Source organism: Streptomyces yerevanensis (genome assembly GCF_000716805.1).
Classification (GTDB): domain Bacteria; phylum Actinomycetota; class Actinomycetes; order Streptomycetales; family Streptomycetaceae; genus Streptomyces; species Streptomyces flaveus.
Window position 1 is genome coordinate 1 of sequence record NZ_JNWJ01000006.1, and the last position, 56619, is coordinate 56619.

The window sequence follows — 56619 nt, forward strand, 5'->3', positions numbered from 1 at the left end:
GCGTGTGCTCCTCCGGTCGAACTGCCCGTTCACCAGGGAGACTTGCGCGATGGCCTGCCCTTGTTCAGGGAGCACTCACCACCAGCGGTTGCACGCCCCCGGGCAGACACCCGCGCGTTCACGACCCTCGACCGGCTACACCACTCGGCGGGACACCATCCGTCAGCTCACCCTCGACACGCGGGACGACAAGCCCCTCGCGATCGAAGCCGTCGCCGATCGTGCCCGTGCCCGCTACGGGCAGCCGGTGCTCTACCCCGCTTCGCGATCTGGGACCAGGTCACCAGCGTCGCCGGCCTGCCCACCACGCCCTGAGCACCCGGCCGGAACCCGGCCCACCACACCCCAACACACCGTCAAAACACCTACACATCCAACAACGCGACAGCGCCGGTCCGCCGCTTCTGGCGGCCCGCAGCTTCGCCGTCCCTGACCGGCCCGGGCTGCCGCTGCGCACGCTGGAGGGCGTAGTCGTTCCGTAAAGGGGCCCTGGCCCTGGGCCCTGCGCCCACCCGTGGCCGCGTCATTTCTCCGTAACGTGGCGACCGTCTGGCCGAAACTAATTTCCACATAATCACCATGTACGGAATGCCAGAAATATTGTGGCTACTTTCCCATACACCGCTTCACCGGCTTGGGGGGTCAATGGCTGACAGTACGCTCATAAGTCCGCAAAGCCCGACAGTAATCGTCGGCCCGGTCACCGCGAAGCCCTACGCATGGCCGTACGACACATCCGTGCCCGCCGACCGTGTCGCCGTGCTCTGCATCGACTGGCAGACGGACTTCTGCGGACCCGGCGGTTACGTGGACACGATGGGATACGACATCTCGCTGACCCGGGCCGGGCTCCCGGCGACGCAGAAGCTGCTCGCGCACGCCCGCAGCACGGGCATGCTCGTGGTCCACACTCGTGAGGGGCACGCCCCCGATCTGGCAGACCTGCCGGCCAACAAGCGCTGGCGGTCCGCGCAGATCGGCGCCGAGATCGGCGCCGCCGGACCGTGCGGCCGCATTCTGGTCCGGGGGGAACCCGGCTGGGAGATCGTGCCCGAAGTGGCCCCGTTTCCCGGTGAGGTGATCGTGGACAAGCCGGGCAAGGGGGCGTTCTACGCCACCAACCTCGACCTCGTACTGCGCACCCGGGGCATCACACATCTGGTCCTCACCGGCATCACCACGGACGTGTGCGTCCACACCACCATGCGCGAGGCCAACGACCGCGGCTACGAATGTCTGATCCTCTCCGACTGCACCGGCGCGACGGACCCTTCGAACCATGAAGCCGCGCTGCACATGGTGACCATGCAGGGCGGCGTCTTCGGATGCGTCTCCACCGCCGACGACCTGATCGCCGCCACGACTGAGGCCACCTCCTGAGCTGACTCCCGGGACGGGCCCCTGCACCGCTCGAACAGTCCTGCACATCCGGGCGCATGGGCCCAATCCGCCCGAGCGACCGAGTCGACTCCAATTCCCCTCGACGAAAGCAGGAACCGCCATGGCAGTCCCAGAATCACTCAGTGTCGAGGCCGCCCCGTACCCGTTCTCCTTCGACCCCGCCGAGACGGCACTCGTTCTCATCGACATGCAGCGGGACTTCCTCGAACCCGGCGGATTCGGCGAGAGCCTGGGCAATGACGTGGAACAACTACGGAGAACCATCGCTCCGCTGCGGGCCGTACTCGACGCCTGCCGCGCCGTGGGCATGGCGGTCATGCACACCCGCGAGGGACACCTGCCGGACCTGTCCGACTGTCCCCCCAGCAAGCTGCTGCGAGGAAACCCCAGCATGCGCATCGGCGACCCGGGCCCCAAGGGCCGAATACTGGTCCGCGGTGAGGAGGGCCACGACATCATCGAGGAGCTCTACCCGGTGGCGGGTGAGCCGGTGATCGACAAGCCGGGCAAAGGCGCCTTCTACGCCACCGGGTTCGGTGATCTGCTCACCGCTCGCGGCATCCGCCGTCTCGTGGTCACCGGCGTCACCACCGAAGTGTGTGTGCATACGACGGTCCGCGAAGCCAACGACCGTGGATACGAGTGCCTGGTGCTGTCGGACTGCGTCGGCTCGTACTTCCCTCAATTCCAGCAGGCGGGCCTGGAGATGGTGGCCGCGCAGGGCGGCATCTTCGGCTGGACCGCGGAGTCGGCCGCGTTCCTGGCGGCACTGGCCACCGCATCGCCCGCCGGCCCCGACGCTCCTGAAACCGTCCGCGAACCGGCTAGCCAGCCGCTCTGACAGGGCCCCGGACCAGCGCCCCGGCCGACCGAGCGCGCCCCCGACTGACCCGACCGCACCGTCACCTCAGCGGTGCCTCGGCCCGCCAACACCCCGTTACCCGGCGTACCCCGCGCCGTAACCACCGCTCCACCCGACGAAGGGTGATCCCATGCTGTCGCTCCGCCGCACCGCCCCCACCGAGAAAAGACCCATGCCCCTCCCGCTGTGGGTACGGGGCGACACCAACGCGTTCTTCGGACTGGGCGTCAACGTCCTGGTCAATGTGCTCACTTTGACCGGGTTGTGCCTGGGAGTCCTCAAGATTCCCGCCGACGATGTCTTCCACATCATCCTGCCGGCGCTGGGCATCGCCCTGATCGCGGGCAACATCTACTACGCCTACCTCGGCCGCAGACTCGCGCTGCGGGAGGGGCGGCAGGATGTCACCGCGATGCCCTACGGGCCGAGCGTGCCGCACATGTTCATCGTCGTGTTCGTCATCATGCTGCCGATCTACCTCAAGACCAAGGATCCGCTGCTGGCCTGGAAGGCCGGTATCGCCTGGGCCTTCATCATCGGCGTGATCGTCATCATCGGGGCCTTCATCGGCCCGTACATACGCCGGTACGCACCCCGGGCAGCCCTGCTCGGCACCCTCGCCGGTATCTCTGTCTCCTTCATCTCCATGCGGCCTGCCGGCCAGATGTGGGACAACCTGTGGATCGCCCTGCCGGTCTTCCTGCTGCTCCTGATCGGTCTCATGACCGATCTGAAGCTGCCCGGCAACATCCCCATCGGGCTCGCCGCGCTGCTGGTGGGCACCGCCATCGGCTGGGCCGGCGGAGCAATGGACGGCTCTGCGGTCTCAGCGGCGGCCGACGACATCACCTTCGCTCTCCCGGGCCTCCACCTCGGCACGCTGTTCTCCGGTCTCTCGGACGTCGCACCGCTGCTCGCCACCGCCATCCCGCTGGGTGTCTACAACTTCACCGAGGGGATGAGCAACGTCGAGAGCGCCGCTGCCGCCGGTGACAACTACAACCTGCGTTCGGTACTGCTGGCCGACGGCGCGGGCGCCGTCATCGGCTCCGCGCTGGGCTCTCCCTTCCCGCCCGCCGTATACGTCGGTCACCCCGGGTGGAAGAAGGCCGGCGGGCGCACCGGCTACTCGCTGGCCACCGGCGCGGTCATCGCTCTGATGTGCTTCCTGGGCATGTTCAGTCTGTTGGGCGCGATCTTCCCGGTCGCCGCGATCGTGCCCATCCTGCTCTACATCGGCCTGCTCATCGGCGCCCAGGCCTTCCAGCTCTCACCCAAGGCACACGCCGCGGCCGTGGTCGCCGCACTCGTGCCGAACCTGGCCTCCTGGGCCGTCGGCCAGATCGACAACGCCCTCGCAGCCGCCGGCACCAGCGCGACCAAGGTCGGGGAGGCCGGTCTGGAGTCGTCGGGTGTCGTTTACCACGGGCTGATGGTCCTCGGCCAGGGCGCGATCCTGGCCGGCCTGATCCTGGGCGCGCTCGTCGCGTTCGTCATCGACAAACGGTTCGTCCCGGCGGCAGGAGTGGCCCTGGCCGGAGCGGCACTCTCCTTCATCGGGCTCATCCACGCCCCGAAGATCGACTGGAACGCCAGCGGGAGCGTCAGCCTCGGTTACCTCTTCGCAGCCGTGCTGTGCGGAGCCTTCGCTCTGACCCGGCCGGCGCCCCGCGAGCCGGACGCCGAGGAACTGGCACTCGAGCGGCTGCACGGCGGCGGCTCCTCTGCGGCTGCGGCGCCAGAGCCGGAGGACGAGCAGGGACCTGACCCGGTCCCGGAAACTGTGCCGGCCGGCGCCGGCGCCGCCGTCCTGCCGGACGAGGCCACCGAGACCGCCGAGCCGGACAAGTCGGCGGCCACCGACTGACGATGGCTCACCACAGCTGACGACGGCTGAAGGCGACTTCCGTGCGGCCGGGTGACCACCTGGCCGCACGGCCGCGCGAGGACGGATCGGACCCATGACGAACGGAGAGCGGATGGACGTGGACCTGCCACAGACGGTCGCCGAAGTGACGGCGGTCTTCGCCGGCTACGAGGAAGCCCTGGTCACCGACGACCACGAAAGCATCACCGGGTACTTCTGGACCTCACCCGACACGGTCCGCTTCGGTATCGCCGATCGGCAGGCCGGGATCGAGGAAATCCGGGACTGGCGACGGCAACAACCGCCGTTTCCCCCGGGCAGAAAACTCTTCGACACCAGAATCAGCACGTTCGGGACCGACTACGCGGTGGTCACCACCCTGTTCGCCTACCCCGGGGGTAACGCCGTCGGCCGCCAGACGCAGTCGTGGACACGCTTCTCCGTAGGCTGGCGCATTGTCAGCGCCCATGTGTCGGAGGTGCCGGACGAGACCTCCCGGCCGGGCGCGTGAAGGGCCTTGGCGGCCATGCCGACGAGACGGGCCGCCAGAAGCGGCGGACCGGCGCTGTCACGTTGTTGGATGTGTAGGTGTTTTGACGGTGTGGTGGGGTGTGGTGGGCCGGGTGCTCAGGGCGTGGTGGGCAGGCCGGCGACGCTGGTGACCTGGTCCCGGGTCGCGAAGCGGACGGTCATCTCGGCTCGGTAGTTGGGAGCGGACATCAGGTGGCGGCGGGGCCGGAAGTGGGGTGAAATGCCGCTGAACGCGGCGAGGAATCTCTGCGCTCCGCCGGCGCTGCGGAAGCCTTTCACGGCCCGTTCGCGCTGCCGGGTCGGTTGGCGGGAGTTCTCGGCCCGGTTGTTCAGGCCTTTGTGGGAGCGGTGCTCGACCGAGGGCATGATCTCGCGGTGGGCCGCGCCGTAGGAGCGGAGCCTGTCGGTGACGATCACCCGCGGCACCGCACCCGTGTTCTTCGGCAGGCGGCGGAAGAAGCGCCTGGCGAAGTACAGCCACACGCAGTGCGAGATGATCTCGACCGGGTACCGGTGCCCCTTGTACGACAGCGACGCGGACGACACGGGCGATCCCCTCCAGACACGATCAACCACAAGATCATCCCGCCCCGCTCAGCCAACGTGCCAACGCCGTTCCTGGAGTTCAGCGACACCTGAGGCACGAAGTATCCAGCGGTGATCAAGCTGTGGTCCGATGCCTGGGCGGAGTTCGCGCCCTTCCTCTCCTTCGACGTCGAGATCCGCAGCCGCGAGTGGCCGTAGCCGGCGTCGAGGGCCCGCCGGGGTGCCGGACAGCCCTTGGACGGTCCGCGATCGTCCAAGGGCTGTCCGGCCCAGCTCCGGGTCTCGGCACCTGTGTCAGCGCCAGTGGCCGATTTCGACGTTCTCCAGGACGCCGAGGGCGTCCGGCACCAGGACTGCCGCCGAATAGTAGGCCGTGACCAGGTACGAGATGATCGCCTGCTCGCTGATGCCCATAAAGCGAACGGACAGGCTCGGCTCGATCTCGTCCGGGATGCCGCTCTGCCTGAGCCCGATGACGCCCGCTTCCGACTCGCCCGTACGCATGCAGATGATCGATGTCGTACGGGCGTCGGAGATCGGGATCTTGTTGCAGGGGAAGATCGGCACACCGCGCCAGGCGGGCACCTGGTGGCCGTGCATGTCCACCGTGTCCGGGTAGAGACCCCGCTTGCTGCATTCCCGTCCGAACGCGGCGATCGCCCTGGGGTGGGCGAGGAACAGCTTGGATCCGCGGCGCCTGCTGAGCAGTTCGTCCATGTCGTCGGGGCTGGGAACGCCGTTGTGTGGCTGCAGACGCTGGTCGTACTCGCAGTTGTGAAGCAGACCGAACTCACGGTTGTTGACGAGTTCGTGCTCCTGGCGTTCTTTGAGCGCCTCCACGGTGAGCCGCAACTGCTGCTCCGTCTGGTTCATCGGCTGGTTGTAGAGGTCGGCGACCCTGCTGTGGATCCGCAGCACCGTCTGCGCGACGCTCAGTTCGTACTCGCGCGGGGCCGACTCGTAGTCCACGAATGTGTGCGGTAGCAGGGCTTCTCCGACGTGGCCGGCCGACAGGTCGATCGCGGCCTCCCCGTATTTGTTGGTGCGCTGCTCGGGAACGGACCGCACCTGCTCCAGGTGGGCGTGGAGCGATACGGAACGGTCCGCCAGTGTCAGGACATCCTGCCGGGTGAGGGCGAGAACGGTGCAATGGGTCAGGGCACGTGCCGTGAACTCCCAGATGCCGTCGGAGGCGGTGAGGCATTGGTCGCCGAAGTAGGCGCCGTCGGCCAGTACTCCGAGTACCGCGTCATCTCCGTAGGGCCCGGAGCCCACCTTCTCGACCTTGCCGTGCGCCAACAGGAACACCGTGTCCGCCTGGCTGCCGAAGGAGGCGAGGACCGCCCCGGGCTCGTACTCCTGCTGCCGGCAGCGCCGCGCCAGTTCGCCGAGCACCTCGAGGTCGCCGTAGTCCCGCAGAACCGGAAGTTCCCCCAGCTCGGCCGGGATCACTTCCACCTGGTCCCCCGTCTTCACGAAGGTCACGCGCCCGTCCCCGACCGCATAGTTCAGCCGACGGTTCACCCGGTAGGTTCCGCCTTCCACCTGGACCCAGGGCAGCATCCGCAGCAGCCACCTGGAGGTGATCTCCTGCATCTGCGGGGCGGACTTGGTGGTGGTGGCCAGGTTGCGCGCGGCCGACGTCGCCAGGCTCTGCTGGCGACGGTCTTGCTCCGTGCGGTTCTCGCTACCCGCCTCGACCGACATGTATTTCCCCCAAGCGTTTGTGATGGAGAATCAGTTTTTCGGCTCGCTGAAAAAGCGTGACATTTGAAACCGGCGTCTTGCCATAACTCAAACGAGTGGGAATGAACTGCCACCGAACGGGCACCACCGAGGATTCCCCAGAGGGGCGCTTCCGCTTTGACGGGCTCTTTTTGGCATGAAATTGCACCCAAATGGCACCCCCAATGGCGAAAGCGGAATTCACGCAGTGCGGCCGAGCCACGGGAGTGGCTCGATTGCGGATCGCAATTCGGCGGATTTGAGAGTACGACAAGGCCGAGTGCGTCGACGGCGCGGACGGGGCAACCGCCCGGTGAGACCGTCGCGCACCTGCTGCAGGGGCACCTCAGGCGCGGCCCCGTCCGCGGGACGGCGGCGGGACGGCGGCAGGAGTGCGGAGACGTGCGGAGGCCGGGATACGAGCCGCTGATGTACCGAGACCGGTGGGACGGGTGGGCAGGCTGGTCCACCTGCCCACCGGGCGGCGCAGCTCGGCTTCCTCGTATCGGTGGCACTGCCGGTGCCAGATGAGGATTCCGGCGAGCCAGTGCTTGAGTTCCTGTGCGTACCCGGTGAGCGTGGCCCGTGTGTCGGAGTCGAGATCCAGCTGGTCGAACATCTCCGGAAGCTCGGTGGACACCACGCGTTCGAACTCCCGCATCCGTGAGGTCATCAGATCGGCAACGATGCCGAGCGCTTCGGTGAGGCCGCAGTCGAAGAAGTCCTGGACGACGAGGACGGCGTTGTGGATCTCACCCTCGAACTCGATCTCCTTCTGGTACGAGTACAGGTCGTTGATCAGGGCCGCGTAGTCCGCCGCCGAGTTCTGCATCGCCTGGACGGGACGGCTCCGGTACGCCTCCGGCGGTACCGTGCGCCGGTGGGACAGGCGGCACAGACTCATCGTGAGGTCCGCCCCGAAGGTCTTGCGCCGCATCTCGATGTAGTCGACCGGGTCGGGGATGCGGTTCTCCGCCGCGTTGCACAGTTCCCACACCCAGCTGCCGGTCATGTCCTCGATGGTGCCGCGGAACGCGCGGCGTGCGGCGGTCGTCATCGGGCCGGCCGTACGGGACCACAGGTCCGCGAGCCCGCGTTCCAGCGCGTTCGCCGGGGTGGGGACCGCCGTGGAGTCCACCGGCATGAACGCGGACAGCCGCTCGTTGCACAGCCTGGCGCCGGTGATGTCGGACCGGGGTCCGAACACGGCGGGGTAGTAGTCGTCGGCGTACGTTCCCCAGGTGAGCCAGTGCGACGTCAGGTCCAGCTCTTCGGGGGAGGCGTCCGGATGGATGCCCGCCGAGCACAGGGCGAAGTCGAAGGCCCGCAGCTTGTGTTCGTCCCAGATGCCGGGACCGGGCACGCCGGGCAGCGGCTCCAGCATGCCCACCGTGTGGGCCCAGTCGACGACGTGCTCGCGTGAGTCGTCCAGATGAGGGCTCAGCTGTGTGGTGAACGGCATGTACAGCTCGGGGACGGGGACCGGCCCAACCCGCTGGAACGGCACATGCGCGTGGCTGCGCAGCCGCTTCGGCATCGTTGCCACCACCGAGGCCGTGATGCGGGCCGCGGAGGTGCCCAGACCGGTCGGACCGTGCAGGACACCCGCCAGGCCGCCCGGGATGGCTGATGCACTCGCCGTGACCGGTGAGCCTGCGGCCGCGCCGTTCATGTAGCGGCTGGAGCGCATGTGCCATTCGTGGCCGCCCGCCTGCCAGTCCTGGAGTCCCTTGACGTAGGCCAGGACGTCGGCGCAGGACTGCGGGGGCAGGCCGTGCTCGGCGAACAGCGGTGCCAGCTCGGTCAGCGCGGTGTGCTCGAACTGCTGCAGCCGAGAGGTGAGCAGCTCGTTGACGGCGTCGGCGGCCTGCTGGGTGTCGCAGCCCAGGAACCGTTCGAAGACCAGCACGCTGTTGGAGAGTTCGCCCTCGTCCTCGATCTCCCGCTGGTAGGAGAACAGGTCGTTCCGCAGGTGCACCGCGTCGGAGAAGGTGTCCCGGAGCACGAGCATGGGACGGCAGGCCGCGATCGGCTCCGGCACCTCGGCGCCCGCGGCGTACTCGACGAGACCCGCGGACCAGGGGGCACCGCCCACCTTGCGCCGCATCTCGATGTACTCCAGCGGATTGGCGACACGGCCGTCGGAGATGTTGCGCAGCTCCCACAGGGATTCCTCGAGCAGGGCTTTCGTGCTCGTCGCGAACCGGCGGCGCCAGTCCTGGGACATGGCCGGCACGGTGCGGGCCCACAGGTCGGCCAGGCCGCGTTCGACCGCGCTTGCCGGCTCCGCGGGCGCACCCCCGGGCTCCATCGGCATGAAGGCCGGCAACCGGTCGAGGTAGGCGCGGGCTCCGGGAAGGTCCTGGCTGCGCTTGAAACGCCGCAGGAAGTCGTCGTCGAAGAAGAACACCCACACGTACCACTCGGTGACCAAGGACAGCTCGGCGGCCGGGGCGTCGGGATGGGTGTACGAGCACAGCAAGGCGTAGTCGTGGGAGTCGAAGTCACGGCTGTCCCAGACCTCCGATCCCTCGATCATCCCCATCCTGCGGGCCCAGGTCTTGGAGTCCTTCCGCACCGTCTCCAGGTGGGGGCTGAGCCGTGCCGGGTACGGCTCGTAGAACGCCGGAAGTTTGAAGGGCTGTGACATGGTCTGCCTCTCGTTCCTCTCTGTGGAGGTGCTGCTTTCCGGATGCGTCGCTCTTTCGGACGACGGGCTGTCCGGGACGGCGTCGCCGCCGACGGCGGTCAGGGTGCGGCTGAGTCGACGGCGGGGAAGAGGTCGAGGAAGGGGCCGGCCGCCGTGCCGGCGTCCCGGCTGAAGGGGGAGTCGAATTCCCAGATCAAGAAGAGCAGGAAGGCGATCAGGGCGCTGAACAGGCCGGCGAGCAGCAATTCCGGTGGAGAGGTGCGGATCTGCAGGGTGAAGATCATGCCGATCGTCACCATCGCGCCCGCGATGAGGCCGAACCAGACCACGCCCGGCATCGCCCCACCCGCGCTGTCGCCCCGGGAGCCCCGGGCGTCATCGGCAACGGCAACCTGGTCGACCATCGGCTGGTAGGCCCGGTCCTCCTGATCGGTCCGCGGTTCGTAGCCGGCGACGTCCTTGCGTACCCGCGAGAACAGTTCGGTTCCCCGGTCGGACAGTTCGCCGTGATCGGCCATGACCTGCCACTCCTCGTCGACCACGTAGCGCACGTAGGCGTCGATGTCCTTCTTGATGCGGTCCCGTACGGCCGCCGGGTAGGCCTGAGCACGCTCGTTGACCTCGTGCAGGGCCTGGGCCTCGGCGCGTACGTTGTCATGCGCGGCACTGCGCGCCTCCCAGCCACCGGCGATGGCGAGTCCGAGCACGATCGCGTAGACAACACCGATCATCATGGTCATGTACTCGATGACGTCGGGGGTCTCGGTGGGATCGTCATCAGCACCGATACGCCGGTGCTTGAGCAGGGTGATGGCCAGGACCACCACGCAGGCCGAGGCCATCACCAGAGCCAGGACCAGCCATTGCGACATGGAACCTCCGTAGAGCGGCAGGGTCGGTGGGGCTTGCAGTGGGGGCTTGGTCCGGTCGCTGCGTCTCAACCTGTGGCGGTGGTGAGGGGCGCGACCCAGGTGGCCGCCTAACGGCCGCGCCCGCCGCCCCGGGACGAGGAACGCGTGCGCAGGGCCGCCGCGGCCAGTACCGCCGGAGCCATGAGCAGCAGGGCCAGGGTCATCAACGGGATCCCGTCGCGTGTCGCTCTGCGCGGCGGGGCCTGGTACGTCCGGTGCGTGTCGGGCTGCGGGGTCGGCGCCGCCCGCTCCGGGTGTTTCGGCTTCTGGCTCGGCATACCGGCCGCCTTCGAGGGGTGCGGCCGGGTCGGCACGGGAAGCGCGGCCTGCGGAGCTGTGACCCTCGGTGGGGAGGGCGTGGGGGTCGGGGAAGCAGGGGTAGGTGACGGGGAGGCAGGGGTGGGGACAGGGGCGCTCGGAGGCGAGGGCTCAGGACGCGGAGTAGGTGAGGGCTCAGGACGCGGAGTAGGTGAGGGCGGCGCGGGCGGCGTGGCGGGCGGCCTCTCGCACGGTCGCTTCCACACGAGGCTCAACTGCAGCTGGGGCGCCGTGCGCGCTGTCACGGCCACGTACGAGTGCGGGCAGGGGTCACACCCCACGGTCACGAGGGAGTGGCCACCCTCGGTGTCAACGACGATCCGACGGCATCCAGGCGCGGGCCCCGCCGTCACTTCGACACGTACACCGTGGGGCGGCGGGCTGTCCGTATCGGCCGTCTCCGCCCGCACCGCACCACTCGTGAGTGCAACCGAGCCCAGCACGACAACGGCGGCGACGCTCACTCGCATCAGTCCCCTGCGGGCCGACGTGATCCCCCACTCCGTCATGTCTTCAAGGCTGTGCAGGCAGACCTGCGGGCAATCGGGATACGTCGCGCTTCCCTCGGACGAGGCATGCCACGACCTGGCGTTCGAATGGACAGGAGTCCGGGGATCCCGCAGCAGGCCGGGCCGGCCTGCGCCGACTCGCAGTAGCCGGCTGTCCGCCGGCGCGATCAACTCCGCGGTGGCGTCCGCCCGCACGCCCGCGTGACAGCCGGCCCGTTCTCCTCTTCCGCCGCCTCCCGCGGTCCCTCTGGGAAGGGCCGTGGTGCAGGGGATGGGGCCAGGGCGCGCTCGGTGGGCGTTATCGGGTCGGGAGCCAGGTGAGATCCGGCGGGTACGGGTCCGTGTGGACGGCGTACGACAGGGTCTTGCGGCGGGAGATGGCGGTCAAGGAGGTGGGGCGGCGTCTCGGACTTCTTCGTGGCCCTGCTGCCCTGGCGCTCTTCGCCCTCGGGCTCTGCGTCCTCGCCGTACAGGCGTGCGCGGCCCTCACGCGGCGGCGCGCCGCGAGCGAGTGCCCCTGTGGCGGTGGTACGTCCGGTCGCTCGCGCCGCCCTCGCTGTGGACCGACGAGGAGCGGGATCAGCGCCGTGCCGCCGCTGAACGGGCCGTGGACGAGGCGCTGTCGACGGCCGACCGGCGGGTGGTGGCCGCGTCGCCGGGCAGGGGACGACCGACGTCTGACCAGGAGACACCGCCCGCCGAGACGCCTGCCTGGACGTGCACTTCGACGGGAAGAAGTGGCGGTCGTTCCCGACGCCCGAGTTCCACCGCCCCGAGCCGGATCCGGAGGACGACGCCTCGCTGTACGACATCGTCACCGTCTCCCGGGACGACGTCTGGGCGTTCGGTGCCCACAGGTACTGGACGGGCGAGGGTGAAGCTGCCGGTGTCGGCCTCGGTGAGGATGTCGGGCTTGGCGAGGCGTTTCAGCTCGGCGCGGGTGCCTTCGATGTTCTTGCGCAGCAGTTCGTGGTCGAGGGCTTCGCTGACATCACGGGCCCGGAGGGGGCCGGTGGCCTCGTTGAAGACGGCGAGGATGCGGGGGTCAGGTTCGGCGACCGCGACCTCGCCGATCTCGGCCGATCTCGCCGCCGGAGCTCAAGGGACCGACCGGGAGCGGCTCAGCAACTGCAGCCGCAGTCGCAGCCGTCGCAGCCGCAGCCGTCGTCGCCGCAACAGTTCCCGCAGCACTCACAGCAGCTGCAGCAGTCACCGCAGCCGCTGCAGTCGGTGCTGGTGCACAGTCCTTCCCGGCGTTCCCGGCTCCACGGGTCGTCGAACCCTCCGCAGCACATCTGGCAGGTGCAGGCGAGCCCCATCCACACCGCGCACCCGGCGAGCAGCCCGCGCCGGTCGCGGCGGGGCGGCTCCGGGGGCAACGGGGCCCACGGGCCGCCGGGCGGGGCGTACGGTCCGCCCGGCATCGCTCCTGTCGGCGCGGGTCCGTGCGCGCAGGCGGCGGTGCCGAAGGCCCGGTCCACGGAGGTGCGCAGCTCGTGCACGAGCAGCCGGTGCGCGAGCTTCGCGTCCGTGAAGTCGGCCTCCCGCAGCGCGAGCCGTATCCCGTGCACGGCGTCGTCGGCGAGCCGCCGGGCCTCCGTGAGCGGCGTCCCGGTCGCGGTGAGCGGGTTCCAGGCACCCGACGCGGCGTCAGCCTCCTTGTCCTCCACGGCGTCCAGGAGATGCGCGAGCCGCCCGAAGAGGCGCCCGGCCTCGGCGAGCGGTTCCGCGTTGCCCGGCCGTCCGGCGAGGACCGCGGTGTGGGCGAAGGCGGCGGCGGTCGCGGTCTCGGTCGGTTCGGTGACCGTGAGAAGGGGCGTTCCGAGCCCGGCGAGCGCCTCGATGCCGACCTGCCGGTCCACGGCGTCGACGAGCAGGGCGGTGTCGAAGCCGACGTCCGAGCCGGTCCGCTCCCCGGCCCGGCCCCAGCTCGCGGCGACCCGGCGCGCGGCGAGCGCCACCGGTTTGCGGGCCAGCAGCCCGTCCTTGTCGGCGACGTGGTCGCGCACCTTGGCGGAGGCGAGCACCAGCGAGACGGCGGCCGCGAGCCGCGCCCCCTCACCGTGTGCGACGGACGCGCTACGCATTCCGCGCAGCGGACACGGTCCCGCCGTGCGCCGCCCGCCGCCGTCCTTCTCTGCCTGAGCCTCCGTCAGAACAGATATCAGCAAGCCGTCGTAGTTCGTGACGACCCTCGCGAACTGTCCGTGGTCCTTGCGCAGCGCGAGGCACAGCCCGCACAAATGCGCCATCCACTGGGTTTTGAGACTCTCTCCGAGCCGGTGACGGCAGGGCCTGACGATTCCGAACACGACGATCCCCCGTGGTACGTAAGGCGTTGAACTGCGGTGAGCTGCGGCATCGTACCGATCCCCGCGTTCACCCGTACACGCCGCCCATCACCCATACGCCGTGAAGAATCGTATTTCACTCACAGTCAGCAGTCGTTTGCGGAACGATCCTTGGGACATACGGACTCTCGACGGATTCGCTGTGCACCAGTACCGTCACAAACCCCCCGCGCGGCGTCTGTCCACTTGGCGCGAACCTTGCCGCCCGTCCTGACCTTGTGGCCGCCGCAGGGCGAGCTCCTTTTCGCCTACGGAGGAGGCAAGCCCGGGTCCGCCAGCCGCCCGACCGCCTTCACGGTGACCCTGATCGACCGGTGGCCGCCGTAGCTGAGAGGCACCTCGCGGATGCGGACGACGGAGACGTCGTCGGGGTCCGCGCCCCTCTCGATCGCCCGCTCGACGGCGGTGGCGCGCGCCTCCTGGAGAGCTTCCCGACGTCCCGAACCGGCCGGGACGACGGTCTCGTACTCACCGCCGACGAGGGCGATGGCCGCGCCGACCGCGTTGGCGACATCCGCGTTGCGGGGCCGTTCGACGGCATGCCCGCCGACCGTGTCGGGGACCAGGCCTGCCGCGCCGCCGACGGCGATGACCGGCTGGTCGCAGCGGCCGTGCGAGACGAGGCCCACGGCATGGGACAACTCGGTGTCGAAGTCCTCCACCGCCGTCTTGAGCCGGGCGGCCGGCCCGCCGTCCCGGTGGTCGGCGATGCGGTCACGGTCCCCGAGGGCGATCCGTCCGGCGAGGACTCCCGCGTCGCTGAGCGTGGGCGTGTCGCCGCCGAACACCAGGGCACGCGTGGTGATCGCCCGGTCGACGGAGTCGGGTCCGACACGGCTGTCGTGGACGACGGTGCCGCCGCCGTAGGCGATGGACAGCACGTCGGGCATGGACAGGTTCGTCTGTACGCCGCCGATGACGCACCCGGCGGCGCTCTCCCGCGCGAAGCCGTCGACCAGGACGCCCAGGTCGGTCGTGGTGCCCCCGACGTCGGCGACGATGGCGTCGCTTCGGCCGGTCAGCAGCGCGGCGCCGCGCAGGGAGTTCGACGGCCCGGAGCCGATGGTGAGCACGGGGAAACGGTCGGCGTGGGCCGCCTCCATGAGCGTGCCGTCGTTCTGCGCGAAGTAGGTGGCGGCGTCGAGGCCGTGGTCGGTGACGACCCGGGAGAGGGCCGCCGTGACCACTCCGATCGCGGGGCCGAGCGCCGCGTTGAGGACCGTCGAGTTCTCTCGTGCCAACAGGCCCAGGGCGCCGATCTGATGGCCCATCGAGACGCGCACTCCAGTGCCGAGTTCGGCCCGTACGAGCTCGGCGACGCACAGTTCGTGCTCAGGTTGCACCGGCCCGAACACCGAGGTCACGGCGATCGCCTGGGCTTGTCCCGCGACCTCCCCCAGGAAACGCTTGACGGCCTCGATGTCCAGCGGGGCCACCGGGTGCCCGTCGATCAGATGACCGCCGCCGACCCCGGCGACACCGGCGACGACCTTCCCGTACAGGTCGGACGGCCAGGCGGCGAGCGGCGGGACCGCGTCGGCGACCGGTCCGGCGATACGCAGGACGCCGACCCGGGCGAGGCCCTGGCGCTCGGCGACAGCGTTGGTGGCGTGGGTCGTGCCGAGCATGACGGCGCGTACGTCCCGGGACCGCTCCCCCAGTTCCGCCAGGACCGCTTCGAGCGCGGCGCGCATACCGCCGGTGACGTCGTCCGTGGTCGGCCGCTTGGCGCGGGCGACGAGCCGGTCGCGCGCGTCGAGCGCCACGGCGTCGGTGTTGGTGCCGCCCACGTCGATGCCGATCCGCAGCCGGGACGAGGGGTTGCGGGTCGACGAGGAGTTGCGGGTCATCGGCGGCCCCCTTCCATCAGCAGGCCGGTCCACTCCACCGGCATGTAGTGATGCTCGTATCCGAAGGCCGCCGGGCCCGCGACCTCCAGGCCGCGCGGGGTGCGCCACAGCGGGTCGCACGGCCAGGCGAGCACCGTGACCCGCTGGCCGAAGCGCAGGGACTCGGTGGCGATCGGGATGCCCGTCTGCGTGTCGCACACCGTGATCAGGTCGGGAACGCTCGCGAGGACCGCGCCGCCCTCCCACGCCACCAGGTTCTCGTTCTGCAACTCGATACGCAGATGCCGCCCGTGGTCGGCGCCACGCCCGGAAACGGTCACGCTCCCGCGGACGAAGCCCTCGTCGGTGTCCCGGTCCACGTCCTCGAGCACGCCGGTCACAAGACGCCGGGCGCCGAGGGCGGCGACCAGGGCGTCCATGGGCTCATCGGCGGTTCGCAGCACCCGGCCCACCTCCAGGGCCCGGGACACCGACCCGTGGACCACCGCGTCCCGGTCGGCGGGCGTCAGCAAGTGGTCGGCCATGAGCGCCGACGAGCCCGAGGCGACGCACAGAGCCCGCCCCCAGCGCTCGGCCCACACCGCGTCGACCGGCCGCAGCGAGGCCGTGTTGCCGAGCGCGTCGACGAGGACGACGACCTCGGGTTTCAGGCCCGCGACGTGCATGGACACCATCTGCAGCTCGGGAAAGGCGCGTCCCATCCCGTCCGCGTCCAGCAGGGGCAGCCCGAGCCGGGCCGCCCAGCCGACCGGTGCCACGCCGTTCGCGCCGCCGATCTCCGCGGCCATCACGGCGACGACCCGCCGCCCGGTCAGCCGCTCGACCTCGGCCCGGGCCGCCTCCGCCTCCCGGCCGCTGCCCGGCATCTCCAGGGCGACGGTGGGCGCGCCGATCATCGACAGCGGGAGGATCAGTCCGTCCGTCGGCAGATCGGTCATCGGTACGAGGGGGACGTCGCCGTACGTCTTCAGGGCCACGGAAGCGGCCAACAGCTCACCGGAGACGTCGCCGCCGCCACCGGTGCCGTAGACAGCGCAGCCGAGGGCCAGGCCGTCGAGGTCGTCGGCGGTCAGGACCATCGGCTCAGCCACGGCCGGCCTCCTGAGGACGGGCGGACCGCTCGCTCCAGCGCCACAGCGCCGCGTACACCGCCACGGTGAACGCGGGCCCGACCACGAAGCTCACGTCGCTGCCTGCCAGCGCCTCGGACAGCGGCCCCTGGAAGTCGGAGGTGTTCACGCACAGCACGGAGACGGCCGTACCCGTCGCGAGCGCGGCCACGCCCGCGACGTTGAACCCGCCGCGGTACCAGAAGCGGCTGGTCCGCGTCTCGTCGTGGAGGGCGACGCCGTCGTAGCGGTTGCGGCGCAGCACGATGTCGGCGACGTACAGGGCCATGGAGGGAGCGAGCACGACCACGGTCATCTCGAGGAGTCGGCTGAGCGTGTCGGTGAAGTCGTGGACGAACAGGGCGTACGAGGCGATCGCCATGCTGAGCGCGGCGTCGAGGAACACCGAGCGCGCCCGGCTCACGCGCAGCCCCATCGACTGCAGGCACAGGCCGGAGGAGTAGGCGGTGAGGATGTTGTTCGTGATCGAGCTGAACACGATGACGAACAGGAACACCGGATAGAACCAGCCGGGCACGATCTCGGCGATGTTGCCCTGCGGGTCGCCCATGTCGATGCGCGTACCGGCGAGGACGCCGAGCACGCCCAGCATCACAGGGGGCAGGAAAGCGCCGAGCGCCGTGTGGCCGAGGACCCGGCGCAGCGACACCGTGCGGGGCAGATAGCGCGCGTAGTCGGCGCCGTTGGCCCAGGACAGCGGCACGGCGGCGATGATCGCGACGCCGATCGAGAGCGTGGCCCACAGGTCCGCGCCGTGCAGTGGGGCCTCCGGTACGTAGCCGGTGTCGGCCTCCCGCAGCACGAACACCGCGAGCAGCACCATCACGGTGGCGAGCACGGCGGTGAAGTACGGGCTGAGCCGCACGATCGTCGCGTGGCCGAAGATGCTGACGGCGAAGGTCACCGCGGCGGTGACGAGCAGCACGATCACCTTGACCGGACCGGAGACGGTCAGCCCGGCGTGGTCGGCCAGCGCGAATCCGGCGAGCGCCCCGAGCGCGAGGTTGACGGCTTCGTACGCGATCGCGACGAGCCAGCCGATGCCCGCGCTGAAGGGCCGGTTTCCGCGCACGCCGTACATCGCGCGGGTGACGACGACGCTCGGGGTGCCGGACGGCGGACCGCTGATGGCGAGGGTGCCCACGCCGACCCAGTACAGGTTGCCCACGACGAGTACCAGCACGGACTGCCAGAGGGTCAGTCCGAGCAGCAGGACGACACCGCCGAGGACGAAGTAGAGGTACGTGATGTTCGCGGCGAACCACACCCAGAACAGCTCGCGCGGACGTCCGTGGCGCTCGGCGTCGGGGATGTGGTCGATGCCGCGCACTTCGACGCGGCCGGGCAGATCACCGCCCGAGCCGCCCGGCCCGCCGGTGCCGTCCGGGCCGGGCGGGCCCGCCGACGCGGGTGTCAGTACCGGCTGAGGGTCCATGAGTGCCACCGCCCAGAAGTTGTCGACCACGATCTTATTGGCCATGTGACCAACAGAAACGGACGGCAGGAGTCGACCACGGGCGGCACGAACCGGTCAAGAACTATTGGCCTGGAAGCCAATAAAAGTAACCTGGAGTTTGCACGGGCCGTACCGGCTGACGTAGGAAGAGCCCCATGAGCGCACCGCAGCCCACCGCCAAGAGCCGGCGTCTGGCACCCGCCGAGCGGCGACAGGAGATCATCGAGGCAGCCGCGGCGGTCGCACTGGAGGAGGGGCTCGCGGCCGTGACGTACCGCGGCGTCGCCGCCCGGCTCGGCTGTGCGCCGGGCTTGATCCACCACTACTTCGACGTCGTGGAGGCGCTGGAGGCTGAGGCGTTCACCCACGCCGTCAGCACCGACTTCGAGCGCACGTTCCAGGAGGTCGAGGAACTCGGCGACGCGGTGCAGGGACTGCGTCACATGCTGCGCGTCTGGGTCTCGGAGAGCCCGGAGCCGCACAAGACGGTGTGGCTCGACGCCTGGTACATGGCGGCCCGAAAGCCAAGGGTCCACGCGGCCGTGGACCACGCCATGCGCGTCACCCACAGCCGCCTGGCCGCGGTCCTGGAGCGGGGCGTACGCGAGGAACGCTTCACCCCGCACGACCCCGACGCCCTGGCCTGGCAGCTGCTCACGGCCCTGGACGGCGTCATCGTCCACTCCTCGATCGGCGTGAACCAGGGCATCGTGGACGTCCGCCGCACCATCGCCCGCTTCACCGAAACCGCGCTGGGCCTCGAACGGGACGCTTTGGCCTCGGCGTTCGACGACTGAGCACGCCCCGGGGCCAGGACAGCCCCGGCCCGAGTCGGCCCGCAGGGCCGGGAGCGTGGCAACGACGGACGCGCGGCGATGGGCGCTCAACCCGACCGCCGTGGAAATGGCAGCGTTCGCTCCCCGGCCGGGGAGCGGACAGCCGGCGCACTGCGCCCGCAGGACCGGTGTCCGCCTGGAAGAGCGCTCTACAGCGAGCCCCCAGGCGCCGCAGGACGTCGAGCACCCGGATGCCCAACACACCGATCCGCACGAACCACGCCCGCGAGACGCGGTCGGCTTTGTGGCGTCTTCAGGTTCCAGCTCGAACGTGAAATAGATGAACCGCTCCGGGCCTGGCCCGCCACACTCACAGCCGGCTCGTGGACGCTTCACAGGCAGCGGCCTTACTGTCACGCACAACCAGCAGGTGGCACAGACGAGCAAAAGGCGAGCCCTCATGAGCGAAGAACTCCACGACCACGACAGAGGTCTCTCCTTCGACCTCCCCACGCTTCACCGCCGCAAGATGATCCGGCTGCTGGCCGGCGTGAGTCTGGTCCCGGTAGTGGGCTGCAGCAGTGAGGAGCCGGAGACCGCCGGCTCCTCGCCCTCCTCGGCCTCGTCCTCCGCGGCCTCCTCGGGGGCATCCGAGGCGAGTTGCGAGACCATCCCGGGCGAGACGGCCGGGCCCTACCCCGGCGACGGGTCCAACGGCGTCAACGTCCTCAAGGAAAGCGGCGTCGTCCGCTCGGACATCACCTCCAGCTTCGGCTCCGCGAACGGCACCGCCGAGGGCGTACCGCTGACCATCACCCTCACCGTCGTCGACGCCACCTCCGGCTGCGATACGCCGAAAGAAGGCGCGGCCGTCTACCTCTGGCAGTGCGACCGGGACGGCAACTACTCGCTGTACTCCGAGGGCGTCACCGAGGAGAACTACCTGCGCGGCGTACAGGAGACCGACTCCAAGGGCCAGGTCACGTTCACCAGCGTCTTCCCTGGCTGCTATCCGGGCCGCTGGCCGCACATCCACTTCGAGGTGTACGGCAGCCTGGACGACGCGACCAACGCCACATCCATCACGGCGACTTCACAGCTCGCCTTTCCGAAGGACGTCTGCGACACGGTGTACGCGAGCGACGGCTACGAACAGAGTGTGCAGAACCTGGGCCAGCTCTCCCTGGAGAGCGACATGATCTTCAGCGACGGCTACGACCAGCAGATGGCCACGGTCGAAGGCAGCGTCGACAAGGGCTACACAGCCACGCTCACGGTGCCGGTCTGACCGCCACCGCGTGAGCCGAGCCCTCGACGTCACCCGGCGTCGCAGGCCGGATGTGCCCCGCATCGCCCACGTACAAAAGCGGCGACCGGCCTGCCGATGCAGGTCCGGTCGCCGCCCAATGTCGTCCGACGAGAGAGGCGTCAGTACGAACTGCGCCTCATACGGCGCAACAGCACGAAGCCGGAGATCACGAGCACCGCTCCGGCCGCGGCCGGCCACAGCTGGGTACCCGTTTCGGCCAGAGAGCCGGAACCACCCTGCGGTTCGGTCTGTGCACCGGCCGCCTGATCGTTCCCGCCCGCGTCCGACGCCTGGTCCGAGTAGTCGCCTTCACCACCGCTGCCGCTGTCGTCCAAGCCCTCCGCCGGTGACACGTCCTGATCGCCCTGGGTGGGCGAGGGTGTCGCGTAGACCTCGGGGTTCGGGCGGCTGGCGGGCGCGGATCCGACCTCCGGTTCGGCGTCCGGCGCCTTCGTGGCCGGCTCCGGCGTGTCCTTGTCTCCGGCGTTGTCGCCGTTGCCACCGTTGCCGGCGTCCGCCTCGTCGTTCCCGCCGTTCCCGGCGTTGCCGCCGTTCCCACCGGACGCGTCGTCAGGGTTCTCCGTCGGCTTGTCCTGAGGGTTCTCCGTCGGCTTGTCCTGCGGCTCCTCACCGGCGCCCGCACCCGCGTCGCCGCCCACGCCGCACTTCCGGCCGGCGTTGATGCAGTCGACCATCTCCCCCATCAGGTCCTCGTCGAAGACGTTGATGAAGTCGCCGTGGTCCGTGACCGGCTTGTGCACCTGCTCGGGGAAGGAGTCCACCGCGAACAACGGAACCGTACGACCGCCGTCGTTCAGGCTCGGCGCGTCGACGTCGTAGACGATGCGCTGCACCAGCTGCGGGATCGCCTGGAAGCCGTTCGCGCAGTTGCCGCCCGCGTCGGCGAAGGCCACGTGGGTGCGGTGGTTCGCGCTGTCGATGTTCCGGCCGTCCCAGCAGCTCTGGAACTTGAAGGTGCGCACCACGTCACTGCCCTGGGGACAGAGCGGGTACTTGTCCTTCAGCTGCCGGTCCTCGAACCCGGTGCAGCTCCACGAAGCATTGGCATTCGCCGTGCCGTTGACGAACGCCTTGGCGTCACCGGTGATGATGCGCAGCAGTCGCGGCATCTCGGTGACCTTGCTCTGCGGGTTGCCCACGAAGTCCAAGGTCACTTTCTTGGGCGTGACGATCTCACCGACGTTGCCCTCGATGCCACCGCCCGGCGCGTTCGCGTCCTGCTCCTGCACGCCGTTCTGCAGACGCAACACCGGCCAGTAGTACGTGGACTTGTCGCCCTGGTCCACGCACGTCGTGTCGCCGTTCGCCAAGTCCTCGTCGCTCGCGAAGGCGTCGTTGGCCTGGTTGCCGACGTAGTCGTGGAAGTGGTGGGCGCCGTTGGTGACGCCGGGGGCCACGATCACGTTGTCCGAGTTGAACAGGCCGTTGGCGTTCACGCCACAGCTGGTGGTGAAGGTGCCGCGGGAGGCGTTGCTCTGCTGCTGCGGCTTTGCCACGTTGGGCTGCACGGTCTTGATGTCGGTGAAGTCCGCGGCCACGGGCGCGTTGGCGGCCTGACCGCCGTTGCCGCCCTGCTGGTCACCCTGCTCCTGGCCGTCCTGGCCCTCACCCTGCTCCTGGCCCTGTTCGTCCTGATTGGCGTCGCCCGCGTCCTGGCCGTCGCCCGCCTGATCGCCGTTCTCGCCGCCGCCGGCCTCGTTACCGGTAGCGCGCAACGTACAGGCGGCAAGAGATTCAAGACCCTCCGGACGCTCCCCCACACGCCCGATGGCGATCGCGATCCGGTCGATCGTCGCGGTCCGCTTGTCCTTCAGCGGATTCATGATCGCGTTGTCGGCGAAGCCGGCGTCCTGCTGGACGGCCTGCGCCGAGTTCTGCAGTCGCTGGTAGGCCTCGGCGATCTGCTTGTCCAGGAGGGCGAGTTGCTTGTCGACCTCCGCCCTCGCCTGGTCCGGCACCGCCGTCAACTTGGTGCCGACGTCCGGGCAGTCGATCGTGGCAGCACCCGAAGCCAGAACCTGGTCGGCCTGACTTTGACCCGGCTGCTGACCCGAGCCGCTCTCGGTGGCCGTGGCGTAAACGTTCGCCGCTACCAGCGCACCTCCTCCCAGCATCAGCGCGACCGCCGCAAAGGTCGTGCGTCGTGCGCCCGTTGGGCGTCTTCGCGTGTTGCGTCTCACGGGAGTACTCCTACGGTTCGGCGGAGGCCTGGCATGACAATCCCCTGCCCCCATACGGAGCCGAGCCCTGCCATGTTCAAACGCCCCACAAATTCATAGAGACCTCTCACAAACCAGTCACCCGGACGACCTACATCAGGGCACACACGTCACCATGAAGACATGACGGATTCGACGGACATCCCGGCTGGCCCGCCCGCCCCCGACGATGTGGTGAACTCCCAGCAGGCCGCGGCCTGGAACGGTTACGAGGGCCGGCACTGGGCCGACCACCAGGACCGCTACGACGCCCTCAACGACGGGGCCAACACCCCGCTCCTCGACGCGGCGGCCCTCGCGCCGACCGACCGCGTTCTCGACATCGGCTGCGGCAACGGCCGCGTCACCCGCCTGGCTGCCGACCGCGCCGCGTACGCCCTGGGCATCGATCTGTCGGCGCCCATGCTGGAGCGGGCGCGGGCGAGCGCCGCCGCCGAGTCCCTCGGCCATGTGGAGTTCGTACGGGGCGACGCGCAGGTGTACGGCTTTGAGGAGGCCGCGTTCGACGTGGCCGTCAGCCGCTTCGGCATCATGTTCTTCGCCGATCCGGTCGCGGGGTTCGGCAACATCGGACGTGCCCTGCGCCCGGGCGGGCGGCTCGCCTTCGTCTGTCCGCAGGAGTTCGCACGCATGGGCCAGTCCACGGTCTTCGCGGCGATCGGAGAGCACGTACAGCTGCCCGACCTGTCACAGTCCACCGGCCCGGGCCCGCAGGCCTTCGCGGACCCCGGCCACACCCGGCGGATCCTGGCCGGCGCCGGCTTCGACGACGTGACCGTCGAGGGCGTCGAAGTGCCGCAGTACTGGGGCAAGGACGCCGACGACGCGGCCGGGTTCCTCTTCGGCTTCGGGCCGCTGCGGCACTGGCTGCGCGAGGCGGACGCCGATTCCGCTACGGAGGAGCGTGCCCGGCGGGCCGCGGTGGAGGCCTTCGGCGCGTATCAGGACGACAGTGGCGTACGGCTGACGGGCCGTTACTGGCTCGTCACCGCCGTACGCCCGTGAGGTCCCGGAGTACGTGCTTCACGCGCTGTGGTCGGTGAAGGGGCCGCCCGTGGTGAAGGCCCGCTCGGCGAAGCGTTCGCCGATGCGGCGGTGGGTGGCGGCGTCCGGGTGGAGTTCGTCGGGCAGGGGCAGTTCGGCGAAGTCGGTTTCGCCGTAGAGGTCGCGGCCGTCGAGGTAGTGCAGGTGGGGGTCGTCGGCGGACCGCTGGCGCACGATGCGGGACAGCTCTTCCCGGATGACGCCCAGCGTCAGTTTTCCGGTGGCACGCTCGGCGGGGTCGCCGGTGGCCCGAAAGCGCAGCTCTCCGGCGGCGAGCGCGCTGAAGTCGAAGGCGCCGGGGCCCGGCGTGTCCTCGTGGATGGGGCACAGGATGGGCGAGACGACCAGCAGCGGTGCGGTGGGGTGGCCCTCGCGGATGGTGTCGAGGAATCCGTGCACGGCGGGGGTGAAGGCGCGCAGGCGCATCAGGTCGGCGTTGACCAGGTTGATGCCGAGCTTGAGGCTGATCAGGTCGGCGGGGGTGTCCCGTATCGCGCGGGCGGTGAAGGGGTCGAGCAGGGCGCTGCCGCCCAGGCCGAGGTTGATCAGTTCCACGCCGCCGAGCGAGGCGGCCAGTGCGGGCCAGATGGTGGTGGGGCTCGCGGCGTCGGAGCCGTGGCTGATCGAACTGCCGTGGTGCAGCCAGACTTTGCGGCCCCGGTCCGCGATGGGCTCGACAGGAGCGTCGGTGCGCAGGGCGACCAGTTCGGTGGTCTCGTTGTGCGGCAGCCAGATCTCGATGTCCTTGATGCCGTCGGGCAGGTCGGTGAAGCTCAGGGTGCCGGGCGGGCCTGGCTGGTGCTCGGCGGTTCCGGTGGTCAGGTCGATCGTCACGGTGTTGCCGCCGGTCACGGTGGCCTGGCTGGTCAGACGGCCGTCGACGAGCAGGTCGTATATGCCGTCCGGGCGGGGCGGGGCACCTACGTAGGTCCGTTTGGTGGGCAGCGTGTCCATTTCGACGGTGGTGGCACGGGTGCGGAAGAGCAGTCGTACGCCGGAGGGCTGGGACTCCACCATGGCGAGCTGCGGGTCGGTGCACTGGGCGCGGGCTCGGGCGGGCAGGCGGTGCGGCAGTACGCCGTGGGTGGTGTGCTCCAGGTCGAGGGCGCCGCGGAGGAGGTCCGAAGTGATGGGCGTGGTGGTCCAGTTGTGGTGGGTGTGCATGGCCTCCGCCTGTTGATCGGCATGGTCAGGTTGCTTGGATGTGCCGCGTGGCGCGGTCTCCGCCCGGTACTTCAGGGCCCGGGCCAGTTCCGCAGCAGCGCGTCGAGGGCGTCCAGGATTCGTGACCAGGATTCCTGTGAGTCGGGGGCGCTGTGGCTGAAGCCGCCGGCCAACTCCAGGCTGACGTAGCCGTGGAAGACGCTGCCCAGCAGCCGGACCGCGTGGGTCTGGTCCGGTTCCGTCAGGTCGTAGCCGCGCAGGATCGCCCGTGTCATCTGCGCGTGTCTGCCGCCGGCGCTGGCGGCCGCCGTCTGAGGGTCGAGTCTGAACTGGGCCGCGGCGTAACGGCCGGGGTGCTCCCTGGCGTAGTCGCGGTAGACGTTCGCGAAGGCCGCGAGGGCGTCCTTGCCGGCCCGTCCGGCCAGGGCGTCGGCGGCCCGGTCGGCGAGTTCCTCCAGGGCGAGCAGGGCGATCCTGGTCTTGAGATCCTGGGAGTTCTTCAGGTGCGAGTACAGGCTCGCGACCTTGACATCGAACCGCCTGGCGAGCGCGGAGACGGTCACCTGGTCGAAGCCGACCTCGTCGGCCAGTTCGGCTCCTGCCCGGGTCAGGCGTTCCGTTGTCAGTCCTACGCGTGCCATGCCTTCCTCCCATTCGGCATAATCAATCATGCGCCTGCCTAATACTTTTAGGCAAATTACGTGACTACCGCGAGAGACACCTACTGAGGGCAGCCCGGCCTGGGACGACGGCTGGTTGCGCACCCTCGGGGCTTGCGTGAAAGGCTCAGCGCACACAGGCGGCCGGACGACAACCTGCACCGGTCGCCCCATGGCACGGCACGAGAAGAGGCGGCGGCATGCGCATCGGACTGCTCGGTACAGGACCGTGGGCCGAGATGGCCCATGCCCCCGCCTTGAGCGAGCACCGCGAACTGGACTTCGTGGGCGTGTGGGGCAGGCGCATGGACGCGGCCGAGGCACTGGCCGAACGGCACGGGACACGCGCGTACGAGGACGTCGACGCCCTGCTCGCCGAGGTGGACGCCGTGGCGATCGCCCTGCCTCCCTCCGTTCAGGCCCCGCTCGCGGCGCGGGCGGCGCGGGCGAACTGCCATCTGCTGCTCGACAAGCCCCTCGCGGCGAGCGTCGAGGAGGGGCGGGCGGTCGTCGAGGCGACCGGGGAGGCCGGTGTCGCCTCGGTCGTCTTCTTCACGGCCCGTTTCCAGAACACCACTGAGGCCTGGATCACCGAACAGGCCGCTCTGGACGGGTGGTTCACGGGACGCGCGGAGTGGCTCGGTTCGGTGTTCTCCGGCGACAGTCCGTTCGCCGACTCGCCGTGGCGACGGGAGAAGGGGGGCCTGTGGGACGTCGGCCCGCACGCCCTGTCCGTACTGCTGCCGGTTCTCGGCGACGTCGAGCGGGTGGCGGCCGCCGCACGCGGCCCGAAGGACACCGTCCACCTGATCCTTCAGCACATCGGCGGGGCGTCGAGCACCCTGACTCTCAGCCTCACCGCTCCGCCCGCGGCTGCCGGCGCCACGGTCGAACTGCGCGGCAAGGCGGGAGCGGCCGTTCTGCCCTCGTCCGCCGAAGGACCGGTCCAGGCTCTGATCCGGGCCGCCGACGCCCTCCTCGCCGCTGCCCGCACCGGCCGTCCGCACCCGTGCGACGCCACCTTCGGCCTGCGGGTGACGGAGATCCTGGTTGCGGCCGAGGCCCAGCTGACAGAGCCGCACTGACGGGATTCCCCGTTTCTCATAAGGCTGCTTTATGAGGTCATAGGCCGGACCCTCGTACCAAGTAAGGTTTGCCTTAGTTTAGGGTTGCCGACGAGTTGCCTGTTCACCACTCGAAGGGAACCTGATCATGTCCCGCCCCCTGCGGGTAGCCATTGTCGGAGCCGGCCCCGCCGGGATCTACGCCGCCGACGCGCTGCTGAAGTCCGAAGTGGCCGCCGAACCCGGCGTGTCCATCGATCTCTTCGAGCGGATGCCCGCCCCGTTCGGCCTGATCCGTTACGGCGTGGCTCCCGACCATCCCCGCATCAAGGGCATCGTCAAGGCCCTGCACCAGGTGCTCGACAAGCCGCAGGTCCGTCTCTTCGGCAACGTCGACTACCCGCGCGACATCAGCCTGGACGATCTGCGCGCCTTCTACGACGCCGTCGTCTTCTCCACCGGCGCGACGGCCGACCGGGCGCTCGACATACCCGGCATCCACCTCGACGGCTCGTACGGCGCGGCGGACTTCGTCTCCTGGTACGACGGCCACCCGGACGTCCCGCGGACCTGGCCGCTCGAGGCGGAGAAGGTCGCCGTACTCGGCGTCGGCAATGTGGCACTCGACGTGGCGCGCATCCTGGCCAAGACGGCCGAGGAGCTGCTGTCGACCGAGATCCCGCCGAACGTCCACGAGGGCCTGAAGGTCAACCAGGCTCGCGAGATCCACGTCTTCGGCCGCCGTGGACCGGCGCAGGCGAAGTTCAGCCCGATGGAGCTGCGGGAGCTGGACCACTCCCCCAACATCGAGGTGATCGTCGACCCCGAGGACATCGACTACGACGAGGGATCGATCGAGACCCGGCGCGGCAACAAGCAGGCCGACATGGTTGCCAAGACGCTGGAGAACTGGGCGATCCGCGATGTCGGCGACCGCCCGCACAAACTGTTCCTGCACTTCTTCGAGTCGCCGACCGAGATCCTCGGCGAGGACGGCAACGTCGTCGGCCTGCGCACCGAGCGCACTGTCCTCGACGGCACCGGCAACGTCAAGGGCACCGGCGAGTTCAAGGACTGGGACGTCACCGCGGTCTACCGCGCGGTGGGTTACCTCTCCGACAAGCTGCCCAAGCTGCCCTGGGACGTCGAGTCGGGCACGGTGCCGGACAACGGCGGCCGGGTGATCGAGGACACCGGCGCGCACCTGCAGTCGACGTACGTCACGGGCTGGATCCGGCGCGGTCCCGTGGGCCTGATCGGTCACACCAAGGGCGACGCCAACGAGACGGTCGCCAACCTGCTGGACGACCACGCGAACGGCCGTCTGCACACGCCCACTTCGCCCGCTCCGGAGGCTGTGGACACGTTCCTCGGCGAACGGAACGTCCGCTTCACGACGTGGGACGGCTGGTACCGGCTGGACACCGCGGAGAAGGCGCTGGGTGAGCCCGAGGGCCGGGAGCGCGTGAAGATCGTCGAGCGTGAGGACATGCTCAGGGCGAGCGGCGCGTAGCGCTCAGGCCGCGCGGCCGGGCCGTTCCCCGTATGCAGGGGTGCGGCCCGGCCGCGCGGCGTTTTGTGTGCCGGGCGGTGGTGTCACACCGCCGATGAGCGGCTGACGACGTTGATGTTGAAGGTGTGGGTGCCCAGGCCGCCCGCGATTCCCATGAAGAGCAGGGCGAAGTGCTCCTGGCCGCGTGCGGTGGTGATGCCGCCGATGTCCAGCTGCGAGGCCGGAGGCCAGCCCAGGTCGCCGAGCAGCCTGGCCGTGGTCTGCTTGGCCGCGGCGCTGTTGCCGGACAGGAAGACGGTACTCGGGCCGTCCAGGCCACCGGGGTCGGTCATCGCGGACGCGTCCATGGTGCACAGCGTCTTGACCACCAGGGTCTCGGGAAACGCTTCTTGAATCTGCTCGCTCAGACTGCTGTTGGGGTGGGACAGCTCCGTGAAGTCGTCGGAGAGGCCGACACCGACGTCGACGAGTGTCTTCCCGGCCAGCGCCGCCGCTCCGATCGTGGTCAGTACGTCCAGTGATGCCGTCCCCGGGGTCGCGTTGACCACCACTTCCGCATATGTGGCCGCTTCCCCCAGACCGGCGACGGCGAAGCCCAGATCTGTACGCTCCTTCGGCCGACGCGACCCGAGTACGACCTCGTGCCCCGCCGCGGACCAGCCCGCTGCCAGTGCTCGGCCGACATTGCCCGTGCCCAGAATTCCGATACGCATGCTGTGACGCTAAAACGCGGCCCAGTCCCGGCGGATCGGGCTGTGGGCCCAGGCAGGACCGGTACCAGGGACGTAGGCCTACCACGTCTGACGTCAGCCTGCCGTCACTCGCGGGGAACAACCGGCTCCATCTGTACGTACCATCTCTACGCCGGTGCGCCCCGCAGCAGATGCGGCTCGCGAAGGACCAAGGACCGAGGAAGGTCAGCACCATGACTGAGAGCACTCCCCCAGCCACTGAGCTCACGTCGCAGTACATCGCCCAGGTGGTCGGCGACCTCGACCGCAATGCCAAGGAACAGGAACGCGTGCGCGCGGAGATCAGCGCATTGCAGGAGCAGCTGCTCGCCCTGCAGCACGACCACAGCGTGCTGGTGAACATGCAGCAGGCGCTGGGTGCGGACGCGCCCACTCAGCCCGCGCCCGAAGACGCCGCGACGCCCTCTCCTACCCGGCAGAAGAGGCCCAAGTCCACGACCGAGTCGGGCACCGGCAAGCGGGCCCGCGCGAAGAAGGCCGCCACCGCACAGAGCGACAGGACAGCGGCCAAGCCGGCAGCCAAGAAGCAGGCGGACAAGAAGCCCACAGCCAAGGCCGAGACCCCAACGTCCGTCCAGCCCACCCTCGTTGAACTCATCCGCCGTCACCTCCGCGAACAGAGCGAACCACGCTCCGCGGCGGAGATCGCCACCGCGCTCGGCGAGGCCCACCCAGAACGTCGTATCAAGACCACCGTCGTACGCACGACGGTCGAAGGACTCGTGGCCAAGAGCCAGGCCCAGCGTACGAAGCAGGGCTCGTCCGTCTTCTACACCGCCCCGGACGCACCGGCGCCGTCGGAGCCGACGGCGCCGACGGCGCCGACGGCGCCGACACAGACCGAAACACAGCCCGCCGGGGACTGACTGACGGGCCGTCGTCTGCGCTGCGGTGTGCGGCGGCGCCCCCGGGCGCCGTACGTCAGGCGTTGGGGTCGAAGGCGATGCCGGCCGGCTTGGCTGCGGCGAGGTGGTTGTTGAAACTGCCGTCCTTGAGGCCGAAGTTGGCGCTGCCGAAGTTGGCCTGGCTCAGCCTGTCGCGCACACCCGCGGGGTAGCCGTTCCAGCCGACCAGCGGGGGGTACTGCCAGCTGCCCTTGTGGTTCTCCGGCAGCTCGTCGCCCGATGTCGCGGGGCGGAAGGCGTGGGTGCTGACGCCGTCCTTGTGGTACACGATCTTGGGGTGGTTCCCGTCCCAGCGGATCTGGTCACGGCCGTACACGCTGAAGCCGCCGTGGGCCGAAGTGGACACGTACATCGCCTGGTTGTTCTGCACCCACAGCACGACGTGCTCCCAGTCGTGGCGGTGTCCGCCGAGACTGCTGCCGGCCACGGCCTGGTCCTTCTCGAAGTACAGGCCGTACATGATGGCGCACCAGCCGTTGTTGCACTTGTAGCGGGAGTACCCGTTGGTGTTGTCCAGGTCCGAGGCGTCGCGGCACTCGCCGCTGAGGGATCCGGTCGGGTTGAGGCCGCCGTTGAGGGTGCCGTCGGGGCCGATGGCGGGCGTGGAGTAGCAGCCGTCCGTGTCGTAGTCGTACGTCGGCTGGAACGTCTGCTCCAGTGCTTCCGCGTTGGCGGGCAAGGACCGCGGCGGGGCCGCGAGAGCAGTGCCGGGGAAGGCGACGACCAGCGCAACGGCGCTGCCGAGTATGAGAGTTGCTCTGCGGATCCGTGAACTCGTCTTCAACGCGTCCTCCTGATCAACCACGGTGCGGGGGTGCGCATGATGGCACGCTTGACATGCCCAGAACAGTCATCTGGATGCGCATTGACACGTGATCTCTGAGAGGTGTTGTAACGATGAAGCGCCCGCCAATACCTGGGAGTTGACGGGCCGAGTCGGCCGCCTACGCGTTGCGGCGGATCAAGTGCGGCTCCCGGCACCTTCCCGTTTGTGTCCTGACGCGTCGTCATGCCGAGGCAAGAGCAGCGGGGTTGTGAGAATGAGGAGGCCGGCGATCGCGATCGCGGTGCGGGGGCCGGTGAGGCCGGCCAGCAGGCCCCACAGGGCGGTCAGGGCCGCGACGGTGAGTTTGCTGGTGATCGACCACGCGGACAGGGTGCGGGCGATCCGGTCCGTCGCCGTCTGTTCGAGCCGGTAGGTGGCATACACCGGGTTGAACACACCCATGCTGGTGATCAGCCCGAATTCGACGGCGATGACGAGCACGAGTCCGGCGGTGCCGGGGCGGACGAAGGCCAGCCCGAGCAACCAGCACGCGCGCAGCGTCCCGGCGGTGAGCATGACCCTGTGCCGCCCGAACCGCGCGACGAGCCGACGGGCCAGTCGTGAGCCGATCAGACCGCCGACGCAAGGCACGGCGAAGGCGAGGCCGTACTGCCATGGCGCGAATCCGAGGTCGCCGAGCATGAGGACGGCGAGCGGCGGCGAGGTCGCCATGATCAGGCCGCTGACGAGGATCGTGTTGAAGAACAGCGGGCGCAGCGCCCGGTGGGCCAGGATGTACCGCCACCCTTCGAGCAGGTCGCCGGCTCTGAGTCGGGCCGGTGCGGCGGTTCGCACGGGGCGCGGCTCCGTGCCGCCGATCGCGCGGATGCCCATGGCCGAGAGCAGGAAGCTGACCGCGTCGGCCACCACGGTCATCACCGGGCCGAACAGCCCGATCGCGGCCCCGCCGAGCGGCGGTCCGAGCACCGTGGCGGTCCAGTTCGTGGACTCGAACCGTCCGTTCGCGACGATCAGGTCCTCCGGCGGTACGAGTGCCTTGAGGCAGGCGCCGCTCGCCGCGGTGAAGGTGATGTCGGCCGCGGCGACGAGGACCGACACGATCACGAGCTGGACGAAGTCGAGCCGGCCGAGCGCGTAGGCGGCCGGGACGCTCATCAGTGCCGCGAACCGGATCAGGTCCATCGCGATCATCACAGGGCGCTTGCGGCGGAACTCCACCCAGGGGCCGAGCGGCACCGCGACCACAGCCCCCACCGCAAGACCTGCGGCCGCCAGCACCGCCACCTCCGTCGGCCCGGCGTGCAACACGAGAATCGCGATCAGGGGGAACGCGTCGAACGCCAGCCGCGTACCGAACGTACTGGTCGCGTACGCCGCCCAGAGCCACCCGAACTGCCGCCCCAGCGAGCGTCCCAGCCCCATCGCCATGTCCAGCGCACCCCCGCTGCCTCGCCGGAACAACCTCACCTTGATCAGCGAGATCCAAGCGAGCGGGGGCCGAGCGGTCAAACAACCGCTCGGCCAGGGAGGCACAACTGGGCGTTGTGCTGCGAGGTCGGTACGCTGTGCGCTCCGCTGGGAGGGTGGTTCGAAGCTGCGGCTTCGTCGTGGCTGGTCGCTCCCCCACTCTCGACTGCTCCCCCAGTGCCTTAAGGGCCTGGGGGGACCCCCAGAGCAGGGGACCCCCATCGCGGCGGAGCCGCACATCGATACAGCCCCGCGCCCCTGAAGGGGCGCGGTACGCACCGGACTTCGACAAGTCCCCGTACGCTCGGTCGGCGTGGATCTAGAAGCCGTACGCACCTTCGTCGCCGTCGCGGACGCGGGCCGATTCCGGGAAGCCGCCGCCGGACTGTCCCTCACCCAGCAAGCCGTCTCCAAGCGCATCGCCGTGCTGGAGAAGGACCTCGGTGTGCGGCTGTTCACCCGTACCGCGCGCGGAGCTCAACTCACCGTCGACGGACGGGTGTTCCTGCCGCATGCCCGCGAGCTGCTGCGGGCCGAGGAGCGGGCGGCCGCGTCCGTACGTCCTGGCCGCCGGGCGTTGCGCGTCGACGTGATCGGACGGGGGCTCGCGCCGGCAGGTCTGCTGCGCGACTTCCACCGGGCGCATCCGGAGGCCCAACTCGATGTCGTGACCCACTTCCTGGACGCCGACGCGGCTATCGACGCGGTCCGGGCGGGCACGATCGACGCATCGTTCCGCGCCGTCACGACGCCCGCGCGGCATCTCCCCGACGGCATCGAGGCCGTCCGCGTCCACGACGAACCGCTCCAACTCCTCACCGGACCGGCCCATGAGTTCGCCGACACCCGTGCGGTCACGCCCGCCGCGCTTGCCGGGCACCGGATCTGGATGCCCGGCATCGTCACCGGAACCGAATGGGCCGCCTACTACGAAGAACTCGCCCTCACCTTCGGGCTCACCATCGACGCGACCGGCCCCAACTTCGGCCTCGAGCCGCTCCTCGACATGATCGCCGACTCCTCGGCCCTGGCGACCTTCGTCGGCGAAGGCACCCGATTCGTCTGGCCCGCCGACTACGACCTGCGGCGCATCCCGGTACACGACCCGACACCGGTCTACCCGCACTCGCTGATCTGGCACGGCGACAATCCGCATCCCCAACTGGCCGCCCTCCGCGCCTACTTGGAATCCGCACAGCCCGGCCAACGCGACGCCGAGACGTGGACACCGAAATGGGCGCAGCGCTGAACACCACCGCGTCAACCGAGCGGCAACAACGACGCGAGCCGCAACAGCCGGGCCAAGGCGGCAAGTTCAACAGTCGTCTCAGGAACCCAGACGTCTCCACGCCCGTTGCAGCAGGGTCCTGAGCAGAGCCGCCTCCTCGCCACCGAGGGCCGTCACAATGCTCTCCTGTTCCTGCTCCACCGCCGCCGTCCAGCGTCCGAGCGCCTCGTTGCCGCGCTCGGACGCGAAGACCAGCACACGTCGCCGGTCCGCGTCGTCCACCCGGCGCAGGACGAGGTTGAGGGACACCATGCGGTCGACCACTTTGGTCAGGGTGGGAGCCGACAGGAGTGCGAACTCGGCGATCTCCGTCATCGCGTGGCCGGTGCCGTCGTCCAGGAACGACAGCACGCGCCACTCCTCGAGCGTCGCACCCTCCGCCTTCAACGCCTCACCGAGCCTCGATACGACGCTCCGCTCCACGAGCGTGAGCGCCCGCGCGAAGTCGAGGTCGGATACGGCCGTCGCCGGGGTCGTCGTCATCGCCCTGCCAAAGCTTCGTCGGTGTCGTTGCGGCGCCATGGTGACCGATCGTCAGCGCACGGCAGACCGGCCGGATCGCATGGAGTGATTCCACGATACAGTCATATCCTTATCGCCGCGAAATATTCTCGTAGCAACCAATCGCTAGTGTGAGCGCCTATGATCGAGAAGGCGTCTGTCCGGCTCGGCACTCCGGCAGGCCCCCGGACCCGGGACGCGCTGAATGTCGCCCTCGTGATCCCGCTCCAGGGCCCGGCCGGAATCTTCGGCCCGTCCTGCGAGTGCTGCGCCCGGCTCGCGGCCGAGGAGGTCAACGCCGAATCGGGAGTACTGGGCAAGGAGCTGCGGCTCGTACTCGTCGACGGCGGGGCGCCGCGCGAGCAGGTGGCCACCGAGATCGACGCGCTGATCTCCGGCGGCGTCGTCGACGCGGTGGCCGGCTGGCACATCTCCGCCGTCCGGGAGGTCGTAGCCCCGCGCATCGACGGCCGGGTGCCGTACGTCTACACCGCGTTGTACGAGGGCGGCGAGCGGTCCCCCGGCGTATTCCTCACCGGTGAGACCCCGAACCGCCAACTGCGGCCCGCCTTGCAGTGGTTCGCCGGCGAACTCGGCATCCGGCGGTGGACGATCGTCGGCGACGACTACGTCTGGCCCCGCTCCTCCGCCCGCGCCGCCCACCGCTATCTGCGCGAACTCGGCGGCGAGGTCTGCGACGAGATGTACGTGCCACTCGGCACGAAGGACTTCGGCCAGGTCCTCGCCCGGGTCACGGCCAGCGACTGCGAGGCCGTCCTCATGCTGCTGATCGGCGACGACGCCGTACTGTTCAACCGCGCGTTCACCGCCGCCGGGCTCGACCGCGACCACATCAGGTTCAGCTCCCTGATCGAGGAGAACGTGCTCCTGGCGACCGGGCCCGAGAACACCCGGGGGCTGATGACTTCGGCCGGTTACTTCGAGGACCTACCCACCGCCTACGGCCTTGACTTCGCCGCCGCGTACTTCCGCCGGTTCGGGCCCCGGGCGCCGGTGCTCAACAGCCTCGGCGAATCCTGCTACGAGGGCGTCCGCATGCTCACCGAACTGCTGCGCCGCGCCGGCACCACGGACATGGACCGCATTCAGGCGACCGCCGAGGGCCTCGAGTACGAGACTCCGCGCGGCACCGTGCAGATCAGGGACCGTCATCTGAAGCAGCGGGTGTTCCTCGCCGCGGCCGACGGGCTGCAGTGGGACGTGCTCCAGCAGCTGCCGTAGCCGCCCCCTCCCCGTGGTGGGCCTTTCTTTTACACGCACGTAACGCGCCGCCCTCTTGCCCAATTGCTTCGGCTGGAAATACTTTTTTCTCGAAGCTTTTGGAGGCTGGTCGTCCATGGCCACGTATCAATACCGCTGCTCGGGCTGCGGCACCTTCGACGTGATCCGTCCGATGGGCAGCGCCCTCCCCGAAGAACCCTGCGACGCGTGCGGAGGCCAGGCTCGCAGGGTCTTCACCGCCCCGATGCTCACCCGCACCCCCGTTCCCCTGTCCCGCGCCCTGAACGCCCAAGAGGCGAGCGCCCACGCACCGCGCGTCGTCAGCGAGGTGCCCCGGGCCCGCCGCAGTCCGGCTGCGCCCGCCGACCCCCGGCACACCCAGTTGCCCAAGCCCTGATCCCCCAGGATCCCCGATCCCCCTGGATTCCCCCGTCCTTGGAGGCAGCCCATGCCCGAAGTCGTCTTCAGCGTCGACCAAGCCATGTCCATGCGAGACCAGAAGGTCCCCGGCCACAACCGCTGGCACCCCGACATCCCGCCCGCCGTCACCGTGAAGCCGGGCTCGGACTTCCGTATCGAGTGCCGGGACTGGACCGACAACCAGATCGGCAACAACGACTCGGCCAACGACGTCCGTGACGTCGACCTCACCCACGCCCACATGCTCAGCGGCCCCATCGCGGTGGAGGGCGCCGAGCCCGGCGACCTGCTCGTCGTGGACATCCTCGACCTGGGCCCCGTACCGCAGTCGGAAGGAGAAGGCTCCGGGCAAGGCTGGGGCTACACCGGCGTCTTCGCCAAGAACAACGGCGGCGGCTTCCTCACCGACCGCTTCCCCGACTCGTACAAGGCCGTCTGGGACTTCCACGGCCAGCAGGCCACCTCCCGGCACATCCCCGGCGTCCGCTACACCGGCATCACCCACCCCGGCCTGTTCGGCACCGCGCCGTCCGCCGAGTTGCTGGCCCGCTGGAACGCCCGCGAGCAGGCCCTCATCGACACCGACCCGCACCGGGTTCCGGCGCTCGCGCTGCCTCCGCTCGCCGACAACTCGCTGGCCGGCACGGCGGACGGCGAGACCGCCTCCCGTATCGCCGCCGAAGGCGCCCGTACGGTCCCGGCCCGGGAGAACGGCGGCAACCACGACATCAAGAACTTCACCCGCGGCTCACGGGTCTTCTACCCCGTCCTCGTCCCCGGCGCCCTGCTCTCCGGCGGCGACCTGCACTTCAGCCAGGGCGACGGCGAGATCACCTTCTGCGGCGCCATCGAGATGGGCGGCTTCATCGACCTGCACGTCGACCTGATCAAGGGCGGCATGGAGAAGTACGGGGTCACGACCAACCCGATCTTCATGCCCGGCAACGTCGCGCCCCAGTACACCGAGTTCATCTCGTTCGTCGGCATCTCCGTCGACCACGAGACCGACACCAACCACTACCTCGACGCGACGATGGCGTACCGCAACGCCTGTCTCAACGCCGTCGACTACCTCATGTCCTTCGGCTACAGCGGCGAGCAGGCCTACCTGCTGCTCGGCTCGGCCCCGATCGAGGGCCGGCTCAGCGGCGTCGTGGACATCCCCAACGCGTGCAGCACCCTCTACCTCCCCACGGCGATCTTCGACTTCGACATCCGGCCGACGGCCGAGGGCCCGAGAAAAGCCGACCGCGGCCAGTGCGCCGTCACCTCCTGAACGTCCCGAAAGGCAGCCCCATGAGTGACCATCTCACCTTCCAGCTGGGCGACTTCACCACCCAGAGCGGCGCCACACTGCGCGGCGCGCACCTCGCCTACACCACGTACGGCGAACTCAACGCGGACAAGTCCAACGTGATCGTCTACCCGACCTGGTACTCCGGCCGCCACTGGGACAACGAGTGGCTCATCGGCCCCGGCATGGCCCTGGACCCGGCCGAGTACTTCATCATCGTCCCGAACATGCTCGGCAACGGCCTCTCCACCTCGCCGAGCAACACCCCGCCGCCGTACGACCGCGCCCGCTTCCCCGACATCACGGTGTACGACCAGATCGAGGCCCAGCACAAGCTGGTCACCGAGGAGTTCGGCATCGAGAAGCTCCAACTCGTGACCGGCTGGTCGATGGGCGCCGGGCAGACCTTCCAATGGGCCGTCAGCTACCCGGAGATGGTCGAGCGGATCGCCCCCTTCTGCGGCTCCCCGCGCACCAGCCTCCACAACAAGGTCTTCCTGGAGGGCGTCAAGGCCGCGCTGACCGCCGACGCGATCTACAACGGCGGCTGGTACGACGAGAACAAGTGGCCGACCACCGGACTGCGCGCGCTCGCCCGGGTGTACGCGGGATGGGGCTTCTCGCAGGCGTTCTACTGGGAGAAGGAGTACGAAAAGCTCGGCTACACCTCCCTGGAGGACTTCCTCGTCGGCTTCTGGGAGGGCTTCTTCCTCGACGGCCGCGACCCCAACAACCTGCTCACCATGCTCTGGACCTGGCAGAACGGCGACGTCGGACTCACCCCCGGCTTCGACGGGAACACCGAGGCCGCGCTGGCCTCCATCAAGGCGACCACGCTCGACATGCCCGCCGAGAAGGACCTCTACTTCCCGCCGGAGGACGAGGCCTGGGCCGTCAGCCACATACCGGGCGCCGAACTCCGCGTGATCCCCGGCATCTGGGGCCACTTCGCCGGCGGCGGCAGCAGCCCCAAGGACACCGAGTTCATCGACACGGGCATCAAGGAACTGCTGGCCAAGCCGGGCGGATTGGCGTAGCCATGAGCAACGGACGCATCAGACTGCCGCACGAGGTCAGCGCCTCGATCATCGCCTTCGCCACCGTCTTCCTGCTGATGAGCCCGCTCAACATGCCGACCTGGGCGATCTTCATCACCTGGGCTGGAACGTTCATGCAGGGCGGCCCGAGCATCGCCAACGCCATCTCCATGATCACCGCCACCACGACAGGGGCGGGGTTCGCGGTGGTGGCCGTCCTGCTCAACCGGGAGACGGGCACGATGTTCGGCACCGGGTCGTTCGCCCAGACCCTGGCGCTGGGCGTGGTGATCTTCTTCGTCAACGGCACCCTGCTGGCAACCGGTCGGCTGAAGCCGTTCGCTCTCATCCCAGCGATGTTCTTCGGCTTCGCGTCGACCTTCGCCACGTACTTCGGCGGATTCGGCTATGACGCGGGGAATCTGGGCGCCGCCTTCGTCAGCGCCGCCGCGATGTGCGCCCTCGGCCCGCTCGCGGCCACTCTCGGACTGCGGCTGATGTTCGCCCCACCAGCCACGGCACCCGAGCCCGACGTACGCGAAACCGGGGAGGTGACACCTTCGGCCAGCGAAGCACGCGCCTGAGCACGGGGCCCGCCATGAGCTGCGCTGAGCGATTGGCGGGCCCCCCTCATCGATCTCATCGGCGAGCCGACCGAACCGAGGCCGAGTGGCGAAGGCGCCGTGTCGAGTCCGGGCACGCCTGGGGCAAGGTCGTACTGGAGATGCGCCGCGCGTAAGGGCGTGATCCGGCTCGGGGAATCAACGACCCGCGCGGATCAGCCCTGTCAGGTACCGCCAGAGCGATGAGCGCTGCCGGGCGGACGGGTCCGGCACCACCGCTCCGGCCGTCTCCGGTTCGGGAGTGGCCGCCGCCGGTTGCTCGGCCGGTGAGGCGAGTTCGTACCGTACGGGCAGGGAGCGCAGGCCACGCATGAACGGGGAGGAGCGCCAAGGGAGTTGGTCGGCCGGGAGGGCGAGATCGAGGTCGGAGAACCGCTCGAACAGGCGGCTCACGCCCACCGCCGCCACGGTCGAGGCCAGCTCTCGGGCCGGGCACTGGCGCCGCCCTGCGCCCCATGAAAGGTGGGCCCGGGTGCTGATCGTGGTGCTCCCCTCCACGTGCTCGGCGAAGAGAGGGTCGGCGTGCGCGGCGGCCGAGGAGACCCACACCGGGTCGCCCGCGTGGATCGTGTAGTTCCCGATCGGGGTGTCCTTGGCGGCGAACCGCGGTACGAAATTCACCAGCGGCGGCTTGCGCATGACCGCCCGGTTCATGGCCTCCCTGACCATCCCGGCGGACAGGCTGGCCCGTACACCGCCCTCGCCCGAGACGACTTCGACCACGGTGTTGGAGACGAGGATGCCGACGTGGTCGGACGTCATGCCGAGCAGCATGAACAGCTCGCGGGCCAGTTCGTCGAGCGAGAGATCCGGGTGCGCGGCCAGCAGGTACGACGGGAAGTCGTCCCCCGGTTCCTTGAGCTTCGCCGCCGCGAGTTCGGCCAGCGTCTCCAGCAGCCGCTCCAGGGCGGGTTCGGCGTCCGGGCCCGCGTCCAGTACGCGCCACATGTCCATCAGGGCGTCGTCGCCCTGCGAGCCGGGGAAGCCCAGCAGATGGCTGGCCACCATCAGCGGCAGCGGTCGCGAGAACTGCGCGGACAGGTCCGCGACACCCGTGCTGCCGCCCTGGGCGATGAGGGTGATCAGTTCGTCGGCGTACGCGGTGACGGCCGTCCTGAGGCGCTTCGCCTGCGGGTGGCGCGGGTCCTGGAACGGCTTGAGCGCCGCGTCCCACGCGATCCGCAGCGTCCGGTATCCCGAACCGCCCTGGATCAGTACGTGGTTGACCTCGAGGGACGGTCCGAGCGGCCAGTCGGCGGGAACCCTGCCCTCGGAGCGGGCCCGCCAGTTCTCCAGCCCCTTCGGCCAGGCGTCGTCGTCCTGGAGCACCTGGAGGGACTCGCGGTATCCCAGCACCAGCCAGGCGGGCACACCGAGCAGATCGACGGGCGCGACGGGACCGTGCTGCTGTCTCAGCCGTTCGTAGACGAGGGCGGGGCGCGTCTCGTAGTCCCGGGTCAGCAGGGGCTGCGGGTTCAACGCCTCGAGCCGTGTGTCGTCCAGGTCCACGGATCCGCTGTCGCCAAACTGGGATTCCATTGTGTTGCGGCCCTCCGACACTCTCCGTAACGGCGAGCAACCGTTCGGTTTTGTTACTGACCGGTGGGAGACCATACCTCAGGTCGGCCAGGGGGAGTTGTCCGGGTGCGGTACCTACGTGAGGATCGGATCAACCTCGCCGAGGAGGACGTATGACCACCCTTGCCGATCCCGTCCCCGGCGGGCGCCCGGGCGATGTCGAGCGGGCCACCGCCCTGAGCGCGGAGCTGACCGGGCGGGGCGTGCACGGCATCGTCCTGGCCTACGTCGACACCGCGGGCATCGGCCGGGTGAAGACGATTCCGACGGCCAAGCTCGCCTCGGCCGCCCAGTGGGGTGTCGGTATGTCGCCGGTGTTCGACACGTTTCTGGCGAACGACTCCATCGTCTCCACCGACGTACTCGGCTCACCGGACGGCGATCTTCGTCTCTACCCCGACCTCGATCACCTGGTCGTCCTGTCCGGGCAGCCCGGCTGGGCATGGGTCCCGGTGGACCGGGTCACCCAGGAAGGCGAGCGGCATCCGGGGTGCGGTCGCACCTTTCTGCGCCGGATCGTCGTCGATGCCGCCGAGCGATACGGGATCTCGTTCAAGGCGGGCATCGAGATCGAGTGGGCGGTCGGACAGGGATCGGCCCCCGGCGACGACTTCGTGCCCGCGGTCTCGGGCCCGGCCTACGGCGCCGCCCGACAGGTCGAACTGAGCGACTGCACCGCCGAGTTGCTGGCCGCGCTGGCCGCCCAGGGTGTGGATGTCGACCAGCTCCATCCCGAGTACGCGGCCGGTCAGTTCGAGATCTCGGTGGGCGCGCTCGACCCGGTGGCCGCGGCCGACCGGAGCGTGCTGGTGCGGCAGACCATCCGGGCGGTGTCACAGCGGCACGGCCTCAGGGTCTCGTTCGCCCCGGCCGTCTTCGCCGAGGGCGTCGGCAACGGCGGCCATGTCCATCTCTCCGCCTGGCGCGAGGGGAGAAACCTGCACTCCGGCGGCAAGGGCCGGTACGGCATGACGGCCGAGGCGGAGTCGTTCGCCGCCGGGCTGCTCGCGCATCTGCCGGCGCTGACGGCCGTGACCGCGCCGAGCCCGGCCAGCCATCTGCGGCTCAAACCCTCACAGTGGGCCGGGGTGTTCACCGCCTGGGGCCGCGAGACCCGCGAATCCGCGGTGCGCGTCATCACCGGCACGGCGGGCCATCGCGACCAGGCGGCGAACCTGGAGGTGAAGCCCGTCGATCTCGCCGCCAACCCGTATATCGCGCTCGGCTGCCTCGTCGCCGCCGGACTCGACGGCCTGGAGTCGTCCGCGGCCCTGCCCGACGAGATCACCGGAGATCCCGCGCGGTTCGGCGCCGAGGAGGCGGCGACCCGGGGCGTACGCCGCCTGCCGACATCGCTGGACGAGGCCGTCGAGGAGTTCCGCAAGGACGAGCTGCTGCGCGCCGCGCTCGGACCGGTCCTGGCCGACGCCGTGATCGCCGTGCGCCTGGGCGAGATCGCGGCCGTGGCCGGGCTGGACGACGGGCAGGTGGCGGCGGCGTACCGCTGGAAGTATTGACTTGAGCCCGGGACCCGTCCAAGAGGCGCTCGCCGCGCTGCGGTTGGTGGACCACCACTGCCATGGTGTCACCGCCGCCTACCTTGACCGCGAGGGCTTCGAGTCGCTGATCACCGAGGGCGGGGCGTGGCCCGGGATCTCACCGTTCGATAGCCCCGTGGGCGTGGCGGTCCGCCGCCACTGCGCTCCCCTGCTGGACCTGCCTCGTCACGCGCCGGCCGAGGAGTACCTCGCCCGGCGGGCCGAACTGGGCGGGCGCGAGGTCAACCGGCGCTTCCTCGCCGCCGCGGGCACGGACGTCTTCTGTGTGGACACCGGATACGCCCCCGATCGTCTCACCACGCCGCGGGAGCTGGCCGAGGTCGCGGGCGGAGCCGCGTACGAGGTCGTACGGCTGGAGAACGTCGCCGAGGCCGTGGCGGCGAAGGGAGTTGAGCCGGACGCGTACGCGGACGTCTTCCGGGCGGCGGCGTGGGATGCCGTACGGCGGCCGGGCGTCGTCGCGGTGAAGTCGGTGGCCGCCTACCGCACCGGATTCGACCTGGACCCGGTTCGTCCCTCGGACCCGGAGGTCACCGAGGCGGCCCGGCGGTGGCTCGCACGCGGCGGCCGACTGGACGACCCGGACCTCGTACGGCACTTGCTGTGGACCGCCGTTGACCTCGGGCTGCCGCTCCAGCTGCACACCGGCTTCGGGGACAGCGACATCCGGATGCACCGGGTGGACCCGAGCCTGCTGACCGACTGGCTGCACCTGACCTCGGGCACCATTCCAGTACTGCTCCTGCACTGCTGGCCCTATCAGCGCCAGGCCGCCTATCTGGCGACGGTCTTCGAGCAGGTGTACCTCGACGTCGGCCTCACCCTGCATTACGTCGGCCCCGCACGGGCCCGGACGATCCTGGAGGAGGCGCTCGAGATCACCCCGTTCCTCAAACTGCTCTACAGCTCCGACGCGTACGGAGTCGCGGAGTTCTACCAGCTCGGCGCCCTAGCCTTCCGGCACGGCCTGGCGGAGCTGCTCCAGGACCGGGTGGACGCCGACGAACTCAGCCTGCCCGACGCGCTCCGGATCAGCGCGTGGATGGGGCGCGACAACGCCTGCCGCGTGTACGGGCTCCCGCTATCCCACGGAGAGGTCCGGGCCTGAGGCGGACGGCTCAGGGCCGTGCGGGTTCCGCAGCGGTACGACGCCCACGCAGCGGCCGTCGTGGTCCAGCAGCCGTCCCATGTGCTTGACCGTGCGCAGGACCACGGACCGGTCGCCGACGGTCAGGCGTGGCAGCCTGCGGGAGAGGTGCGCCTCGAAGGTGTGCACGTCGGCCAGCTCACGCAGCCAGACGTCGATGACGAGGTTGTGGGGTCCCGCCGTGATCGCGCACGACCGGACCTCCCGCACACCGGCCAGCACACGGCTGGTCTCCGCCAGATACTGGCCGGGTACGGACGCGAAGTACACCGCGGACAGCGGCCAGCCGGACAGCGGGCGGGCCAGGTCGCAGCGCAGGCTCACCCGTGAGGCGAGCAGCGACTGGAGTCTGCGGCGGACCGTTGTCAGGCCCGCTTCGGTCGCAGCCGCCAGTTCGCGCAGGGACATCCGGCCGTCGGTGCCCAGCAGTTCCATGAGCCGCGCGTCGAGGCCGTCCCATCCGGTGGGTTCGGCCGCGGCCGGTGGCGCAGGCAGGGCCGCCTCGATCCGGGCGCACTGGAGGGAGTCCAGGCTGCGCAGTCTCCAACGGCTGCCCTCGGTGGGCACGCCCGTCGACAGATGGGTACGTGTGGCCCGTACGCCCGGTGTCGTCTGGAACAAGTACGTGGTGAGGCGGGTGAGTTCGCCCAGGTCCCGGGCTTGCATCGAGGCCACCAGGTCTCGGCCGCCTGCCATGAGCTTGATGTTCGCCACGCCGGGCTCCGTCGCGAGGGTCCGGGCCACGTCCTGCGCCGCGCCGGGCTCCGTGTCGACCTCCACCACCGCGCTCACCACGTTCCGGGAGTCGGACAACCGTGGATAGGCCGTCACCCAGGCCAGACCGGCCTCCTTCAGGCGCCGCCAACGCCGGGCCGCGGTCACGGGGTTGACGCCGAGCACGTCGCCGACCAGCGTCCAGGAGGCCCGGGGGTGGATCTGCAGCGCGTGCACGACGGCACGGTCCAGCTCGTCCAGCTCTCCGGTGGCACGATCCTGCGCTCCTGCGGGCGGCGCATTCCTGCGCGGTTCAGCGGGATCGAAGCCGAATTCTGCACTGTGACACGGGGTTTTCTTGTGCATTCCACACTCCATTCGCTTGTTTCCCCAGCCCCGAGGAGTGATTCCGCCCGCCATGACGGATGCCATGAAGCAGGAGACCACCAGGACCGCTCTGCGCGTCCACAACGCCCGGCTCATCGACGGCACGGGCACAACTCCCGTGAACGACGCGGTCGTTGTCATCGACGTCGAGGGAACCATCACCTACGCCGGCCCCGCCGCTTCGACGCCCGAGGACATCACGCCGCCGCGGACCATCGACGCCGGGGGCCGTACAGTTCTGCCCGGCTTCTTCGACTGCCATGTCCATCTCGCCTACGCGCAGGGCTCGCCGCCCGGTCGTCGCGCCGAACTCGACCCCGTTCTGGTCACCTTGGACACGGCCACGCGGATGCGGCAGACCCTCGACGCGGGCATCACCACGGCCCGTGACGTGGGCGGTCTGTCCGCGGGCTACCGCACCGCCGTCGAGACCGGCCGGATCGTGGGCCCTCGGCTGCACACGGCCGTACGGATCATCAGCCATACCGGCGGCCATGCCGACGTACGCCTGCCCGACGGCACCGATCTGAGCGCGGGCATGTCGGAGCTCGCGGACACGGCCGACGCGGCCCGGCTCGCCGTGCGCCGTGTCCTGCGGGACGGCGCCGACCTGGTGAAGATCTGCGCCACGGGCGGCATGGGCAGCCCGTACGACCAGCCCGACGACGAAGGCCTCCTCGAAGAGGAGATCCGGGCCGTCGTGGACGAGGCCCGGCGGCACGGGGGCAAGCCGGTCGCCGCGCACGCCCAGGGCAACGCGGGCATCGTCAACGCCATCCGGGGCGGTGTCACCAGCATCGAGCACGGCTACGGCCTGGACGAGCGGGCCCTGGAGATGGCGGGCGAGCGCGGCACCTTCGTCGTACCGACGCTGTCCACCGTGTACGCCGGCATCAACAAGGACACGATGCCGGACTACCACTACCAGAAGAAGGTCCGCTGGTCCGGGCTGACCAAGGAGAACATCGCCCGGGCCATCGAGTACGGCGCCCGGATCGCGCTGGGCACCGACGCCGCGGTCGGTCCGCACGGTGTGAACCTGATGGAGCTCAGCTATCTGGTGGACCTGGGCATGGACCCGATGGCCGCCATCGTCGCCGGTACCCGCACCTCCGCCGAACTCCTCGGTGTCGCCGACCGGTTGGGCACGCTCACGGCCGGCCGAACCGCCGATCTCGTCATCTGCGACGGCGATCCGCTCACGGACATCGGCGTCCTCGGCGCTCCCGCCAACATCGTCTGCGTCGTCCAGGACGGCGTGATCCGCAAGGACCTGCTCCCAGCGGCCCCGACCGGAAGGCAGCCCTGATGTCCTCCTCATTGACCGGCCTCCCCACGCCGGACAGCAAAGCCCCGGCCCCCGAGCGGCGCGGCGCCCTCGACCGGGTGCTCTCGCTGATCGAGCGGGCAGGCAACGCCCTGCCCAACCCGATCGTCCTCTTCGCCTCGCTCTTCGTGATCCTGGGCCTTGTCTCCACCACCCTCGCCCTCGCCGATGTCTCCGTCGACGTCCCCGGCACCGACGACACCAAGCCGATCGCCGGACTGTTCACCGGCGAGGGACTGCGCTGGCTGGTGGAGAACCTGATCCCCAACTTCGTGTCCTTCCCGCCGATCGGTGCCGTACTGGTCCTGATCATGGTGGTCGGGCTCGCGGAGAAGGTGGGCTTGCTGGAGACCCTGATGCGGGCCACGCTGGCCCGGGTGCCGCGCGCCGTGCTGCCGTACGCGGTGGCGCTCATCGCCGGCCAGGCGCACATGATGAGTGACGTCGCCGCGATCGTGCTGCCGCCGCTGGCCGCTCTGGTCTTCAAGAGCGCCGGACGTCATCCCGTCGCGGGTCTCATCGGCGGCTTCGCCTGTGTGACGGCGGGGTACTCCGCCGGCTTCACCATCGGCTCGCTCGACGCCCTGTACGTCGGGATCACTCAGCAGGCGGCCTCGGTGCTCCCGGCGGCCGACGGACTCGACATCCATCTGCTGATCAACTACTTCTTCACCGCCGCGAGCAGCATCGTGCTCGCCCTGCTCGGCGGGTTCCTGATCAGCCGCGTCCTCGAGCCACGGCTGGGCACGTACGAGCCCTCCGCCGACGAGCCCGAGCAGCGCAGCCTGGCCCTCACGCCCGTCCAGCGCCGAGGTCTGCTCCACACCGGCTTGGTCGTCCTGCTCTACCTCGGCGCGGTCCTCGCCCTGTGGCTGCCGCCCGGCGCTCCGCTGCGCGGCGAGGGCGGGGCCTTCGTGCCCTCGCCGCTCCTCAGCGGCATCGTCCCGGTCCTCTTCGGGGCCTTCCTGCTGGCGGGACTCACCTACGGCATCACGGTCAAGAAGGTCACCAGCACCGAGGACGCGGTGACCGCTGTGACCGACTCGGTGAAGAACATGTCCGGCTACATCGTCATGATGTTCGTGGCCGCGCAGGTCATCGCGCTGTTCACCTGGTCCAACGTCGGGGTGCTGCTGGCGGTGAAGGCCGCCGCGCTGTTCAACTCCCTGGGAGTGACCGGCTACTGGGCGATCGTCGTGTTCGTTCTGCTGGCCTCCTGCCTCAACCTCTTCATCGTCTCCGGCTCGGCCCTGTGGTCCCTGGTCGGCCCCGTCTTCGTCCCCGCGTTCATGCTGATGGGCATGAGCCCGGCGCTCAGCCAGGCGGCCTTCCGTATCGGCGACTCCGCGACGGGCGCCATCACCCCGATGAACCCGTACGTCTTCCTCATCCTGGCCATGCTCCGCCAGTACGAGCCTGAGGCCAGGCTCGGCACCCTGATCTCCCGGCTCGCCGTCTTCGTGGTGCCGTTCATGGTGCTGTGGCTGGTGGTCCTGGGAATCTTCTACGGATTCGACCTGCCGCTCGGGCCGGGTGCGCACATCGGCCTCAAGTGACCGTGTACCGGCCTCAAGTGACCGGGTTACGCCGCCGCCACCCATTCCAGGACGACCTTCGACAGTTCCTCGGGCAGTTGCTCCAGGACCGGGACATGGCCGCCGGACAGGACGCGGGTCTCGCAGCCGAGGGCGGCGGCGAACTTCTCCAGGGAGGGCAGGGAGTAGTGGTCGCCAGAGGCGCAGACCGCGAGGGTCCGGGCGGTGATGTGGGGCAGACGTTCGTCCATCACATAGCGCCGCACGGCCTCATGGCCCTCCTCCACCCGGTCGAGGACGGTCAGCGCGTCGACCATGAACCGGTTGAGCGCGGCCTCCTCTCCTTCCTGGTAGAAGCCGCGACGCCGGTTCCACAGCTCCACCAGGTGCGAGCCGTCGGGTTTCGGGTCGACGTGGTCGACGGGCTTGCGCGTGGCTGCCGTACGCCGTTTCTCCTCGTCGACGAAGGAGGTCGCGGACAGCAGGAGGCTCGCGACCCGGTCCTGGTGGCGGGCGGCGAGTTCGACCGCGATCACCCCGCCCGTGTGGTGCCCGACGAGATGGAAGCGGTCCAGTTCCAGCGCCTCGATCAGGGCGTCGGCGGCGTCCGCGAACCGCTCGATCGTGTGCGGCCCCTCGGGTTTCGCGGAGGCGCCGAAGCCCAGGGTGTCCATGGCGATCGCCCGGTGTTCGGCGCCGACCAGGGGCAGTACGTCGAGGTACTCGGTCCAGGAGCGCGGGGTCTGGTGGAGCATCAGTACGGGCTCGCCCGTGCCGCATTCGGCATAGTGCAACTGCCCGAAGGGGCTGGGCACATAGCCCTTGCCGAGGGTGGGCGTCATCGGTGACCTGCCTTCGCTGCCCGCTCCCCCGCCGCCGCAAGGTCGAGGGCGATGTCGGTGATCATGTCTTCCTGGCCGCCGACCATGCCTCGGCGTCCGACCTCGACGAGGATGGCGCGGGTGTCGAGGCCGTAGCGGGCGGCGGCGGTCTCGGCGTGGCGCAGGAAGCTGGAGTACACCCCGGCGTAGCCGAGGCTGAGGGTTTCGCGGTCGACGCGAACGGGGCGGTCCTGGAGCGGGCGTACGAGGTCGTCGGCGGCGTCCATCAGCGGGAACAGGTCGCAGCCGTGCTGCCAGCCCATCAGGTCGGCGACCGCGATGAACGCCTCCAGCGGGCAGTTGCCGGCCCCGGCGCCCTGACCGGCCAGCGAGGCGTCGACACGCGTGCAGCCGTTCTCGACGGCGACCACGCTGTTGGCCACCCCCAGGGCCAGGTTGTGGTGGGCGTGGATGCCGAGTTCGGTGGCCGGGTCGAGGACGTCGCGGTAGGCGCGGAAGCGGTCACGTACGCCGTCCATGGTGAGCCGGCCGCCGGAGTCGGTGACGTAGACGCAGTGCGCGCCGTAGGACTCCATCAGCTTCGCCTGGCGGGCCAGTTCGGCGGGCTCCGCCATGTGGGACATCATCAGGAAACCGGCCACATCCATACCCAACTCCCGTGCGGCGGCGATGTGCTGGGCGGAGATGTCGGCCTCGGTGCAGTGCGTGGCGATACGGACCGAGCGGATGCCCAGCGCGTGGGCTTGTTTGAGGTCGTGGACGGTGCCGATGCCGGGCAGCAGCAAGGTGGTGGGAGTCGCCTGCCGTACCGCGTCGGTGACCGCTTCGATCCATTCCCAGTCGGTGTGGGCGCCGACGCCGTAGGTGATGCTGGAGCCCGCGAGGCCGTCGCCGTGCGCGATCTCGATCGCGGCGACGCCGGCGGTGTCCAGGGCGGCGGCGATGGTGCGGGCCTGCTCGACGGTGTAGCGGTGCCGGATGGCGTGCATGCCGTCCCGCAGGGTGACGTCCTGGAGGTACAGGGCCGGGGTCATCGGGCGGTCACCTCACGGGTGCGGTGGGCGGCCAGGCGTTCCGCGGTGCGCAGCGCGGCCGAGGTCATGATGTCGAGGTTGCCGGCGTAGGCGGGCAGGTAGTGGGCGGCGCCCTCCACCTCCAGGAACACCGAGACCTTCACCGGTGCGGTGCCGACAGGCACGAGCATGCGCAGTGGGTCATCGGCGGCGACCTTGTCGAACTGCACCTTCTGTTTGAGGCGGTAGCCGGGCACGTACGCCTGCACCCGTCCGACCATGGCTTCGATCGAGGCGGTGACGGCCTGTTCGTCGCACTCGGAGACGAGGCAGTGCACCGTGTCCCGCATGATCAGCGGTGGTTCGGCAGGGTTGAGGACGATGATCGCCTTGCCGCGGGCCGCGCCGCCCACCTTCTCGATGGCGGAGGCGGTGGTCTCGGTGAACTCGTCGATGTTGGCCCGCGTGCCCGGTCCCGCCGAGCGGGAGGCGATGGAGGCGACGATCTCCCCGTAGTGCACGGGGGTGACGGCCGAGACCGCGGCCACGATCGGGATGGTGGCCTGCCCGCCGCAGGTGACCATGTTGACGTTCGGGCTGTCCAGGTGGGCGTCCGCGTTGACCGGCGGCACCACGTACGGGCCGATGGCGGCCGGGGTCAGGTCGACCACCGTGCGCCCGAGACCGCGCAGCACCTCGTCATGGCGGCGGTGGGCACCGGCCGAGGTGGCGTCGAAGACGATCCGCACGTCTGCGAACTCGTCCATGGTGACCAGCTCGTCCACGCCCTTGTGGGTTGTGGCGACCTTCAGGCGACGGGCGCGCGCCAGGCCGTCCGAGTCCGGGTCGATCCCGGCCATCGCCGCCATCTCCAGGCTCTCCGACAGCCGCAGCACCTTGATCATGAGGTCGGTGCCGATGTTCCCGGAGCCGATCACGGCCACCTTGGTACGGATACTCACGACCTGTCTCCCTCCGTCGCGAACTCGACCGCCACCCGGCCCAGTTGACTGATACGTGCCTCAAAGCGGTCGCCCGGGGCCGCGACCACCATCGGCCCCAGCGCCCCGGTCAGCACCACATCCCCGGCCCGCAGCGGATCACCCATACCCGCCAGCGTCGAGGCCAGCCAGACCGCCGCGTTCAGCGGACCGCCCAGGCAGTCGGCACCGGTCCCCTCGGAGACCGGCTCACCGCCGCGGGTCATCGTCATCCGCACGCCGCGCAGATCCAGGCCCATCAGCGGCACCGGCGTACCGCCGAGCACGAACAGGCCGCTGGAGGCGTTGTCCGCGACGGTGTCCACGAGGCTGATGTCCCAGCCGGCGATGCGGCTGTCCACGATCTCCAGCGCGGGCAGCGCGAAGCCGGTCGCCCGCAGCACATCGGCCACCGTGCACTCGCGGTGCGGCAGATCCGCGCCCAGGACCAGGGCAACCTCCGCCTCCACTTTCGGCTGCAGCAGCCGCCCAGCCGCCACCCGGCCGCCCTCCGGGACCGCCATGTCCGCGAACAGTGCCCCGAAGTCCGGTTGGTCCACGCCCAGTTGGGCCTGCACGGCCGGTGACGTCAGCCCGATCTTCCGGCCCACGACCCGCCGCCCGGCGGCCACGCCACGCTCGACGTTCACCCGCTGCACGGCGTACGCGGTCTCGACATCACCCTCGGCGAGAAGTGAACGCACAGGCGGGCAGGCCGTACCCGTGCGGACGGCTTCGACCAGAGTGTCCGCGGCCTTGATCACCTCGGGGGCGGTCATGAGCTCGCCCCGGACGCCCCGGACAGCAGAGGCGAATCGGCGTCGACGGGACCCACCCCGCTCGCACCACCCGGCGCCCCCAGCGGCTCCGCCCGGCCGGGCAGCACCACCTCGAAGAACTGCTTGTTGTCCTCGCGGTGTTCGGGCTCGGCGCGCCGGTCGACGGTGATCGCCTGCTCGGGGCAGGCGACCTCGCAGGCCCCGCAGTCGATGCACTCCGTGGGGTTGATGTAGAGCTTGCGGGCGCCTTCGTAGATGCAGTCGACGGGGCACTCCTCGACGCAGGACCGGTCCATGATGTCGACACAGGCCGACCCGATGACGTACGTCATCTCAGTTCTCCTTCTCGGTGGAGTGCCCGGGGAACAGCTGGGCCTCCGGGTCGATGACGGTGGCGGCGTTGTTCACGGCGGTGGCGACCTCGCCGAAGCCGACGGCGATGAGGCGCACCTTGCCGGGGTAGTCGGTGATGTCGCCCGCGGCGAACACGCGGGGGACGTTGGTGGCCATCCGGGTGTCGACGGCGATGCGCCGCGCTTGCAGCGTCAGGCCCCAGTCCTTGAGCGGGCCGAGGTCGGCGGTGAAGCCCAGGGCGGCGACGACGGTCTGTGCCGGGAGGAGCCGGGTGGTCTTTTCGACGCGGTGCCGGATCTCCGCCTGTTCGAGGTGCGAGGAGCCGTGCAGCGCGCTCACCTCGGAGTCCACGATGATCTCGATGCCGAGGGCGCGGACCTTCTCCACGGTCGCGGCATGGGCCCGGAACCGGCTGGTGCGATGGACGAGCCTGACGGACCGGGCGACCGGGGCGAGCAGCGCCGCCCAGTCGAAGGCGCTGTCGCCGCCGCCGACGACCACCACGTCCTGGTCGGCGTGGTCGGCCGGGCTGGGTACGAAGTAGACCTGGCCACGGCCCAGGTAGGCGTCGCCCGCCGGCAGGGGCCGTGGGGTGAACGTGCCCACTCCCCCGGTGATCACGACAGCTCCGGCGTGGACCGTGGTCCCCTGGTCGCTGCGTACGACGGGATGTCCGTCCGCATCATGGGAGAGCTCGACCGCTCGATGACCGAGCAGATAGACAGGCTCGTACGGTTCGGCCTGGGCGACCAGGTTGTCCACCAGGTCGCGGCCGCGCACGGACGGGAACCCGGCGATGTCGAAGATGGGCTTCTCCGGGTACATGGCGCTGATCTGGCCGCCGCACTGGGGCAGGACGTCCATGACCGCGACCCGCAGTCCGCGAAAGCCCGCGTAGTAGGTGCCGTAGAGACCCGCGGGCCCGGCGCCGATGATCAGGACGTCGGTCTCGATCCGGCGCGACTCGTCCGTGCTCACCGGCACGTCGGAAAGTACGCTCATGCTCCGGGAGCGTATGGACGGCTCTGATCCCGCCCAATGAGTTCGGTCCGGTGAGCAAGACGCTTCGCTTATGCCCGCCCGGGCAGCACTGGGATGGTCGGCGTCCGACGATTTCCCGCCATGGGAGGGCGCACATGTACACGGACAGAAAGCCGCGATCCGGGATCAGGCTCAGCACCATGACCGCCGCCTGCGCGGCACTGGTCCTCACCACGGCCTGCACGGCAGGTACGACGGACTCGACCGGGGTGTCGTCGGCAGGGAAGCCGACCGTCCGGGTCGCCCTCGGCGTGGACGCCTCGTACGCGCCGTTCTATCTCGCCATGGAACGCGGCATGTTCAAGAAGGCGGGCATCAACGTCGAGCTGGTGAAGACCGAGGGCGGTCCCGCGGCGGCCGAGGCCGTGTCCGCGGGCACCGCGCAGATCTCGGCCAACGCCGACTCCACCGCCCTGCCGCTGATGGCGTCCAATCCCGATCTGCGGTCCCTGGGCGTCTTCCAGTCCTCCGACCGCTACCTCAAGGTCGTTCTGCGCGACGGCATCGACTCCCCGAAGCAGATCAGGACCATGGCGTCGATCGGCGGGCTCGGTCTGTACGCGACGCACCAGTATCTGCGCCACAACGGCATCGATCCGAAGTCGGTGAAGATCCCGCAGAGTTCGCCGCCGGAGATCCCCGGCATGCTGCAGCAGGGCTCGATCGACGCGTACGTCCTGTTCGAGCCGTGGGCGGCGAAGGGCGACGCGGAGGGCGGTCACATCGCCGGGCGCATCGGTGACTTCGGGGTGAAGTACGTGCAGTGGCTGCTGGCCGACCAGAAGTGGCTCAAGGACAACGAAGAGGTCGCCGGCAAGATCTTCAAGGTGGTGGCCGCCGCGGACAAGCTCGTCACCGACGACCCCGCCGCCGCGGCGAAGGCCTCCAACCAGCAGGTCAAACTCCCGGCGGCGGAGACGGAGAAGGTGCTGCCGGAGATCACCTTCGCCGCCCGCGGCATCAACGACACGGATCTCACCGAGTCGAAGAAGATCGTCGACTTTCTCCTCGACCAGAAACTGATCAAGAAGTCGCCGGACCTCGGGACTTCTCTGCTGAAGGGCTGGTACGAGCAGCACGCCGAGTGAGTCCGACGTGCCCTGTGACGCAGGGAGTGCCGTCGTCCTTGAGGACGGAGACGTCGAGCGTCACCCTCACTCCACCGTCGCAGGGCTCGGTCGTACGCACCGTCGCGGTCCAGGTGAGCTGCTCACCGGCCACGGCGGTGGCGTGGTTGCGCCAGCTCACCGATTCCAGGCGGGCTCCGGGCCCGGCCCATTGAAGCGCGTACCGGCTGAGCGTCTCGCCGTGGAGGGTGGACTGGACGACCACGTCCGGGAAGCCCTCCGTGGCGGCGAACTCGGCGTCGTAGTGGATGCGATGGGAGTTCCACGACACCGCGCTGAACCGGAACAGCTGCACCCTGCTGTGCGCGTACACGCGTGGCGGGCAGACCTGCCCGGCGACGAGGGCCGACGTCATGCGGCGGCCCCGCTCTGCTCGTCGTCCTTCTCGGCGCCCTTCTCCCCTGGGACGCCGTCCAGGACGACGATCGTCTCGTCCACGGTCATCAGGTCCTCTCCGTCCTCCGCGGTGAAGCGGGTGGTGACGCCGAGCAGCACGAACTCGCCCGACCGGCCGCGTCGTTGGTCGGCCGAAGTGACCGCGCGGGCGGCGGTGACGCGGGTGCCCGCGGTCAGTGGGCGGCCCAGTCGGACCGACTGACCGCCGTGCACCTGGCGGACCGGCAGGCCCTGGGTGCAGGGCGATTCGCGCAGAGCGAGCCCGTCCGGGCGCAGTTCGTCCTCGACCGGACCGTCCTCCCAGCTCAGCGTTCCGGCGAGGAACAGGGCGGGGGCCACGACCTGTTCACCGGCGGCCTCCTGGGCGCGGGCCCGGCGGATGTAGTCCACATCGTTGAGTGCGGCGGCGTACCGGCAGAAGTCCTTCACGCCGAGCACACCGCAGTCCTCGCTCTCCCACTGGCCGATCAGCTTCCGGGCGCGGGAGAGCACCTCGTGCAGTACCGCGCTCACCGCAGCGACCGGCTGATCCCCAGGGCCGCGGTGCGCAGCGCCGTGGCGTGCCCGGACGGGTCCATGCGGTAGGTGGGCGCGGTGATGGACAGTGCGCCCACGAGCGTGGACTGGCTGCCGAAGACCGGTACGGCCATGCTCGTGTAGCCCAGGCGGATCTCCTCGGCCTCGGTCGCGATGCCCTCCGCCCGGATCCGCTCCAACTGGGCGCGCAGCCGGCCCGGCGAGGTGACCGTGTGCCGGGTGAACGGCTTCAGCCCGCTCCTGATCACCTCGGCGAAGAGCGCACCCGGGGAGAAGGCCAGGATCGCCTTGCCGGTGGCCGTGCAGTACAGCGGCAGCCGGCCCGCCACCCGGGACTCCTCGTTCAGCCCGCGGTGCGGGAAGATCTTCTCCAGGTACACCACATCGAGGCTGTCGTGGATGGCGAAGTGGATGGTCTCCTGAGTGGCCAGCAGGAGGTCTTCCATATAGGGCTGGGCCACCTCACGCAGGATGCGCTGCCGGTGCACGCGCTGGCCCATCTCGAACAGCCGCAGCCCGAGCCGGTAGTCACAGCCCGTCCGCTCCAGCAGCCCCCAGACGACCAGCTCCTGGGCGAGCCGGTGCACGGTGGCCTTGGCCACGCCCGTGCGGCGTACCAGTTCGGCGAGCGAGAGGGCGTTGTCCTCGGCGGTGAAGGCCTCCAGAATCGGTCTGACCTTGCCCAGGACGGAGTTCATCGGGTCGGGGCAGGGAGCTGGGTCGGGTGGGCGGGGGATGGCGGACCCGACGGGTCGGATGCCGGTGGAGCCGGCCGAATCGATGTCGGCGTGGCCGACCGAGGTGACGGTCATGGGGAGAACCTCCCGATCAATCCGTTGCCTTCCGGAGAACGCGGTGCGTGGCTGGATCCGGACCCTCAACGGAACCACGCCTGCCTTGAGCATGACTATGGGTGAGGTGTTAATTCGCGGTGACCGCGGACGCGGCCGGCGAGAGTCCGCAGGTGGGGCGGTGTTCCGGGAGTTCGTTACCGCGCCTCGGCGAGGAACGCCAGGCTGAGCGGGTTGTAGAGGTCGGCCTTCTCGTGCTGCGGCCAGTGCCCGCACTCGTTGAAGACCTCCAGACGGGCGCCGGGGATGGCGGCCGCGATGGCCTCGGCCTCCGGGACGTCCCCGAGCGGGTTCTTGTTGCCCCAGACGACCAGGGTCGGGGCCTTGATACGGGCCATACGGTCCGGCCGGAGAAGATTGCGCTCGCGCGTCCCGGGCTCCTGGAGAGCGAGCAGGTTGTGGAGGTTCCGCTGGAAGTCGGGGTGGTGGTAGATCCCGTACCGGACCCGTGTCAGCTCCTCGCCGAGGTCCTCGTCCCACTCCGCCCACAGCAGCCGCAACCGCTCCCGGGTGAAGGACACGTCGTCCTCCAGGGCTGCGGCCCGCGTCGAGGTCTTCAGCCGCTCCATCACCTTCGGGTTGACCTTCGTGCCGCCCATGCACAGCAGTTGCAGCGAGGCGACCCGGTCGGGGTACTCGCTCGCCGCCCAGGACGAGACCCAGCCGCCCAGCGACTCCCCGACCAGGTGCGCGCGTTCGGCGCCGACCGCGTCCAGGTAGGACATCAAGTGCTCGACGTATGCGGGGATTTCGCCCGGGCGGTCCGGTTTGCCGGTGTAGCCGTGACCGAGCATGTCGATGGCGTGGCAGCGGTAGCGCTCGGCGTGCGCCGGAATGTTCCGTACGAACGCCTCAAGGTGGCCGGTCGTGCCGTGCAGGAACACCACGTGCTCGCCGTCCTCGGGGCCGGCCTGCAGGGCGCGGGTCTTGAAGCCGCCGGTCTCCACGTACGCGTGCCGGTAGTCGACGCCGGTCAGTTCGGTCCAGATGCTCATGGCTGCCTTTCGGTGGTCTGTACGGGGTCGAGGACGGCGACGGCCATACCCGTCAGCCACTCGGGCATCGGCTCGTAGGCCAGCCGCCGGCCGGGAACGTGGTCGAGGAGGGCCGCCATGAGCAGCCACGTGCGCACTTCCTGGGCGCCGTTGCCCGCCGCCTTCTCCAGTTCTTCGGTGGAGTACTCGGTGATGCGGTGGGTCAGGCCGTGCTCCACCAGGGAGAGGAACTCGTCGTCGAACTCGGGGTTGAGGGCGGCTTCGGCTGCCCGGATGATCTCCCGGCGCCGGGCGTCGTAGTCCTGCCAGTTCTCCCGGCCGTTCAGCCAGGCGCCGACCATGAACTCCTCGTCTTCGCCGTGCGGATCGCGCCAGTCGGGCCAGGGCAGCCGGTGCGAGAGTCCGCCGGAGCCGATCACCGCGACGCGGCGGTCGCCGGGAAAGGCGAGTACGGCGTCCCTGATGGCGCTGCCCAGCTGCTCGCAGCGCGCGAGAGTGGGCAGCGGAGGGGCGAAGACGTTCACGACGAGCGGGACGATCTCCACGTCCAGTCCGTCGAGCAGGTACTGGACGGCATGCGACTGGCCGTGGTCGATCTGCAGCCGGGCCGAGTACGCGGGGTCGAAACGGCCGCCTTCCACAAGGGAGTTGGCTATGTGGCGGGCAAGCGGCACATCCACCGGCTGCGGCCCTTTCGGGGTGCCGGACTCACCGCTCGCGATGCACTCGCCGACGCCCAGGGTGAAGGAAGGGATGAGGTCCAGCCAGAAGCCCCGGAAGTGGTTGGAGCCGACGAGGATCACGGTGTCGGGGCGGGCCGCCGCGAGCTCGTCGCGCGCCGCCTTCAGCGCGTCGCGGAACCGTTCCGCGCGGTCCTTGTGGAGGGTCTCCTCCCAATGGGTGTTCATCAGCGTGCTGTGCGAGGCACCCACGCCCAGGACGATCTCGGTCATGCTTCCACCTCGGTCCGGGAGCGGGTGACGGTGTCGACGGCCGTACGGATCAGATGACGCGTCAGCTTCTCCATGGCCCGTACGTCGACGGTGTTCATGCCCTTCGCGAAGTCGATCTCGAAGGGGGCCTCGGTGACCTTCGGCATGCCGACGCGGACGGTGGGGATGCCGCGACCGCGCAGGATGTTGGCGTCGGTGGCGCCGCTGTTGCCGCGGACGATGCTGTGTTCGCGTCCCTCCAGGGACTCCCAACTCGCTTGTGCGGTACGGGAGATCCAGCTGTTGGGGTCGGTCCGTGTGCCGGGGATGGCC

Annotated in this window: 50 protein-coding genes and 1 pseudogene (1 of these 51 only partly in view); 21 read left to right on the plus strand and 30 right to left on the minus strand. The window is 69.7% G+C overall.

The annotated features are described in order from the left end of the window. The first annotated feature begins 645 nt into the window (after positions 1-645). The 4 genes from biuH to OP79_RS07300 all read left to right on the plus strand — a co-directional run bounded on the left by biuH (position 646) and on the right by OP79_RS07300 (position 4641). Positions 646-1380: a biuret amidohydrolase gene (gene biuH / locus OP79_RS07285; protein ID WP_211270753.1), complete on the plus strand. Its 735-nt coding sequence runs from the start codon at positions 646-648 to the stop codon at positions 1378-1380. 121 nt (positions 1381-1501) lie between these two features. Beyond that, entirely contained in the window at positions 1502-2242 is a 741-nt protein-coding gene (locus tag OP79_RS07290; protein WP_033319191.1) for a cysteine hydrolase family protein, read from the plus strand. A gap of 151 nt (positions 2243-2393) precedes the next feature. Continuing rightward, positions 2394-4130 (plus strand): hypothetical protein, encoded by a 1737-nt coding sequence (locus tag OP79_RS07295; protein WP_033319192.1) that lies wholly within the window; start codon positions 2394-2396, stop codon positions 4128-4130. A 94-nt stretch (positions 4131-4224) separates the two neighbouring features. Then, the gene (locus tag OP79_RS07300; protein ID WP_245685239.1) at positions 4225-4641 is read left to right on the plus strand and encodes an AtzH-like domain-containing protein; all 417 of its coding nucleotides are present in this window, start codon (positions 4225-4227) and stop codon (positions 4639-4641) included. Positions 4642-4757: 116 nt separating this feature from the next. On the opposite strand, the pseudogene OP79_RS07305 reads toward OP79_RS07300, so the two are convergent. From OP79_RS07305 to OP79_RS07345, 9 genes and pseudogenes are all read right to left on the minus strand, one after another. Beyond that, a pseudogene (locus OP79_RS07305) lies at positions 4758-5129 on the minus strand (DDE-type integrase/transposase/recombinase); the annotation flags it as partial. Positions 5130-5501: 372 nt separating this feature from the next. Then, positions 5502-6914 (minus strand): family 2B encapsulin nanocompartment shell protein, encoded by a 1413-nt coding sequence (locus tag OP79_RS07310; protein ID WP_033319194.1) that lies wholly within the window; start codon positions 6912-6914, stop codon positions 5502-5504. Positions 6915-7278: 364 nt separating this feature from the next. Beyond that, complete coding sequence (locus OP79_RS07315) at positions 7279-9582, minus strand: family 2 encapsulin nanocompartment cargo protein terpene cyclase (protein ID WP_051744470.1); 2304 nt, start codon at positions 9580-9582, stop codon at positions 7279-7281. Between the two features lie 98 nt (positions 9583-9680). Continuing rightward, complete coding sequence (locus OP79_RS07320; protein ID WP_033319195.1) at positions 9681-10454, minus strand: bestrophin-like domain; 774 nt, start codon at positions 10452-10454, stop codon at positions 9681-9683. 107 nt (positions 10455-10561) lie between these two features. Next, positions 10562-10771 carry a hypothetical protein gene (locus OP79_RS50360; RefSeq protein WP_051744471.1) on the minus strand — a complete coding sequence of 70 codons (210 nt, stop codon included), beginning with the start codon at positions 10769-10771 and terminating at the stop codon, positions 10562-10564. A 1670-nt stretch (positions 10772-12441) separates the two neighbouring features. Then, the gene (locus OP79_RS07330; RefSeq protein WP_078491659.1) at positions 12442-13632 is read right to left on the minus strand and encodes a DUF5685 family protein; all 1191 of its coding nucleotides are present in this window, start codon (positions 13630-13632) and stop codon (positions 12442-12444) included. Between the two features lie 287 nt (positions 13633-13919). Continuing rightward, positions 13920-15521 carry a hydantoinase/oxoprolinase N-terminal domain-containing protein gene (locus tag OP79_RS07335; protein ID WP_033319197.1) on the minus strand — a complete coding sequence of 534 codons (1602 nt, stop codon included), beginning with the start codon at positions 15519-15521 and terminating at the stop codon, positions 13920-13922. Beyond that, on the minus strand, positions 15518-16612 hold the full coding sequence (locus OP79_RS07340; protein ID WP_211270754.1) for an S-methyl thiohydantoin desulfurase family protein: 1095 nt from the start codon (positions 16610-16612) through the stop codon (positions 15518-15520). Before OP79_RS07340 ends, OP79_RS07335 begins: the two co-directional genes overlap by 4 nt. Then, complete coding sequence (locus tag OP79_RS07345) at positions 16605-18131, minus strand: purine-cytosine permease family protein (protein WP_106972317.1); 1527 nt, start codon at positions 18129-18131, stop codon at positions 16605-16607. Before OP79_RS07345 ends, OP79_RS07340 begins: the two co-directional genes overlap by 8 nt. Positions 18132-18262: 131 nt before the next feature. On the opposite strand from OP79_RS07345, the gene OP79_RS50365 reads away from it, so the two are divergent. Then, the gene (locus OP79_RS50365) at positions 18263-18904 is read left to right on the plus strand and encodes a TetR/AcrR family transcriptional regulator (RefSeq protein WP_051744472.1); all 642 of its coding nucleotides are present in this window, start codon (positions 18263-18265) and stop codon (positions 18902-18904) included. Between the two features lie 439 nt (positions 18905-19343). Then, positions 19344-20171, plus strand: a complete 828-nt coding sequence (locus OP79_RS07355; RefSeq protein WP_033319198.1) for an intradiol ring-cleavage dioxygenase — start codon at positions 19344-19346, stop codon at positions 20169-20171. A gap of 140 nt (positions 20172-20311) precedes the next feature. Here the strand turns inward: OP79_RS07355 and OP79_RS07360 are convergent, their stop codons facing one another. Beyond that, on the minus strand, positions 20312-22327 hold the full coding sequence (locus tag OP79_RS07360) for a DUF1996 domain-containing protein (protein WP_033319199.1): 2016 nt from the start codon (positions 22325-22327) through the stop codon (positions 20312-20314). Between the two features lie 228 nt (positions 22328-22555). Between OP79_RS07360 and OP79_RS07365 the strand changes: the two genes are divergently transcribed. Beyond that, on the plus strand, positions 22556-23437 hold the full coding sequence (locus OP79_RS07365) for a class I SAM-dependent methyltransferase (RefSeq protein ID WP_051744473.1): 882 nt from the start codon (positions 22556-22558) through the stop codon (positions 23435-23437). An 18-nt stretch (positions 23438-23455) separates the two neighbouring features. Here the strand turns inward: OP79_RS07365 and OP79_RS07370 are convergent, their stop codons facing one another. Both OP79_RS07370 and OP79_RS07375 read right to left on the minus strand, forming a co-directional pair. After that, entirely contained in the window at positions 23456-24640 is a 1185-nt protein-coding gene (locus OP79_RS07370; protein ID WP_033319200.1) for a GDSL-type esterase/lipase family protein, read from the minus strand. Positions 24641-24711: 71 nt separating this feature from the next. Next, positions 24712-25281 carry a TetR/AcrR family transcriptional regulator gene (locus OP79_RS07375; protein WP_033319201.1) on the minus strand — a complete coding sequence of 190 codons (570 nt, stop codon included), beginning with the start codon at positions 25279-25281 and terminating at the stop codon, positions 24712-24714. 218 nt (positions 25282-25499) lie between these two features. On the opposite strand from OP79_RS07375, the gene OP79_RS07380 reads away from it, so the two are divergent. Both OP79_RS07380 and OP79_RS07385 read left to right on the plus strand, forming a co-directional pair. Then, complete coding sequence (locus tag OP79_RS07380; RefSeq protein ID WP_033319202.1) at positions 25500-26384, plus strand: Gfo/Idh/MocA family protein; 885 nt, start codon at positions 25500-25502, stop codon at positions 26382-26384. A gap of 127 nt (positions 26385-26511) precedes the next feature. Next, positions 26512-27876, plus strand: a complete 1365-nt coding sequence (locus tag OP79_RS07385) for an FAD-dependent oxidoreductase (protein ID WP_033319203.1) — start codon at positions 26512-26514, stop codon at positions 27874-27876. 83 nt (positions 27877-27959) lie between these two features. Here OP79_RS07385 and OP79_RS07390 read toward each other — a convergent pair whose 3' ends face one another. Then, positions 27960-28589, minus strand: coding sequence for an NADPH-dependent F420 reductase (locus tag OP79_RS07390; RefSeq protein ID WP_033319204.1), 630 nt, complete (start codon positions 28587-28589; stop codon positions 27960-27962). Between the two features lie 212 nt (positions 28590-28801). Here OP79_RS07390 and OP79_RS07395 point away from each other — a divergent pair, with 212 nt between their 5' ends. After that, positions 28802-29494 (plus strand): hypothetical protein, encoded by a 693-nt coding sequence (locus tag OP79_RS07395; protein WP_033319205.1) that lies wholly within the window; start codon positions 28802-28804, stop codon positions 29492-29494. Between the two features lie 55 nt (positions 29495-29549). On the opposite strand, the gene OP79_RS07400 is transcribed toward OP79_RS07395, so the two are convergent. Further along, the gene (locus OP79_RS07400; RefSeq protein ID WP_033319206.1) at positions 29550-30317 is read right to left on the minus strand and encodes an NPP1 family protein; all 768 of its coding nucleotides are present in this window, start codon (positions 30315-30317) and stop codon (positions 29550-29552) included. A 177-nt stretch (positions 30318-30494) separates the two neighbouring features. Then, positions 30495-31742 carry an MFS transporter gene (locus tag OP79_RS07405; RefSeq protein ID WP_033319207.1) on the minus strand — a complete coding sequence of 416 codons (1248 nt, stop codon included), beginning with the start codon at positions 31740-31742 and terminating at the stop codon, positions 30495-30497. Between the two features lie 358 nt (positions 31743-32100). On the opposite strand from OP79_RS07405, the gene OP79_RS07410 reads away from it, so the two are divergent. Further along, positions 32101-33036 carry a LysR family transcriptional regulator gene (locus OP79_RS07410; protein ID WP_033319208.1) on the plus strand — a complete coding sequence of 312 codons (936 nt, stop codon included), beginning with the start codon at positions 32101-32103 and terminating at the stop codon, positions 33034-33036. A 78-nt stretch (positions 33037-33114) separates the two neighbouring features. Here OP79_RS07410 and OP79_RS07415 read toward each other — a convergent pair whose 3' ends face one another. After that, positions 33115-33558 (minus strand): MarR family winged helix-turn-helix transcriptional regulator, encoded by a 444-nt coding sequence (locus OP79_RS07415; protein ID WP_033319209.1) that lies wholly within the window; start codon positions 33556-33558, stop codon positions 33115-33117. A gap of 159 nt (positions 33559-33717) precedes the next feature. Between OP79_RS07415 and OP79_RS07420 the strand changes: the two genes are divergently transcribed. The 5 genes from OP79_RS07420 to OP79_RS07440 all read left to right on the plus strand — a co-directional run bounded on the left by OP79_RS07420 (position 33718) and on the right by OP79_RS07440 (position 38153). Further along, on the plus strand, positions 33718-34818 hold the full coding sequence (locus tag OP79_RS07420) for a substrate-binding domain-containing protein (RefSeq protein ID WP_051744474.1): 1101 nt from the start codon (positions 33718-33720) through the stop codon (positions 34816-34818). 115 nt (positions 34819-34933) lie between these two features. Further along, positions 34934-35215, plus strand: a complete 282-nt coding sequence (locus tag OP79_RS07425; RefSeq protein WP_033319210.1) for an FmdB family zinc ribbon protein — start codon at positions 34934-34936, stop codon at positions 35213-35215. A gap of 51 nt (positions 35216-35266) precedes the next feature. Beyond that, positions 35267-36514, plus strand: coding sequence for a formamidase (gene fmdA, locus OP79_RS07430; RefSeq protein WP_033319211.1), 1248 nt, complete (start codon positions 35267-35269; stop codon positions 36512-36514). Between the two features lie 20 nt (positions 36515-36534). Next, a complete protein-coding gene (locus OP79_RS07435; RefSeq protein WP_033319212.1) occupies positions 36535-37569 on the plus strand; it encodes an alpha/beta fold hydrolase in 1035 nt (344 codons plus the stop codon). 2 nt (positions 37570-37571) lie between these two features. After that, positions 37572-38153 (plus strand): DUF1097 domain-containing protein, encoded by a 582-nt coding sequence (locus OP79_RS07440; RefSeq protein ID WP_051744475.1) that lies wholly within the window; start codon positions 37572-37574, stop codon positions 38151-38153. 177 nt (positions 38154-38330) lie between these two features. Here the strand turns inward: OP79_RS07440 and OP79_RS07445 are convergent, their stop codons facing one another. Next, the gene (locus OP79_RS07445; RefSeq protein WP_033319213.1) at positions 38331-39731 is read right to left on the minus strand and encodes a cytochrome P450; all 1401 of its coding nucleotides are present in this window, start codon (positions 39729-39731) and stop codon (positions 38331-38333) included. Positions 39732-39883: 152 nt separating this feature from the next. Between OP79_RS07445 and OP79_RS07450 the strand changes: the two genes are divergently transcribed. After that, a complete protein-coding gene (locus OP79_RS07450) occupies positions 39884-41287 on the plus strand; it encodes a type I glutamate--ammonia ligase (RefSeq protein WP_033319214.1) in 1404 nt (467 codons plus the stop codon). Between the two features lies 1 nt (position 41288). After that, a complete protein-coding gene (locus OP79_RS07455; protein ID WP_033319215.1) occupies positions 41289-42437 on the plus strand; it encodes an amidohydrolase family protein in 1149 nt (382 codons plus the stop codon). Here OP79_RS07455 and OP79_RS07460 read toward each other — a convergent pair. Then, positions 42411-43556, minus strand: a complete 1146-nt coding sequence (locus OP79_RS07460; protein WP_078491661.1) for an Lrp/AsnC family transcriptional regulator — start codon at positions 43554-43556, stop codon at positions 42411-42413. The genes OP79_RS07455 and OP79_RS07460 overlap by 27 nt on opposite strands. 52 nt (positions 43557-43608) lie before the next feature. Between OP79_RS07460 and OP79_RS07465 the strand changes: the two genes are divergently transcribed. Beyond that, the gene (locus OP79_RS07465) at positions 43609-44886 is read left to right on the plus strand and encodes a metal-dependent hydrolase family protein (protein WP_051744477.1); all 1278 of its coding nucleotides are present in this window, start codon (positions 43609-43611) and stop codon (positions 44884-44886) included. Then, positions 44886-46460, plus strand: a complete 1575-nt coding sequence (locus OP79_RS07470) for an AbgT family transporter (protein WP_051744478.1) — start codon at positions 44886-44888, stop codon at positions 46458-46460. Before OP79_RS07465 ends, OP79_RS07470 begins: the two co-directional genes overlap by 1 nt. A gap of 26 nt (positions 46461-46486) precedes the next feature. Here OP79_RS07470 and OP79_RS07475 read toward each other — a convergent pair whose 3' ends face one another. Genes OP79_RS07475 through OP79_RS07500 form a run of 6 tightly spaced genes read right to left on the minus strand, consistent with a single transcriptional unit; the run spans position 46487 to position 51409 of the window. After that, a complete protein-coding gene (locus OP79_RS07475; protein ID WP_033319216.1) occupies positions 46487-47281 on the minus strand; it encodes an alpha/beta fold hydrolase in 795 nt (264 codons plus the stop codon). After that, positions 47278-48315, minus strand: a complete 1038-nt coding sequence (gene dmpG / locus OP79_RS07480) for a 4-hydroxy-2-oxovalerate aldolase (protein ID WP_033319217.1) — start codon at positions 48313-48315, stop codon at positions 47278-47280. Before dmpG ends, OP79_RS07475 begins: the two co-directional genes overlap by 4 nt. Further along, complete coding sequence (locus tag OP79_RS07485; RefSeq protein WP_033319376.1) at positions 48312-49250, minus strand: acetaldehyde dehydrogenase (acetylating); 939 nt, start codon at positions 49248-49250, stop codon at positions 48312-48314. The genes dmpG and OP79_RS07485 overlap by 4 nt, the downstream gene beginning before the upstream one ends. A gap of 2 nt (positions 49251-49252) precedes the next feature. Continuing rightward, positions 49253-50053 (minus strand): 2-keto-4-pentenoate hydratase, encoded by an 801-nt coding sequence (gene mhpD, locus OP79_RS07490; RefSeq protein WP_211270755.1) that lies wholly within the window; start codon positions 50051-50053, stop codon positions 49253-49255. Beyond that, a complete protein-coding gene (gene fdxA, locus OP79_RS07495; RefSeq protein ID WP_033319218.1) occupies positions 50050-50385 on the minus strand; it encodes a ferredoxin in 336 nt (111 codons plus the stop codon). Before fdxA ends, mhpD begins: the two co-directional genes overlap by 4 nt. 1 nt (position 50386) lies before the next feature. Continuing rightward, positions 50387-51409 (minus strand): NAD(P)/FAD-dependent oxidoreductase, encoded by a 1023-nt coding sequence (locus tag OP79_RS07500; protein WP_033319219.1) that lies wholly within the window; start codon positions 51407-51409, stop codon positions 50387-50389. A gap of 179 nt (positions 51410-51588) precedes the next feature. Between OP79_RS07500 and OP79_RS07505 the strand changes: the two genes are divergently transcribed. Continuing rightward, on the plus strand, positions 51589-52536 hold the full coding sequence (locus tag OP79_RS07505) for an ABC transporter substrate-binding protein (protein ID WP_051744508.1): 948 nt from the start codon (positions 51589-51591) through the stop codon (positions 52534-52536). Here OP79_RS07505 and OP79_RS51410 read toward each other — a convergent pair. The 6 genes from OP79_RS51410 to OP79_RS07530 all read right to left on the minus strand — a co-directional run. Continuing rightward, positions 52472-52930: a hotdog family protein gene (locus tag OP79_RS51410; RefSeq protein ID WP_078491662.1), complete on the minus strand. Its 459-nt coding sequence runs from the start codon at positions 52928-52930 to the stop codon at positions 52472-52474. The two genes, OP79_RS07505 and OP79_RS51410, sit on opposite strands and share 65 nt — an antisense overlap. Further along, positions 52927-53484: an FAS1-like dehydratase domain-containing protein gene (locus OP79_RS07510; protein ID WP_051744479.1), complete on the minus strand. Its 558-nt coding sequence runs from the start codon at positions 53482-53484 to the stop codon at positions 52927-52929. The genes OP79_RS51410 and OP79_RS07510 overlap by 4 nt, the downstream gene beginning before the upstream one ends. Further along, positions 53481-54320 (minus strand): IclR family transcriptional regulator, encoded by an 840-nt coding sequence (locus OP79_RS07515; protein ID WP_078491663.1) that lies wholly within the window; start codon positions 54318-54320, stop codon positions 53481-53483. Before OP79_RS07515 ends, OP79_RS07510 begins: the two co-directional genes overlap by 4 nt. A gap of 176 nt (positions 54321-54496) precedes the next feature. Then, positions 54497-55354: an alpha/beta fold hydrolase gene (locus OP79_RS07520; protein WP_033319220.1), complete on the minus strand. Its 858-nt coding sequence runs from the start codon at positions 55352-55354 to the stop codon at positions 54497-54499. Continuing rightward, positions 55351-56307 (minus strand): DODA-type extradiol aromatic ring-opening family dioxygenase, encoded by a 957-nt coding sequence (locus OP79_RS07525; RefSeq protein ID WP_033319221.1) that lies wholly within the window; start codon positions 56305-56307, stop codon positions 55351-55353. Before OP79_RS07525 ends, OP79_RS07520 begins: the two co-directional genes overlap by 4 nt. Next, positions 56304-56619, minus strand: the 3' end of a protein-coding gene (locus OP79_RS07530) for a M20 family metallopeptidase (protein ID WP_033319222.1). It continues 1010 nt past the right edge of the window; only the last 316 of its 1326 coding nucleotides appear in the window; its start codon lies off the right edge, out of view; its stop codon occupies positions 56304-56306. The genes OP79_RS07525 and OP79_RS07530 overlap by 4 nt, the downstream gene beginning before the upstream one ends.

What these genes read in the sequence shown, in the direction of transcription:
- biuH (WP_211270753.1), top strand. Translation starts at nt 646, where the DNA reads ATGGCTGACAGTACGCTCATAAGTCCGCAAAGCCCGACAGTAATCGTC.
- OP79_RS07290 (WP_033319191.1), top strand. Translation starts at nt 1,502, where the DNA reads ATGGCAGTCCCAGAATCACTCAGTGTCGAGGCCGCCCCGTACCCGTTC.
- OP79_RS07295 (WP_033319192.1), top strand. Translation starts at nt 2,394, where the DNA reads ATGCTGTCGCTCCGCCGCACCGCCCCCACCGAGAAAAGACCCATGCCC.
- OP79_RS07300 (WP_245685239.1), top strand. Translation starts at nt 4,225, where the DNA reads ATGACGAACGGAGAGCGGATGGACGTGGACCTGCCACAGACGGTCGCC.
- OP79_RS07310 (WP_033319194.1), bottom strand. Translation starts at nt 6,914, where the DNA reads ATGTCGGTCGAGGCGGGTAGCGAGAACCGCACGGAGCAAGACCGTCGC.
- OP79_RS07315 (WP_051744470.1), bottom strand. Translation starts at nt 9,582, where the DNA reads ATGTCACAGCCCTTCAAACTTCCGGCGTTCTACGAGCCGTACCCGGCA.
- OP79_RS07320 (WP_033319195.1), bottom strand. Translation starts at nt 10,454, where the DNA reads ATGTCGCAATGGCTGGTCCTGGCTCTGGTGATGGCCTCGGCCTGCGTG.
- OP79_RS50360 (WP_051744471.1), bottom strand. Translation starts at nt 10,771, where the DNA reads ATGCCGAGCCAGAAGCCGAAACACCCGGAGCGGGCGGCGCCGACCCCG.
- OP79_RS07335 (WP_033319197.1), bottom strand. Translation starts at nt 15,521, where the DNA reads ATGACCCGCAACTCCTCGTCGACCCGCAACCCCTCGTCCCGGCTGCGG.
- OP79_RS07345 (WP_106972317.1), bottom strand. Translation starts at nt 18,131, where the DNA reads ATGGCCAATAAGATCGTGGTCGACAACTTCTGGGCGGTGGCACTCATG.
- OP79_RS50365 (WP_051744472.1), top strand. Translation starts at nt 18,263, where the DNA reads ATGAGCGCACCGCAGCCCACCGCCAAGAGCCGGCGTCTGGCACCCGCC.
- OP79_RS07355 (WP_033319198.1), top strand. Translation starts at nt 19,344, where the DNA reads ATGAGCGAAGAACTCCACGACCACGACAGAGGTCTCTCCTTCGACCTC.
- OP79_RS07360 (WP_033319199.1), bottom strand. Translation starts at nt 22,327, where the DNA reads ATGCTGGGAGGAGGTGCGCTGGTAGCGGCGAACGTTTACGCCACGGCC.
- OP79_RS07365 (WP_051744473.1), top strand. Translation starts at nt 22,556, where the DNA reads ATGACGGATTCGACGGACATCCCGGCTGGCCCGCCCGCCCCCGACGAT.
- OP79_RS07370 (WP_033319200.1), bottom strand. Translation starts at nt 24,640, where the DNA reads ATGCACACCCACCACAACTGGACCACCACGCCCATCACTTCGGACCTC.
- OP79_RS07375 (WP_033319201.1), bottom strand. Translation starts at nt 25,281, where the DNA reads ATGGCACGCGTAGGACTGACAACGGAACGCCTGACCCGGGCAGGAGCC.
- OP79_RS07380 (WP_033319202.1), top strand. Translation starts at nt 25,500, where the DNA reads ATGCGCATCGGACTGCTCGGTACAGGACCGTGGGCCGAGATGGCCCAT.
- OP79_RS07385 (WP_033319203.1), top strand. Translation starts at nt 26,512, where the DNA reads ATGTCCCGCCCCCTGCGGGTAGCCATTGTCGGAGCCGGCCCCGCCGGG.
- OP79_RS07390 (WP_033319204.1), bottom strand. Translation starts at nt 28,589, where the DNA reads ATGCGTATCGGAATTCTGGGCACGGGCAATGTCGGCCGAGCACTGGCA.
- OP79_RS07395 (WP_033319205.1), top strand. Translation starts at nt 28,802, where the DNA reads ATGACTGAGAGCACTCCCCCAGCCACTGAGCTCACGTCGCAGTACATC.
- OP79_RS07405 (WP_033319207.1), bottom strand. Translation starts at nt 31,742, where the DNA reads ATGGGGCTGGGACGCTCGCTGGGGCGGCAGTTCGGGTGGCTCTGGGCG.
- OP79_RS07415 (WP_033319209.1), bottom strand. Translation starts at nt 33,558, where the DNA reads ATGACGACGACCCCGGCGACGGCCGTATCCGACCTCGACTTCGCGCGG.
- OP79_RS07420 (WP_051744474.1), top strand. Translation starts at nt 33,718, where the DNA reads ATGATCGAGAAGGCGTCTGTCCGGCTCGGCACTCCGGCAGGCCCCCGG.
- OP79_RS07425 (WP_033319210.1), top strand. Translation starts at nt 34,934, where the DNA reads ATGGCCACGTATCAATACCGCTGCTCGGGCTGCGGCACCTTCGACGTG.
- fmdA (WP_033319211.1), top strand. Translation starts at nt 35,267, where the DNA reads ATGCCCGAAGTCGTCTTCAGCGTCGACCAAGCCATGTCCATGCGAGAC.
- OP79_RS07435 (WP_033319212.1), top strand. Translation starts at nt 36,535, where the DNA reads ATGAGTGACCATCTCACCTTCCAGCTGGGCGACTTCACCACCCAGAGC.
- OP79_RS07440 (WP_051744475.1), top strand. Translation starts at nt 37,572, where the DNA reads ATGAGCAACGGACGCATCAGACTGCCGCACGAGGTCAGCGCCTCGATC.
- OP79_RS07445 (WP_033319213.1), bottom strand. Translation starts at nt 39,731, where the DNA reads ATGGAATCCCAGTTTGGCGACAGCGGATCCGTGGACCTGGACGACACA.
- OP79_RS07450 (WP_033319214.1), top strand. Translation starts at nt 39,884, where the DNA reads ATGACCACCCTTGCCGATCCCGTCCCCGGCGGGCGCCCGGGCGATGTC.
- OP79_RS07460 (WP_078491661.1), bottom strand. Translation starts at nt 43,556, where the DNA reads ATGCACAAGAAAACCCCGTGTCACAGTGCAGAATTCGGCTTCGATCCC.
- OP79_RS07465 (WP_051744477.1), top strand. Translation starts at nt 43,609, where the DNA reads ATGACGGATGCCATGAAGCAGGAGACCACCAGGACCGCTCTGCGCGTC.
- OP79_RS07470 (WP_051744478.1), top strand. Translation starts at nt 44,886, where the DNA reads ATGTCCTCCTCATTGACCGGCCTCCCCACGCCGGACAGCAAAGCCCCG.
- OP79_RS07475 (WP_033319216.1), bottom strand. Translation starts at nt 47,281, where the DNA reads ATGACGCCCACCCTCGGCAAGGGCTATGTGCCCAGCCCCTTCGGGCAG.
- dmpG (WP_033319217.1), bottom strand. Translation starts at nt 48,315, where the DNA reads ATGACCCCGGCCCTGTACCTCCAGGACGTCACCCTGCGGGACGGCATG.
- mhpD (WP_211270755.1), bottom strand. Translation starts at nt 50,053, where the DNA reads ATGACCGCCCCCGAGGTGATCAAGGCCGCGGACACTCTGGTCGAAGCC.
- fdxA (WP_033319218.1), bottom strand. Translation starts at nt 50,385, where the DNA reads ATGACGTACGTCATCGGGTCGGCCTGTGTCGACATCATGGACCGGTCC.
- OP79_RS07500 (WP_033319219.1), bottom strand. Translation starts at nt 51,409, where the DNA reads ATGAGCGTACTTTCCGACGTGCCGGTGAGCACGGACGAGTCGCGCCGG.
- OP79_RS07505 (WP_051744508.1), top strand. Translation starts at nt 51,589, where the DNA reads ATGACCGCCGCCTGCGCGGCACTGGTCCTCACCACGGCCTGCACGGCA.
- OP79_RS51410 (WP_078491662.1), bottom strand. Translation starts at nt 52,930, where the DNA reads ATGACGTCGGCCCTCGTCGCCGGGCAGGTCTGCCCGCCACGCGTGTAC.
- OP79_RS07515 (WP_078491663.1), bottom strand. Translation starts at nt 54,320, where the DNA reads ATGACCGTCACCTCGGTCGGCCACGCCGACATCGATTCGGCCGGCTCC.
- OP79_RS07520 (WP_033319220.1), bottom strand. Translation starts at nt 55,354, where the DNA reads ATGAGCATCTGGACCGAACTGACCGGCGTCGACTACCGGCACGCGTAC.
- OP79_RS07525 (WP_033319221.1), bottom strand. Translation starts at nt 56,307, where the DNA reads ATGACCGAGATCGTCCTGGGCGTGGGTGCCTCGCACAGCACGCTGATG.